The organism is Curtanaerobium respiraculi (assembly GCF_024609215.1).
GTDB lineage: Bacteria > Actinomycetota > Coriobacteriia > Coriobacteriales > Eggerthellaceae > Curtanaerobium > Curtanaerobium respiraculi.
The window spans coordinates 57,672-114,239 of sequence record NZ_JANIPD030000012.1; the positions used below are offsets into that span (position 1 = coordinate 57,672).

56 protein-coding genes and 1 tRNA gene (2 of these 57 running past the window's edge) are annotated in these 56,568 nt (G+C 62.8%); 31 read left to right on the forward strand and 26 right to left on the reverse strand.

Annotated features, from left to right (window positions below):
- Both NOV21_RS04675 and NOV21_RS04680 read left to right on the forward strand, forming a co-directional pair.
- Positions 1-678: the 3' portion of an ABC transporter ATP-binding protein gene (locus NOV21_RS04675; protein ID WP_283170043.1), read on the forward strand. Its footprint begins 1,059 nt before the window's first position; 678 of the gene's 1,737 nt are visible here — the last part of the coding sequence; its start codon lies beyond the left edge, outside the window; it ends in the stop codon at positions 676-678.
- Between the two features lie 478 nt (positions 679-1,156).
- Complete coding sequence (locus NOV21_RS04680) at positions 1,157-2,023, forward strand: hypothetical protein (RefSeq protein ID WP_283171773.1); 867 nt, start codon at positions 1,157-1,159, stop codon at positions 2,021-2,023.
- A 56-nt stretch (positions 2,024-2,079) separates the two neighbouring features.
- Here NOV21_RS04680 and accD read toward each other — a convergent pair whose 3' ends face one another.
- From accD to NOV21_RS04720, 8 genes are all read right to left on the reverse strand, one after another.
- The gene (gene accD, locus NOV21_RS04685; protein ID WP_283170045.1) at positions 2,080-4,401 is read right to left on the reverse strand and encodes an acetyl-CoA carboxylase, carboxyltransferase subunit beta; all 2,322 of its coding nucleotides are present in this window, start codon (positions 4,399-4,401) and stop codon (positions 2,080-2,082) included.
- Positions 4,391-4,849: a 3-hydroxyacyl-ACP dehydratase FabZ gene (fabZ, locus tag NOV21_RS04690; RefSeq protein ID WP_283170046.1), complete on the reverse strand. Its 459-nt coding sequence runs from the start codon at positions 4,847-4,849 to the stop codon at positions 4,391-4,393. Before fabZ ends, accD begins: the two co-directional genes overlap by 11 nt.
- A gap of 8 nt (positions 4,850-4,857) precedes the next feature.
- Positions 4,858-6,138, reverse strand: coding sequence for a beta-ketoacyl-[acyl-carrier-protein] synthase family protein (locus NOV21_RS04695; protein WP_283170047.1), 1,281 nt, complete (start codon positions 6,136-6,138; stop codon positions 4,858-4,860).
- Positions 6,135-6,890: a 3-oxoacyl-[acyl-carrier-protein] reductase gene (fabG, locus tag NOV21_RS04700; protein WP_283170048.1), complete on the reverse strand. Its 756-nt coding sequence runs from the start codon at positions 6,888-6,890 to the stop codon at positions 6,135-6,137. Before fabG ends, NOV21_RS04695 begins: the two co-directional genes overlap by 4 nt.
- 15 nt (positions 6,891-6,905) lie before the next feature.
- Positions 6,906-7,862 (reverse strand): ACP S-malonyltransferase, encoded by a 957-nt coding sequence (locus tag NOV21_RS04705; protein WP_283170049.1) that lies wholly within the window; start codon positions 7,860-7,862, stop codon positions 6,906-6,908.
- The gene (locus tag NOV21_RS04710) at positions 7,852-8,835 is read right to left on the reverse strand and encodes a nitronate monooxygenase (protein ID WP_283170050.1); all 984 of its coding nucleotides are present in this window, start codon (positions 8,833-8,835) and stop codon (positions 7,852-7,854) included. Before NOV21_RS04710 ends, NOV21_RS04705 begins: the two co-directional genes overlap by 11 nt.
- A gap of 5 nt (positions 8,836-8,840) precedes the next feature.
- On the reverse strand, positions 8,841-9,062 hold the full coding sequence (locus NOV21_RS04715) for an acyl carrier protein (protein ID WP_283170051.1): 222 nt from the start codon (positions 9,060-9,062) through the stop codon (positions 8,841-8,843).
- Positions 9,063-9,204: 142 nt separating this feature from the next.
- Entirely contained in the window at positions 9,205-9,672 is a 468-nt protein-coding gene (locus tag NOV21_RS04720; RefSeq protein ID WP_283170052.1) for a MarR family winged helix-turn-helix transcriptional regulator, read from the reverse strand.
- A 144-nt stretch (positions 9,673-9,816) separates the two neighbouring features.
- On the opposite strand from NOV21_RS04720, the gene NOV21_RS04725 reads away from it, so the two are divergent.
- The 8 genes from NOV21_RS04725 to NOV21_RS04760 all read left to right on the forward strand — a co-directional run bounded on the left by NOV21_RS04725 (position 9,817) and on the right by NOV21_RS04760 (position 18,811).
- A complete protein-coding gene (locus NOV21_RS04725; RefSeq protein ID WP_283170053.1) occupies positions 9,817-10,920 on the forward strand; it encodes a 3-oxoacyl-ACP synthase III family protein in 1,104 nt (367 codons plus the stop codon).
- A 309-nt stretch (positions 10,921-11,229) separates the two neighbouring features.
- Positions 11,230-12,276: a 4Fe-4S dicluster domain-containing protein gene (locus tag NOV21_RS04730; protein WP_283170054.1), complete on the forward strand. Its 1,047-nt coding sequence runs from the start codon at positions 11,230-11,232 to the stop codon at positions 12,274-12,276.
- A complete protein-coding gene (locus tag NOV21_RS04735) occupies positions 12,273-13,103 on the forward strand; it encodes an FAD/NAD(P)-binding protein (RefSeq protein ID WP_283170055.1) in 831 nt (276 codons plus the stop codon). Before NOV21_RS04730 ends, NOV21_RS04735 begins: the two co-directional genes overlap by 4 nt.
- The gene (locus NOV21_RS04740) at positions 13,104-13,850 is read left to right on the forward strand and encodes an NADH-quinone oxidoreductase subunit B family protein (RefSeq protein WP_283170056.1); all 747 of its coding nucleotides are present in this window, start codon (positions 13,104-13,106) and stop codon (positions 13,848-13,850) included. It begins immediately after the preceding gene.
- A gap of 4 nt (positions 13,851-13,854) precedes the next feature.
- The gene (locus NOV21_RS04745) at positions 13,855-15,147 is read left to right on the forward strand and encodes a Ni/Fe hydrogenase subunit alpha (RefSeq protein ID WP_283170057.1); all 1,293 of its coding nucleotides are present in this window, start codon (positions 13,855-13,857) and stop codon (positions 15,145-15,147) included.
- Positions 15,148-15,486: 339 nt separating this feature from the next.
- Complete coding sequence (locus NOV21_RS04750; protein ID WP_283170058.1) at positions 15,487-17,202, forward strand: histidine kinase N-terminal 7TM domain-containing protein; 1,716 nt, start codon at positions 15,487-15,489, stop codon at positions 17,200-17,202.
- Positions 17,199-18,179, forward strand: coding sequence for a sensor histidine kinase (locus NOV21_RS04755; protein WP_283170059.1), 981 nt, complete (start codon positions 17,199-17,201; stop codon positions 18,177-18,179). The genes NOV21_RS04750 and NOV21_RS04755 overlap by 4 nt, the downstream gene beginning before the upstream one ends.
- 8 nt (positions 18,180-18,187) lie before the next feature.
- Positions 18,188-18,811, forward strand: coding sequence for a response regulator transcription factor (locus NOV21_RS04760; RefSeq protein WP_283170060.1), 624 nt, complete (start codon positions 18,188-18,190; stop codon positions 18,809-18,811).
- Positions 18,812-18,880: 69 nt separating this feature from the next.
- Here the strand turns inward: NOV21_RS04760 and NOV21_RS04765 are convergent, their stop codons facing one another.
- The 11 genes from NOV21_RS04765 to NOV21_RS04815 form a co-directional block, all read right to left on the reverse strand.
- Positions 18,881-19,282: a hypothetical protein gene (locus NOV21_RS04765; protein ID WP_283170061.1), complete on the reverse strand. Its 402-nt coding sequence runs from the start codon at positions 19,280-19,282 to the stop codon at positions 18,881-18,883.
- Between the two features lie 133 nt (positions 19,283-19,415).
- Complete coding sequence (locus NOV21_RS04770) at positions 19,416-19,787, reverse strand: phage holin family protein (protein ID WP_283170062.1); 372 nt, start codon at positions 19,785-19,787, stop codon at positions 19,416-19,418.
- A gap of 132 nt (positions 19,788-19,919) precedes the next feature.
- The gene (locus NOV21_RS04775; protein WP_283170063.1) at positions 19,920-20,843 is read right to left on the reverse strand and encodes a putative ABC transporter permease; all 924 of its coding nucleotides are present in this window, start codon (positions 20,841-20,843) and stop codon (positions 19,920-19,922) included.
- Positions 20,844-20,972: 129 nt separating this feature from the next.
- A complete protein-coding gene (locus tag NOV21_RS04780) occupies positions 20,973-21,227 on the reverse strand; it encodes a GNAT family N-acetyltransferase (protein ID WP_283170064.1) in 255 nt (84 codons plus the stop codon).
- Positions 21,228-21,356: 129 nt separating this feature from the next.
- Complete coding sequence (locus NOV21_RS04785) at positions 21,357-22,721, reverse strand: SPFH domain-containing protein (RefSeq protein ID WP_283170065.1); 1,365 nt, start codon at positions 22,719-22,721, stop codon at positions 21,357-21,359.
- A 271-nt stretch (positions 22,722-22,992) separates the two neighbouring features.
- The gene (locus NOV21_RS04790) at positions 22,993-24,108 is read right to left on the reverse strand and encodes an FAD:protein FMN transferase (protein WP_346428529.1); all 1,116 of its coding nucleotides are present in this window, start codon (positions 24,106-24,108) and stop codon (positions 22,993-22,995) included.
- A gap of 251 nt (positions 24,109-24,359) precedes the next feature.
- The gene (locus NOV21_RS04795) at positions 24,360-24,779 is read right to left on the reverse strand and encodes a flavodoxin (RefSeq protein ID WP_283170066.1); all 420 of its coding nucleotides are present in this window, start codon (positions 24,777-24,779) and stop codon (positions 24,360-24,362) included.
- A gap of 45 nt (positions 24,780-24,824) precedes the next feature.
- Positions 24,825-25,490, reverse strand: coding sequence for a DUF3793 family protein (locus tag NOV21_RS04800; RefSeq protein WP_283170067.1), 666 nt, complete (start codon positions 25,488-25,490; stop codon positions 24,825-24,827).
- 131 nt (positions 25,491-25,621) lie between these two features.
- Positions 25,622-25,697 (reverse strand) — tRNA-Lys (locus NOV21_RS04805).
- Positions 25,698-25,777: 80 nt separating this feature from the next.
- On the reverse strand, positions 25,778-26,581 hold the full coding sequence (locus NOV21_RS04810) for an MBL fold metallo-hydrolase (protein ID WP_283170247.1): 804 nt from the start codon (positions 26,579-26,581) through the stop codon (positions 25,778-25,780).
- 218 nt (positions 26,582-26,799) lie between these two features.
- Complete coding sequence (locus NOV21_RS04815; protein WP_283170068.1) at positions 26,800-26,922, reverse strand: hypothetical protein; 123 nt, start codon at positions 26,920-26,922, stop codon at positions 26,800-26,802.
- A 167-nt stretch (positions 26,923-27,089) separates the two neighbouring features.
- Between NOV21_RS04815 and NOV21_RS04820 the strand changes: the two genes are divergently transcribed.
- The 8 genes from NOV21_RS04820 (at position 27,090) to rplQ (ending at position 31,294) form a co-directional block, all read left to right on the forward strand.
- A complete protein-coding gene (locus NOV21_RS04820) occupies positions 27,090-27,653 on the forward strand; it encodes a shikimate kinase (RefSeq protein ID WP_283170069.1) in 564 nt (187 codons plus the stop codon).
- Between the two features lie 268 nt (positions 27,654-27,921).
- The gene (gene infA, locus NOV21_RS04825; protein WP_283170070.1) at positions 27,922-28,140 is read left to right on the forward strand and encodes a translation initiation factor IF-1; all 219 of its coding nucleotides are present in this window, start codon (positions 27,922-27,924) and stop codon (positions 28,138-28,140) included.
- A 72-nt stretch (positions 28,141-28,212) separates the two neighbouring features.
- Positions 28,213-28,326, forward strand: a complete 114-nt coding sequence (gene rpmJ, locus NOV21_RS04830; protein ID WP_006363204.1) for a 50S ribosomal protein L36 — start codon at positions 28,213-28,215, stop codon at positions 28,324-28,326.
- Between the two features lie 22 nt (positions 28,327-28,348).
- Positions 28,349-28,720: a 30S ribosomal protein S13 gene (rpsM, locus tag NOV21_RS04835; RefSeq protein WP_283170071.1), complete on the forward strand. Its 372-nt coding sequence runs from the start codon at positions 28,349-28,351 to the stop codon at positions 28,718-28,720.
- A 9-nt stretch (positions 28,721-28,729) separates the two neighbouring features.
- A complete protein-coding gene (gene rpsK, locus NOV21_RS04840) occupies positions 28,730-29,128 on the forward strand; it encodes a 30S ribosomal protein S11 (RefSeq protein WP_283170072.1) in 399 nt (132 codons plus the stop codon).
- Between the two features lie 19 nt (positions 29,129-29,147).
- Complete coding sequence (rpsD, locus tag NOV21_RS04845; RefSeq protein ID WP_283170073.1) at positions 29,148-29,741, forward strand: 30S ribosomal protein S4; 594 nt, start codon at positions 29,148-29,150, stop codon at positions 29,739-29,741.
- Positions 29,742-29,773: 32 nt separating this feature from the next.
- Positions 29,774-30,724 carry a DNA-directed RNA polymerase subunit alpha gene (locus NOV21_RS04850; protein ID WP_283170074.1) on the forward strand — a complete coding sequence of 317 codons (951 nt, stop codon included), beginning with the start codon at positions 29,774-29,776 and terminating at the stop codon, positions 30,722-30,724.
- Positions 30,725-30,736: 12 nt separating this feature from the next.
- A complete protein-coding gene (rplQ, locus tag NOV21_RS04855) occupies positions 30,737-31,294 on the forward strand; it encodes a 50S ribosomal protein L17 (RefSeq protein ID WP_283170075.1) in 558 nt (185 codons plus the stop codon).
- Positions 31,295-31,394: 100 nt separating this feature from the next.
- On the opposite strand, the gene NOV21_RS04860 is transcribed toward rplQ, so the two are convergent.
- Positions 31,395-32,651, reverse strand: coding sequence for a hypothetical protein (locus NOV21_RS04860; RefSeq protein WP_283170076.1), 1,257 nt, complete (start codon positions 32,649-32,651; stop codon positions 31,395-31,397).
- Positions 32,652-33,536: 885 nt separating this feature from the next.
- On the opposite strand from NOV21_RS04860, the gene NOV21_RS04865 reads away from it, so the two are divergent.
- The 9 genes from NOV21_RS04865 to NOV21_RS04910 all read left to right on the forward strand — a co-directional run bounded on the left by NOV21_RS04865 (position 33,537) and on the right by NOV21_RS04910 (position 45,427).
- Entirely contained in the window at positions 33,537-34,250 is a 714-nt protein-coding gene (locus NOV21_RS04865) for a response regulator transcription factor (RefSeq protein WP_283170077.1), read from the forward strand.
- A 5-nt stretch (positions 34,251-34,255) separates the two neighbouring features.
- Entirely contained in the window at positions 34,256-35,707 is a 1,452-nt protein-coding gene (locus NOV21_RS04870) for a sensor histidine kinase (RefSeq protein ID WP_283170078.1), read from the forward strand.
- Positions 35,704-36,483 carry a sugar phosphate nucleotidyltransferase gene (locus NOV21_RS11340; protein ID WP_428978383.1) on the forward strand — a complete coding sequence of 260 codons (780 nt, stop codon included), beginning with the start codon at positions 35,704-35,706 and terminating at the stop codon, positions 36,481-36,483. The genes NOV21_RS04870 and NOV21_RS11340 overlap by 4 nt, the downstream gene beginning before the upstream one ends.
- Complete coding sequence (rfbG, locus tag NOV21_RS04885) at positions 36,477-37,586, forward strand: CDP-glucose 4,6-dehydratase (RefSeq protein WP_283170249.1); 1,110 nt, start codon at positions 36,477-36,479, stop codon at positions 37,584-37,586. Before NOV21_RS11340 ends, rfbG begins: the two co-directional genes overlap by 7 nt.
- The gene (rfbH, locus tag NOV21_RS04890; protein WP_283170080.1) at positions 37,583-38,926 is read left to right on the forward strand and encodes a lipopolysaccharide biosynthesis protein RfbH; all 1,344 of its coding nucleotides are present in this window, start codon (positions 37,583-37,585) and stop codon (positions 38,924-38,926) included. The genes rfbG and rfbH overlap by 4 nt, the downstream gene beginning before the upstream one ends.
- Position 38,927: 1 nt before the next feature.
- Positions 38,928-40,931 (forward strand): NAD-dependent epimerase/dehydratase family protein, encoded by a 2,004-nt coding sequence (locus tag NOV21_RS04895; RefSeq protein ID WP_283170081.1) that lies wholly within the window; start codon positions 38,928-38,930, stop codon positions 40,929-40,931.
- Positions 40,928-42,787 carry a thiamine pyrophosphate-binding protein gene (locus NOV21_RS04900; protein WP_283170082.1) on the forward strand — a complete coding sequence of 620 codons (1,860 nt, stop codon included), beginning with the start codon at positions 40,928-40,930 and terminating at the stop codon, positions 42,785-42,787. The genes NOV21_RS04895 and NOV21_RS04900 overlap by 4 nt, the downstream gene beginning before the upstream one ends.
- A gap of 5 nt (positions 42,788-42,792) precedes the next feature.
- Positions 42,793-44,472 (forward strand): glucosyltransferase domain-containing protein, encoded by a 1,680-nt coding sequence (locus tag NOV21_RS04905; RefSeq protein WP_283170083.1) that lies wholly within the window; start codon positions 42,793-42,795, stop codon positions 44,470-44,472.
- A 496-nt stretch (positions 44,473-44,968) separates the two neighbouring features.
- Complete coding sequence (locus NOV21_RS04910) at positions 44,969-45,427, forward strand: MerR family transcriptional regulator (RefSeq protein ID WP_283170084.1); 459 nt, start codon at positions 44,969-44,971, stop codon at positions 45,425-45,427.
- Positions 45,428-45,615: 188 nt separating this feature from the next.
- On the opposite strand, the gene NOV21_RS04915 is transcribed toward NOV21_RS04910, so the two are convergent.
- Positions 45,616-46,008: a secondary thiamine-phosphate synthase enzyme YjbQ gene (locus NOV21_RS04915; protein ID WP_283170085.1), complete on the reverse strand. Its 393-nt coding sequence runs from the start codon at positions 46,006-46,008 to the stop codon at positions 45,616-45,618.
- 311 nt (positions 46,009-46,319) lie between these two features.
- Between NOV21_RS04915 and NOV21_RS04920 the strand changes: the two genes are divergently transcribed.
- On the forward strand, positions 46,320-46,973 hold the full coding sequence (locus NOV21_RS04920) for an energy-coupling factor transporter transmembrane component T family protein (RefSeq protein ID WP_283170086.1): 654 nt from the start codon (positions 46,320-46,322) through the stop codon (positions 46,971-46,973).
- A gap of 478 nt (positions 46,974-47,451) precedes the next feature.
- Here the strand turns inward: NOV21_RS04920 and NOV21_RS04925 are convergent, their stop codons facing one another.
- The 4 genes from NOV21_RS04925 to alr all read right to left on the reverse strand — a co-directional run bounded on the left by NOV21_RS04925 (position 47,452) and on the right by alr (position 51,198).
- The gene (locus tag NOV21_RS04925; protein WP_283170087.1) at positions 47,452-47,997 is read right to left on the reverse strand and encodes a MogA/MoaB family molybdenum cofactor biosynthesis protein; all 546 of its coding nucleotides are present in this window, start codon (positions 47,995-47,997) and stop codon (positions 47,452-47,454) included.
- Positions 47,997-49,250 carry a molybdopterin molybdotransferase MoeA gene (locus NOV21_RS04930; RefSeq protein ID WP_283170088.1) on the reverse strand — a complete coding sequence of 418 codons (1,254 nt, stop codon included), beginning with the start codon at positions 49,248-49,250 and terminating at the stop codon, positions 47,997-47,999. Before NOV21_RS04930 ends, NOV21_RS04925 begins: the two co-directional genes overlap by 1 nt.
- Positions 49,251-49,335: 85 nt before the next feature.
- On the reverse strand, positions 49,336-49,908 hold the full coding sequence (locus NOV21_RS04935; RefSeq protein WP_283170089.1) for a uracil-DNA glycosylase: 573 nt from the start codon (positions 49,906-49,908) through the stop codon (positions 49,336-49,338).
- A gap of 12 nt (positions 49,909-49,920) precedes the next feature.
- Entirely contained in the window at positions 49,921-51,198 is a 1,278-nt protein-coding gene (gene alr, locus NOV21_RS04940; RefSeq protein WP_283170090.1) for an alanine racemase, read from the reverse strand.
- A gap of 119 nt (positions 51,199-51,317) precedes the next feature.
- Here alr and NOV21_RS04945 point away from each other — a divergent pair, with 119 nt between their 5' ends.
- A complete protein-coding gene (locus tag NOV21_RS04945; protein ID WP_283170091.1) occupies positions 51,318-52,214 on the forward strand; it encodes a PRC-barrel domain-containing protein in 897 nt (298 codons plus the stop codon).
- A 15-nt stretch (positions 52,215-52,229) separates the two neighbouring features.
- On the forward strand, positions 52,230-52,763 hold the full coding sequence (locus tag NOV21_RS04950; RefSeq protein ID WP_283170092.1) for an adenine phosphoribosyltransferase: 534 nt from the start codon (positions 52,230-52,232) through the stop codon (positions 52,761-52,763).
- 65 nt (positions 52,764-52,828) lie between these two features.
- Here NOV21_RS04950 and NOV21_RS04955 read toward each other — a convergent pair whose 3' ends face one another.
- The gene (locus tag NOV21_RS04955) at positions 52,829-54,619 is read right to left on the reverse strand and encodes an esterase (protein ID WP_283170093.1); all 1,791 of its coding nucleotides are present in this window, start codon (positions 54,617-54,619) and stop codon (positions 52,829-52,831) included.
- 138 nt (positions 54,620-54,757) lie between these two features.
- On the opposite strand from NOV21_RS04955, the gene NOV21_RS04960 reads away from it, so the two are divergent.
- Positions 54,758-56,568, forward strand: the 5' portion of a protein-coding gene (locus NOV21_RS04960) for an excinuclease ABC subunit UvrA (RefSeq protein WP_283170094.1). Its footprint extends 724 nt past the window's final position; only the first 1,811 of its 2,535 coding nucleotides appear in the window; it begins with the start codon at positions 54,758-54,760; its stop codon lies off the right edge, out of view.

Genomic DNA, 56,568 nt, shown 5'->3' on the forward strand with positions numbered 1-56,568 from the left:
AGCTTCACGGCGAAGGAGGGCGAGGTCACCGCGCTCGTGGGAGCGTCGGGGTCCGGCAAGAGCACGGTCGTGAAGCTGGCTTCGCGCTTTTGGGATGCTGACGAGGGCATCGTGAAGGTGGGCGGGGTGGATGTTTCCACCGTCGACCCCGAAACGCTGTTCACCGACTATTCCGAGGTGTTCCAAGACGTGGTGCTGTTCGACAACACGGTCATGGAGAATATCAGGATCGGCAACATGGACGCGAGCGATGACGAGGTGCTTGTCGCTGCGAATGCCGCCAACTGCGACGAGTTCGTGGACGAGCTTCCCGACGGGTACGACACGATGGTGGGCGAGAACGGCAGCCGCCTCTCCGGCGGCGAGCGCCAGCGCATCTCGATCGCCCGGGCGATCCTCAAAGACGCGCCGATCGTGCTTCTGGACGAGGCGACCGCCTCGCTCGACGTGGAGAACGAAAGCCGGGTGCAGCGCGCGCTTTCGCGCCTGCTGGCGGGCAAGACCGTCCTGGTCATCGCGCATCGCATGCGCACGGTGGACAATGCCGACAAGATCGTCGTGCTCGATTGTGGACGCGTGGTGGAGCAGGGTGCCCCTGCCGACTTGCGTGCTATCGAGGGCGGTGCCTACCGCCGCATGCTCGAGTTGCAGCGTCAAAGCTCTGCGTGGGCGGTGTAGCTGGGAGTATGCCGCGGAGCGCGACGCCCCGCCATCCCCGCGAAGGATGACGGGCCGGCCTGCAGCTTCTTACCGCGCAGAGATGCAGTTCCAGGGCGTTTCCATCCGATGCCGCCGATAATTTCGAGTCTGAGATTCGGATCCGCAACGCCTGCGTGATGGTGGGCTTTCGGCCTGCTGCGGGTATTCCGCGAAGCATGTAAATGCAACCACATATCGGGATGCGGGTTGTTTTGGTGACGCTGTTCCACCGTTCAACGATTCGTTCGATATAATCCAAAACATGGCTGCTTTCCGATGAAGGCGGATGCGTATGGATCCAATCCAGCCGAAGGCGTTGTAAGACAAGCGCGGGGCGGCCGCGCTATTCCTTGGTGTTATCGCATGCCTGTACGCGGTCGATTTCGTCTGCGTAGCGCAGGCCCCCCTGTCGGGCAACGCTGTTGCCGTCACGAACATCGCGCTTCCGTTCGATTTGATGATGTTCATCCCGCTCGTCTTCTACCTCCTCGTTGTCAGGCGCGGAAAGGTGACGGCGCTCGCCGTGCTGCCGGTTATCGCTCTCGGCACCTACGTCTCGTTGCTCGCGGCGGATCCGCGAAGCTTTTCTCTTGCACACGTGCTGTTGCCGGTCGTCCCGCTTGTAGAGGCGATTGTGGGCGTTCTCGAAGTGCGGAAGGCCGTCGCTGCATACAGGAGGGCCAAGCAGGAATCAATTCTGCCCCTTGCCTGGTTCGAGGCCGCATTCGCGTCGCTTATCTCCCGAAAGCGCGTCGCTCACCTTCCTGCGCTCGAATGCAGCATCTGGTGGTATCTCCTGCGGTCGTGGGGAAAACCGGCGATCGTCCCGAACGGGGCGCGGGCGTTCCCCTATCACAGAAAATCGGGGTATATCGCGTTCGTGGTCGCTCTGCTCGTCCTTGGATGCATCGAGACGGCAGTGATGCATCTTCTGCTGACCCGTATGAACGTGACGCTCGCCATCGTGGTGACGGCCCTCACCGTCTACATGCTGTTGTGGATCGCGGGCAGCGCACGGGCGGCAGTTATGAACCCGCTGATCGTCGGGTCCGAGCATGTTGTCCTCCAATGGGGCGCCCATATGAGCGAGCGCGTGCCCTTTGATGCGATCGCCCGGATTGGGGGCGAGCCCGTAGATGTGCCGAAGGGGAAGCGACTCGATCTGACTCCGATGGGCGCCGAGCCCCTCTGGATCGAGTTCGCGCGTCCCATCGTCATGCATACGTTCTTCGGTGGTGAAAGGGAAATCCTCGCCGCTGCGGTCGCACCCGACGAGCGTCGCGCATTCGTGGAAGCCGTTTCCGCCCGGCTTGGCGTCGGATGATGCACGGGCGCCCGTTCGCGCGTGTGCGGCTTGCGAAAAGGTCGACAACCGGGAAGCTAGAAACCAGCGAACCTCTCCTGGCGCTGCTGCACCAGCTCGTCGGCATCGCGGTCGGACAGCTCCGCGAGCGCCGAGCGCAGATACGCCTCTACCTCCTTGATAGCTGCATCGGGGTTTTTGTCCGCCGATTCCACGCCCTCGGAAAGCATCTCGTCGGCGATGCCCATCCGCACGATGTCTTCTGCGCTCATTTTCATGGCGGCAGCCGCTTCCGGTGCGCGCGAGCGGTCTTTCCATAGGATCGAAGCGAATCCCTCGGGCGAGAGCACCGAATACACCGCGTTCTCCTGGATGGCGACGCTGTTGCTCAATGCCAGCGCCAGCGCGCCGCCCGAACCGCCTTCGCCGATGATCACGCTGATGACGGGCACCTCGAGCCCCGCCATGCACAGCAAGCTCTCCGCGATGGCATTGCCCTGCCCGCGTTCCTCGGCCTCCGCGCCGCAGAACGCGCCTTGCGTATCCACGAAGCAGACGACGGGCCGTCCGAACTTCTCCGCCTGCTTCATCAGGCGGATTCCCTTGCGGTATCCTTCAGGCTGAGGGCAGCCGAAATTCCGACGCACGCGCTCTTTCAGCGTCTCGCCCTTCTCCTCGGCTATCACGGTGATTGCCTGGCAGCCCAGCCAGCCGATACCCGCCACGATAGCGCCATCGTCTCCGAATTGACGGTCTCCGTGGAGTTCGATGAATCCGTCGAAAATCCGGCGGATGTAGGCGATCGAGGTCGGGCGATGCGTGTTGCGGGCGGTCTGGACGCTATCCCACGCGGTATTCCCCTCGACCTTCTCCGGCGCCGCGGCGCGGATCTTCCTCAGAACGGGGACCTGCTCGGCTTGGGGTGAGAGCGCGGTTTCGGGCACGCGCGGCTTGCGGCTGAACAGCCCTTTGCGGAGCACGTCGATCAGGCGCCGCCTCTCCTGTGGCGCGGGTGCGATTTCCTCGCGCCCGAATGTCACGTGATTGTAGGTGCCGTGCCCCGATTTCAGGGAGGCGCACACCCCCTCGTATGTGATGATCTCGCGTGTTTCGCCCGGCAGCATCGCCTTTTCCGCAGGCCGATGGTGCATGGCGAGCAGCTGCGCGATGGTCATGCGCAGCTGCTCGCGGGGGACCACGGCGTCGACCAAGCCATGCTCAAGGGCGAATTCGGCGGACTGGAACCCTTCGGGCAATTCCTGCCGAATCGTGTCGCGGATCACGCGCTTGCCGGCGAAGCCCAGAAGCGCGCCCGTTTCTGCCAGGATGATATCGCCTTGCGTGGCGAACGATGCCGTCACGCCGCCCGTGGTGGGGTCGCAGATCACCGATATGTAGAGCAGTCCGGCTTTTGCGTGTCGCTCCACCGCGCAGCTGACCTTGGCCATCTGCATGAGGGAAACCAAGCCCTCTTGCATGCGCGCACCGCCGCTGGCGCAGAACACGACGGCGGGCAGCCCCTCCTCGGTCGCATGATCGAACATACGGGCGATTTTCTCACCCACGACCGATCCCATGCTGCCCATGAGGAACGTGGACTCCATGATGGCGATGGCGCAATCGAGTCCGGCGATGCGGCCCTGGCCGCATCTTACCGCCTCGCGAAGGCCGGTCTTCCTTCTCTGCCCATCGATCTTCTCCAGGTATCCGGGGAAATCGAGCGGGTCGCGTTCGGGCAGGTCAGCATCCCATTCCTGGAAGCTGTCGATATCGAGCAGGTCGTTGATGCGCTGGTCGGAGGTGAGGCGGAAGTACGTTCCGCACGCAGGGCATCGGTACGAGCTTTTCGCCAGGGGGCTCTCGCTGAACGTAAGCCCGCAACTGCGGCAGGTCAGCCAGGCGTCATCGGGCACCGGTTCCCGGTCGGTTTCGCACAGGCGCCAGGCCAGATAGCTCTGCTCGGGTCCGGCTATTTCGTACACTAAGATTCCGCGCGCCTTCGCTTCGGCAAGGAACGAATCGACGTGCGCGAGTGGCGCGGACTCCCCGCACAGCAGGATCACCTGGGCGGCGCAAGCCTGCGCGGCTGAAAGCACCGCATGCGCGTTTCCCATGAGCTGGGGGGTGCACGTCGCCCCCAGATACACGCTTCCCGCCGCTGCGCGCGCATAGGAGGGGGACGTATGGTCCTCGGTATAGATGGCGAAGGGCTTCATCCCCGCCGCCTCCACGTCCGCGATCATGCGGCGGGCTTCCTTGCCGCGGGCGACGACCAACGCGTGCGGAATGCTCGCGGGCGCCTCTTCCGTGATGCGGTTGAGCCCGTATACCACGACGGGCTCGTCGCCGGATTCGCGCTCTGGCTGGGAGGCGTGGAATGTGTAGTACCTATCGCTCATGGTTCACCGCCAAGACGTATCTCTGCACGGCCTCGGCGCAGGTTTTTCCTCCGACGCTCGCCGCCACCTCGGCGACCACCATGCGGGAGCCGCTTTTGACGATGGTGCCCTCCAGGCGCACGGTGTCGCCGGGTTTGACCTGCTGGCGGAACTTCGCCTTATCGATGCCGGTCAAAAACCCGATGGTGCCTTCCTCGGCGCCGCGGCCGATCAGGGCGCAGATAGACGCCGCTTGGGCGAGTGCCTCCATCAGGATGACGCCGGGCAACACCGGATGGCCGGGGAAATGCCCCTTGAAGATCGCGAGATCCGGGTCGATGTCGAGTTCCGCCACGATGTGCTCTCCCGGGGTGCATTCGAGCACCCGCGTCACCCAGAGGAAGGGGGCGCGATGCGGGAGGATGGCCTCTATTTCCTGCTTTCCGCAAGGAAAGGTGATTTCGGACATGATGCTTCCTAACCGCGCCAAGGGGAGATCGCCAGCGCCGCGTTGTGGCCACCGAATCCGAGCGATGTCGACAGGGCGACTTTCTGCGGATATCCCGTCAACGGCTCCTTCAGCACACGGGCGGGCGCCTCGGGGTCGGCTTGCTCGTAGCCGGCGGTGGGGGGCACGCAGTCGTTCGCCACGGAAAGCGCGCAGATGATCGCCTCCACAGCCCCGGCGGCGCCCAGCATATGGCCGGTCGTCCCTTTGACGGAGGTCACCGGGAGGGACCTTCCCGCATCTTCGCCGCAGAGCGCCCGGAGGGCGGCGGATTCGGTGGCGTCGTTCGCTGCAGTGCCGGTTCCGTGGGCGTTCAGATGTCCCAGGTCGGCGGGGATGAAACCGCCTTCGGCCAGGGCATGTCGCATGGCCGCCACGATGCCCTCGGCGCTGGGATCGGGGGCGGTCATATGGTAGGCGTCGCTCGTGCTGCCGAACCCGGTCACCTCCGCCAGGATGGCGGCACCGCGTGACAGGGCGTGCTCGAATGATTCGAGGATGAGGGCGCCCGATCCCTCGCCCGCGACGAACCCCTTTCTCCGCACGTCGAAGGGCAGGCTCGCCCGGTGGGGATCGTCCTCCGTCGAGAGCGCGCCCAGGTTTCCGAATCCCGCGATGCAGATGGGGCTGACCGATTCCTCGGTCCCGCCGGCAAGCGCCGCGTCGATGTAACCGTGCCGGATGTCGCGCGTCGCCATGCCGATGCAGTGCGCACCCGTGGCGCAGGCGGTCACGATGTCCAGGCATTCCCCCTTCATGCCGTAGCGGATGGAGAGGTTGCCGGAGGCGATGTTGCCGATCATGGTGGGGATGAACAGCGGGCTCACGCGCTTCGGACCCTTCGTCTCGAGCGCGTTGAAGCCGCGCTGCAGCTCGTCGATGCCCCCGATGCCCGTGCCGAACACCACGGCGATACGCGTTGCGTCTTCCGCGTCCATATCGAGTCCGCTTTGGGCCAGCGCCTCGTCGCTCGCGACGATGGCGTACTGCACGAAACGGTCGAAGCGGCGCGCCTCCTTCTTCGTCAGCCCGTGTTCGACGGGATCGAAATCGCGCACCTCTCCCGCGTTATGGGCGGAGTATCCCCCGCTCGTGTCGAAGCGGGTGATCGGGCCCAGGCAGCATGCGCGGCCCATGACCGCGTTCCACAGCGCCGGCACGCCGATTCCGGCGGGGGAAACGGCTCCCATGCCGGTGATGGCAACCCGATGCGTGCCATCGGGACGACGCGTTGCTATGGTGTTCGTCATAATGAAAGACCTCCGTCCACGCAGAGCACCTGTCCGGTGATATACCCTGCGTTTTCACTTGCCAGAAAGCCCACGGTATGGGCGACGTCGTCGACTTCGCCCAGCCTGCCGCATCCGATGCGGGCCGCGATGGCCTCCCGCTGCGCGTCGGTCAACGCGGCGGTCATGTCCGAGGCGATGAAGCCGGGGGCGACGGCGTTCACGGTGATGCCGCGCGATGCGACCTCGCGGGCCAGCGCCTTCGTGATGCCGATGACGCCCGCTTTGCTCGCAGCGTAGTTCACCTGGCCCGCATTGCCGTACACGCCCACCACGCTGCTCATGTTCACGATGCGTCCGTAGCGCTGCTTGGCCATCGGGCGGATGGCGGCTTGGCAGCAGGTGAACGCGCCCTTCAGATTCACGGCGATCACGTCGTCGAAATCCGCTTCCTTCATTCGCATGATCAGCCCGTCGCGCGTGATGCCGGCGTTGTTCACCAAGATGTCGATGCGGCCGAACCCTTCGACGCAGGCGGCGACGAGCTCCTTCGCCTGCCTCGCATCGGCGACGTCCCCGACGCGGGCGATGGCGGCGACGCCGAATTCGCGGGCCAGTTCGTCGGCGATCTGCCGCGCGGAGGGAAGGCTATGCTCGCTCGAGCAGTTCACGCATACGTTGCAGCCGCTCGCGGCGAGGGTGCGCGCTACGGCGCGCCCGATGCCGCGGCTCGAGCCCGTGACGAGGGCGGCACGTGTGATGGGGGTGGTCATGCGGTTCCTTTCTCGTTAAGCGGACGTCGCAGCGATCACATCGCCGTGCGCGAAGGCTTCTATCGAAGCGGAATCCTGGATGCATGTCCTTTCCGCCGCAGGCAGGATGCGCTTCACCAGGTTCGAGAGCGCGCCGCCGTATCCGACCTCCGCAAACCTCTCGAACCCACGCTCGCTCAGGGAGCGGATGCTCTGCTCGAAACGCACGGGATGCGTGAGATGGTCGATCAGGTGCTGCGGGGCCGAGGATGCGTCCAGAGGGCGCGCATCGGTGTTGCAGATCAAGGGGATGCGTGCCTCGTCGAAATGGACGTTGGCGAGATAGCCGGCGAATTCATCCGCCGCCTGCTGCATGAGGGGGCTGTGGAATGCGCCGGCCGTTGCCAAGCGGCGCGCGCGGTGTCCCTTCTCGATCCATGCTCTCTCCGCTCGCGCCACCGCTTCGGGGGTGCCGGAGACAACGGTTTGGGCGGGCGTGTTGTAATTCGCCGCCGCCAGCACGTCGCCTTGAGCGCATGCGGCGCATACCTCCTCCACCTCGCGGGGGGAGCCTTTCATGAAGGCGCTCATGGCGCCTTCATGGGAATGAACCGCCTTGTCCATCGCCGCCGCGCGCGCATTCAGCAGCCGAAACGTCGCTTCGACGGAGAGCATGCCGGACACGGCGAGCGCGCTGATCTGCCCGAGGGATAGCCCCATGGCCGCGCCCGGTTCGACGCCGCGTTCCATCAGGGATTGCGCCACACCGATCGATGTGGCGGCGATCACCGCCTGCGCGTTGCGCGTATCGTTGAGGATGTCGGCGGGGGCGTCGGTCGAAAGCGCATGCACGTCGATTCCGAAGATGTCGGACGCGCATGCGAACACGCGCGCGACCGCGGGGTCGAATGTCAGGCCTGCGCCCATGCCCGGCTTCTGCGACCCCTGGCCCGAGCACATGAACACCCAGCGGGATGCGTTGCTAGTCTCCATCGCGTCCAGCCTCCTTTGCCCGCGCGGCCGCCTGGCGAGCCCGCTCTTCCAGCGGCATCTCGCAGATGGCCTCCGCCTGCGCGACCATATCGTCGATGACGCGCGCGGCGGTGAGCCTCGCGTGGACGAGCGCGGAGGATTGCCCCGCCATGACCGTCCCGTTTTCCACATCGCCCGATACCGCGCGTTGCAGGCTGCCCACGTACATGCGCTCGAGCTCGTCGCCCGACAGGGGGTCGCCTTCCAGCTTGCGGACCGCGCGCGCGAAGCGGTTCTTCAGGCAGCGCACCGGATGCCCGCTCCCGCGGCCCGTGACCACGGTGTCCGCATCCTTCGCGCCCAAGATCTTCTCCTTGTACGCATCCGCCACGGTGCATTCCTCGACCGTCAGAAACCTCGTGCCGCACTGCACGCCCTCGGCGCCCAAGGCAAAGGCCGCCGCCATGCCCCGTCCATCGGCTATGCCGCCCGCAGCGATGACGGGGATCGACACCGCGTCGCACACCGCCGGCACGAGCGCCATGGTGGCAAGCTCTCCCACGTGGCCGCCCGACTCGGTTCCCTCGGCAACGACGGCATCCGCTCCCAGACGCTCCATCCGCTTCGCGAGGGCGGTGCTGGCGACCACGGGAATCACCTTGATGCCCGCTTCCTTCCACATGTGTATGTAGGGGGACGGGCTGCCGGCGCCCGTGGTGATCGCGTCCACGCGCAGCTCGCACAGGAGTTCGGCCAGGGCGCCGGCGTTCTCGTCCATCAGCATTACGTTCGCGCCGATGGGCTTGTCGGTGGCTTTCCGCGCTGCTTCGACTTGGCTCCGCACCCAGTCGAGGGGCGCTCCGCCGCAGGCGATGATGCCCAGCCCGCCGGCTTCGCTGACCGCCGCGGCAAGCGAGGCGTCGGCGATCCGCGCCATGGCGCCTTGCATGATGGGGGCTTGGATGCCCAGAAGTTCGGTGATGCGCGTTTTCATGGCAGTTATTTCAGGGAGTCGATGCGCTCGGCAAGCTGCCCGATGGTTTGGACGCCTTCCAGCTCGCCGAACTCGATGTCGCACTTCTCCTCGATATCGCAGATGAGCTCCGTCATGTCGAGCGAGTCGATGTCCAGGGAGTCCAGGGTGGACTCAGACGTGACCGTTTCCGGCTCGATGTCCAGGTTCTCCTGCAGGGATTCTTTGATGATATCCATTGAGTTCATTGTCTTACCTTCCGATTATTAGGCATGCAAATAGTTAGACGAACTAAGCAAAAGTATCATAAGAAGTCGTTTTGGCGCGTGCAAGCACTTCATGAATCCGACAGACTGAGAGGGGTCCCTCGGCGCAAGATGCGGGGAAAGCCTATGCCTTCGCCTGCTCGTCGAAGAAGCGCTTCACATGGGCGAGCGCCGCGGCCAAGGCCTTCTGCTGCGCTTCGTTGAGGCCCTCGACCGCGGCCGCGATCATCTTTTCATGGAAAAGCCGATGGGCGAGGAATGCCTTGCGTCCGCTTGCGGTAAGGGACAGAAGCACCTGCCGCCGATCCTGATCGGACCGTTCGCGTCGCACGTAGCCCATCTTCTCCAGACGGTTGATGGCAACCGTCAGCGTGGCGAGCGTCACATCAAGGCGCGCCGCCGCCACCTTCATCGGATTCTTCTCGTGCAGACCCACGGCAACGAGGGTGTGGATATCGGTGATGGAGAGCCCCTTCGTCAGGCGATTATCCAACGCGCGCTCTTCTATGTTCATAACTGATTGGAAGGTGCCGGAGAACAGATCGTCCAAGGTGAGGTTCTGCTCCGCCATTGCTTGGTTCGGTTCGGCCATGATCGCGCTTTCTCGGGTTGATGCCTGCGTTTCGATGGAGGTCGCATGTGCGTTATTGCAACCCCTCATGCCTTTCGATAGTTTAATTAGATAAACTAACTAAAAGGGTGTAAAACGCAACAATTATCTCATAAAGGGGAATGCATGGGCGCTTCACTCATCGGCTGCGGAAAAGCTCTACCGGCGTTGCGGGTGCGGAACGACGACCTTTCCTCCCTTGTGGAAACGGACGATGAGTGGATCGTGAAGCGGACGGGCATTCACGAACGGCGCATCGCCGTTGGGGAGACCGCAACCGACCTGGCGTCTGCCGCGTGCGAGGCGGCGATGGGGATCGAGCCGCGCGTGCCCCAGGGAATGAAAACTGCCGGCTGGCATGGGCATGTGGCATCCGGCGAATGCAAAGGCGGACAAATCGATCCGGCGACCATCGACCTCGTGGTGTGCATGACGGTGTCCGGCGATGCGGCGATCCCCTCCCAGGCAGCGCTCGTGAAGATGCGGCTGGGGCTTTCGAACGCGGTCGCCTTCGATGTGAACGCCGCCTGCTCGGGCTGCGTGTACGGGCTGTCGGTTGCCGAGGGCCTCATGCGCGCCGCTGCCGCCGCGCCCGGCAGGTGCAATCCCGTGCGCCGTGCCCTCGTGGTGGGGGTGGAGCGCCTGAGCCGCGTGGTCGATTGGGGCGATCGCTCGACGTGCGTGCTGTTCGGCGACGGCGCCGGTGCCGTGCTCTTGGAGTGGCGCGACGATCGGAGGGGGATCATCTCCACCTTCCTGAAGAACACCGACGATCCCGATTTGACGCTTTCGTTGGGCCTGCCCCGGCCGGGCGAACCCCCCTTCGATGCCGAAGGGGTTGGCAAGCGCGGCGGCGCATACCGGATCCCCTACGGCATGACCCCGTACATCGGAATGGCGGGGCGCGAGGTGTTCAAGTTCGCCACCGCCGCCGTGCGCGAGGCGATCGAGGAGGCGGCAAGGCGCGGGGAAACCGACCTGGGCGACCTGGCGTGCATCGTTCCCCATCAGGCCAACGAGCGCATCATCGCCCATGTGGCGAAGAAAATGGGCCTGCCGCTGGAGCGGTTCCAGCTCTCCATCGGGGAGTGCGGCAACACAAGTGCCGCGAGCGCGCTCATCGCGCTCTGCGACGCGTATTCCTTGGGGAAGATAGGGCAGGGCGATCGCGTGGTCATCGTCGGTTTCGGCGGCGGTTTGACGAGCGGCGCCCTCCTTTTCGAAGCGTAGCGCCCGCCGCGCTCCGCGCGTCGGCCGGCCCGTGCCTCCCGCATGCGCTCTCGCTGCCTGAAATGGGGTTTTCAATCTATAGCCGCAGGTCATAGGTTTAAGTCTTCGAAAAGGAGAAGCGGGAGCCGCTCGCGGCGCTCTGCTGCTCCCCTATTTTTCGGCCCGTCTAGCGGGTACATCCTGCCATTTACGACTCGGTGAAGGTAAAATACGCCGCGGGAGAATGAGTTTCCGCCCGCGATGCGTTGTTTTGAAACGCATGAGGAGGGCTTCGCATCGCGGCGGCTCAATCGATGAGGAGGAGGAATTATGGCGGAGAAGCGGGCAAGTTACTATATCGAAGAAGGGAGGTTCGGGAGTTTCGTCGATGCCATCATCGCGAAGTATCGAACGGTCGGCCCCACTGCGAAGCGCGACAAGTTCGATTACGCCACGCTGGAAAGCGCGGAGGACCTGAGGCTCGATTTCGACGTCACCATCCTACCTCCGAAAAAGGTGTTCTTCCCACCGGTTCAGCAATTGCTGTCATTCGATGGGGATGAGGTCGCGTCGTGCATCGCTCCTGTGCCGACCGTCCTGCTCGGCGTCCATTTCTACGACGTCAAGGGCATCGACATCGTCGACAAGCTCATGACGGAGCCGAAGTGCGACGGCGACTACCTCGCCCAGCGCCGGGAGACCACGATCGTCGCCAGCAACATCCGGAACATCTCGGAATGGGCGTTCTGGGATACCGTCGGCACCGAGATGAAAGCCGAGGGGATGGATGCCTTCCTCACCAAGATCGACGGCGGTTACGTGTTCGACGTCTACACCGACAAGGGCCGGGATCTCGTCGAGCTGGGAGATTTCCGCGAGGCCGTGTTCGATGAGACGAACGCGGCGCGCCAGGTCAACGATTCGGTGATGGGGAAGTGCGAGCATAGGCTGCACCACTCGTCCGAGGAGATAGCCCGCGTGATGCGCGATGAATTCGACGACGTCCCCATATGGAAGACCCTTGCGGAAGGCTGCTTCAGCTGCGGTTCGTGCAACCTGGTGTGCCCCACCTGCTTCTGTTTCGACGTGCAGGACCATTGGGATCTGAACCAGGTCGACGGCGACCGCACGCGGTATTGGGACTCATGCATGGCCTGCGACTTCGCAAGCACAACGCTCGCCGGCGGCGGCGCGGAGAACTTCCGCGGCGAACGCTACGAGCGCTTCCGCCATCGCCTGATGCGCAAGTCCACCTACCTCAACAGCCGCGTCGGCGGCCCCGCGTGCACAGGGTGCGGGCGGTGCGCCGGTGCGTGCACGGCGCGCATCGCCGATCCGGTCAAGGTGATCAACGCGGTGATGGAGGTGGAGCGATGAGCGACTGCAAATGCGAGAGCTTGTTCGTCCCGCGTAAGGCGATCATCCAAAGCTATGTGCAACCGACGAGCGTGGAGCGCCATTTCACGCTGAAGATGGCCGACGGCAAGCCCATGGAGTTCAGCCCCGGGCAATTCCTCGACGTCGGCGTGATGGGGTACGGCGAGATCCCCATCGGATACGCTTCCAGTCCCACCCGCCCCGATACCTTCGACATCGTCGTGCGCAAGGTCGGCCGTGTTTCCGGGGCCATCGATTCCAAGGTGGAAGGCGACTCCTTGATGGTGCGCGGCCCCCTGGGCCACGGATTCGACATGGACGCCCTGTTCGGCCGGAAGGTGCTCATCGTCGCCGGCGGCCTGGGCATCTGCCCCACGCGCAGCCTGATCCAGTACATCCTCGACCGTCGCGACCGATTCGACGATTTCACCCTCTTCTACGGCGCGCGCGACCCGCAGTCGCTGCTCTTCGACGAGGACCGCGCCCTGTGGAAGGAATCCCCCGATGTGGATTACCATGAGACGGTGGATGTGGGCGACCATCGGTGGAAGGGGCACACGGGTGTCATCACCACGCTGTTCCCCGAGGTAGAATTGCCCTTGGACACCAAGGTCATCATCTGCGGACCCCCCATCATGTTCAAATTCACCGTCATGGAGCTCAAGAAGATCGGCGTTCCCGACGAGAACATATACGTCGACCTCGAGCGCCGCATGAAATGCGGTGTGGGGAAATGCGGCCATTGCCAGATCAACGACCGCTACTGCTGCATCGACGGCCCGGTGTTCAACTACAAGGATCTCGAAGAAATCCCGGAGGCGATTTAAATGGCGAAGAAACCCACATTGGCGTTCTTCGACTTCACGGGATGCGAAGGATGCCAAATCGAATTCACGAACTTGGGAGACGAGGCGATCCTCGAGCTGCTCAAACACGTTGACTTGGTGGAATTCCGCGAGGCGATGTCGGAAACGACCACGCAGCGCATCGATATCGCGTTGGTCGAGGGGAGCTTCACGCGCGAGATGGATCGCGAGCGCCTGATGGATATCCGCCGCCGCGCCCGCACGGTGATCGCCTACGGCGCCTGCGCGTGCACGGGCGGAATCAACGCCCTGCGCAACCATCAGGACGACTACCACGAGGTCGTGTACGGCGAGCACGCCACCGACCCCATGGTCCTCAGCAGCCCCGCCCGGCCCATTTCCGCCGTCATCGACGTGGACTACGAGGTCCCCGGCTGCCCGGCGGACAAGTACGAGCTCGTCCAAATCCTCACCGATCTTCTGCATGGCAAGCGCCCCTTCATCCCCACGTACCCGGTGTGCGTGGAGTGCAAGCGCCGGGGAACGGTGTGCCGCTACGACGAAGGCGACTACTGCATGGGCCAGGTCGCGCGCGCAGGTTGCGGCGCCCCCTGCCCGGCGGCGGGAATCCCCTGTGAGGCGTGTCGCGGTTTCTCGGCCGATGCCAGCTTGGCGTCGCTCGAGAAGGTGCTGATGGAGCGAGGCGGCATGAGCCAAGCCCGAGCCATCAGCAAGACCCGCATGTTCACGGCGAACCTAAGGGGTTAACATCATGAGACAGAATATCAATGTAGATGTCCACCACGTCACGCGCGTGGAGGGGCATGGAAACATCAAGGTCAAAGTGGTCGATGGGGTCATCAAGCAGTGCGACTGGATCGTCCCCGAGGCGCCGCGCTTCTTCGAGGCCCTGGTGCGTGGCCGTCATTATTCCGAGGTCTCCCGCATCGTCAGCCGCATCTGCGGCATCTGCTCGGTCGGGCATTCCCTCGTATCGCTCAAAGCGGTGGAGGACGCCATGGGCATCGAGGTGTCGCCCCAGACGGTGCAGCTGCGCAAGCTGCTGAAGATGGCGGAGAACTTCGACTCGCACGTACTGCATATCTACGTGCTGGCCGCACCCGACCTCGCGGGCGCGCCGAGCGCGTTCGCCCTGCTCCCCGATAACGCCGAGTTGGTGCAGCGCGCCTTGCGCCTGAAGCGCTTAGCGCATGAATGGGGTTGCATGTTGGCGGGGCGCACAACGCATCCCACCAGTATCGTGCCCGGCGGTTTCTCCAGCGTGCCCACCGTGCGCGATCTACAGCGGATGCGCGACAAGCTCGCCGCTGCCCTGCCGGACCTCGAGGCCACGGTCGACACCGTGAAGGCGCTGGCCGGTGCCATCCCGCCGTTCAGCCGCCCCACCGAGTACATGGCTCTCGGCAACGTGAAGGAGTATGGCCTGTACGACGGATACGTGGAGACGATCCTGCCCGACGGCGATTGCGCCGTGTACGGCGTGGGGGATTACCGGAAATGCACCAACGAGTACATGGATCCCCGCTCCACTGCGAAGTACACCAAGAACCGCATGGATTCCTACCAGGTCGGCGCCCTCGCTCGCCTGAACGTGAACTACGATCTGCTCGCCCCCGAGGCGAAGCGGGCGGCGGAGAAGCTGGGCATCGCCCCCATCTGCACCAACCCGTATTTCAACACGGTCGCGCAGGTGGTTGAGGTCGTGCATATGGCCTACGAGGGGTTGCGCATCCTCGACGAGCTCATCGCCGACGGCATCGTGTTCGAACGGCCCGGCAAGCTCACGCGCTACGGTGTGGGGCACGCGGCGGTGGAAGTGCCGCGCGGCTTGCTGTTCCACGAGTACGCGTTCGATAAGGACGGGTACTGCGTGGCGGGCGATATCGTCATCCCCACCAACGAGAACCACGGCAATATCCAGAGGGACTTCGACGCCTTGGTTCCATGGCTGATGGATCAGGATAAAACGGAGGACGAGACCCGCTTGGCCCTCGAGATGCTCGTGCGCGCATACGATCCGTGCATCTCCTGCAGCACCCACTAGCCTGCCGATCCGCATGGGAAGAGAGGGGTGAGCGCTTTTTCGCGCTCGCCCCTCTTGCAGTTGCCGGGCGGGGGGATGACCCGGGTTTGCCGCGGTTGCCACGGGGCGGCTGGGCTTCGGGCTTCCTCTTGCGATGTTTTCCCATCCACCATATGCCCTTGCGATGGGATGCGCCTGCCGCTTCCGATTTCCTGTTCCGAAGCTGATTTCCGGATACCCGCATGCATTTTGCGCAGGGTATGCCAGAATAAAGTCAAACGACTCTGTTCCCCGGCGGGCGAACCTGCCACCTTTGCCTTGACGGGAACGACCGGCCGATCGCGGGCGATGGGAGGGCGCATGGGGGAGAGGATCAAGCAGACGATTCTCCACTACCGCATGTTTTTTGCCCTGCTGGTCGCGATATGCCTTTATTCCGGTGCAAGCTTCATTGCTTCCTATCTTTCCGAACCCTTCGATAGAACGGTCCATATCCTTCGAGACGCCGCGTTCATCATCGTCATCGTGGCGTGGGGCGCATACCGCGCCCGGAACCTGATGAGCCGGTCGGTACGTAGATACTTTGCGTTGATGGTCGTCTTGATGGTGTATTGGCTCATCGTGCGCACGGCGAAATTCTATGTGGTCCAAAGCGTCGATGCCGGTCGCGCGCTGTGGTATCTGTATTACATCCCCATCTGCTTTCTGCCCGCTTTGGGCGTTGTCTGCACGGCTTCGCTCGCCAAGGCCGGGGGATGGTGTTCCGGTAGGCTCCAGGTTGTCCTGCTCGTTGCGGCGGGGACGTTGGCGCTACTTGTGCTCACGAACGATGTGCATCAGCTTGCGTTCCGGTTCCCCGAACCCATTCCTTGGAGCGATGCCGTCTACCTGTACGGTCCGCTCCGGCCGATTATCCTCATCTTCGCCGGGGGTTGCATGCTCGCGATCGCCTACTTCGTTTTCGCGGGGAGCCATGTTCCGGAAAGCCGAAAAATCGTATGCCTCCCCCTCGTGGTGGTTGCCTTGGGGGTGGCGTATACGGTGGCGTATCCGTTGATTGCCTGGTTGGACATGACCATCGTGTACTGCAGCTTGATAGCCTTGGAATGGGAGAGCCTCATTTCAAGCGGACTTATCCATGCGAACCGCGATTACGACACCCTGTTCCAGGTATCATCGTTAAGCGCCGCGGTCACGGATGAGGAAGGCGCAATCGTCTACGCGTCCGAAAACGCCCCGAGCGAGGAAATCGTGAAAGCCGCTTTGGAATCGGATGGGACCTTCGAGGTGGAAAGCGGTGTCATCGTCCATCGGGAGGCAATCACCGATGGGTATTTCATCTGGTTGGAGGATGCGTCCACCGAGCTGGATATAAGACGGCAGATCGAGGAGCGCTCCCACGAGCTCGTCGACGAACAGGAATTGATGCGGCATCAGATTGCTTTGCGTGAAGAACAGGCGATAACGGATACGCGCAACCAACTGTACGGCCGAGCTGCCACGGAGATGGCGGACGAGTTCTCCCGTCTCGCATTGCTCATGGACAATCGCAACCTCGATACCGGCCGGCGCGTGGAGATATTGAAGATGGCATGCATCGTCGGAGCCTATATCAAGCGGCGCAGCAATCTGATCATCATGGGGGAATGGGACAAGACCGTCTCAGCGGAGGAGCTGCTGTGGTGCATGCGCGAATCGTGCGACTGCCTTCGCCTCGGCGGAGTCCCGTGCGGGGTCTCGCTTTCCGGGGACGCAACGCTTCCGCTGCGCCACGTCGAGTGCGCATACGACTTCTTCCAGATGGTTGCCCAGAGGATGTATCCCACGTTGTCGGCGCTGCTTGCGTGCATCGAGCCGTGCGAGGCGGGCCTGCGCCTGAGATTGCAGCTTGAGATGCCCCTCGGGCCCGATTCGGGGTTCATTGCGGGCAAGATGGACCATGCACCACTTCTGGTATGGGGCGATGCGGCTGCGTACCGGGCGATCGACGACCTGGGCGGGGGCGTTGACAGCTTCTACGACGAAGGGGTCTGGAACATCGATCTGTTCATCCCGGCAGAAGGGTCGTTGCCGTGACCTCGATTCCCGGAAAAAGCTCCATCAAGGAGGGTATCGACAAACTGCCGAGCGGCATTGCCTTCGCCCAGATGAACGGCATGGTCATCCTCGTGAACGATCGGATGGATCTCCTGTGCCATGCCCTGTTCGAGCGCCCTATGCAGAATGCGGGCTTGTTCTGGGATGGCTTGACGCAGGGCGAGTTCGGAACGCGGGCGCGGGTTGTCGAAGCCGGCAAGGAACCGCTCGTCAGGTTGCCGGATGCAACGTTATGGCGGTTTCGAAGGACTCCTGCCGTGCATCACGGCGTGCGCATATGGGAGATTCGAGCGCATGATGTCACGCGTTCGATTCGCTTGAATGAACGGCTGAGGGAGGAGAATGCCGAACTCGAGAAGGCGGGAGCCCGCCTGCGTGCGTACTCGGCGGATGTGGCCGAGTTCACTCGCGACCGGGAGCTGCTGGATCGGAAAATCCACACGCATGACGAGTTGGGGCGGTTGCTGCTGACAACGCGGGCTCTCATTCGCGAATTCGGGGATGCGGGGGCAACCGCCGAATTCGAACGACGGCTCGAGAGCGTTTGGGATAGATGGCGGCTTTCGGCATCCATTATGTCGGAGGAGGCGGAACCCGTTACGCCAGACGACCTTGTCGATCAGCTCAAGGAGACCGCGAGGTCGGCTGGCGTTGACGTGATGATGGCAGGGGAGCTTCCCGTTTCCGGTCGCGCGGCGGAGCTTGTATATGCTGCGAGCGGGGAGGCGCTTTCCAACCTGCTGAGGCATGCGCACGGCAGCGAACTGCGCATCGCGGGGTCGCGATGCGGAGGATGCTGGAGCATTCGGATGGAAAACGATGGGATGGTCCCCGAGAAGCCCATCGTGGAGGGCGGCGGCTTGTCATCCCTTCGCGAGCGGGTGGAGAAGGCCGAGGGCGCGATGCGCATCGAGACGAGCCCCCGATTCGCGCTCGAAATCGAACTACCGGAATAGGAGGGGCGATGCATAGCGTGTTAATCGTCGAAGATGATCCGATGGCAAGCAATTTCTTCGACCAGTATGTGCGAGGTTCGAGCGATTTCACCGTAGCAGGCACCCTTTCGAGTGCGGCGATCGCCGAAGCGTGGTGCCTGGGGCACGATGTCGACTTGGTGCTCATGGACGTCTGCACTGCCGGTCAGGCGAGCGGGCTTGATGCGGCTGCCAAGATAAAGCGCAGCTGCCCCGCCGTCAAAGTGCTCATCGTCACTTCGCAGCCCGAAGTCGATTTCATCGCCCGCGCCAAAAACGCCCACGTGGAAAGCTTCTGGTACAAGACCACCGGCGAGGCCGAGCTGCTTCATGTCATGCGCGAGACCATGGAGGGGAAGAGCATCTACCCGTCCGCGTCTCCCGACGTGTGCTTCGGAGAGGTGCATTCGAGCGACCTGACCCCCTTGGAAGTCCGCATCCTCCGCGAGCTGACGACGGGCGTCACCAACATGGAGATAGCCGAACGCCTGCATCTTTCCCCGCGCACGGTGGGCAACAACGTGCAGAGCATGCTGAACAAAACGGGGTTTAAGACGCGGACGATGCTGGCATGCGCGGCGGTCGATTCCGGCATCGTGATCAACGGTATATAGGCCTCCGCATAAAAATCCCCGGCGCCCGATTTCTCGGAGGCCGGGGAGGGCGGAACGGCGGTTCGGCGCCTACGAGGCCTTCTTGAAGGTCATTGAGGTACCGTCCTCCTCACCGACCAGCAATCCGTCGTCCCCCAGTTTGAAGGATCCCGTCGCTCCCTCGTTATCCTTGAGGGTGATTTGCTTCTCGTTGTCGACCTTCCATTCCATTTCCATGGACTCGTCGAGCATGGAAAGCTTCGCTTTCCCGTCATCGGTGATCGTCATCGTAACGGTCATGCCGAAGAGCGCCAGGTCATCAGCGGTGATGGTTCCGGTGTCCGGACTGGTCATTTCGGTCAGATTCCATGTTCCGATGAATTTCTCCTTGTATTTTGCGGTGTTATCCCCGCATCCGACGAGCGCAATGCACGCTGCTACAGCAAGCGCCAACAAAACGGCGAACAACGATCTTTTGGTGGCTGCTTTCATGGCGATCCTCTCTCTTCGCGTCTTTCGAGCCATTGCGGGTTCATCTGCAGTTTCCGAGAAAGAAGCCGTCGATTCTAGAGTAGAACGACTCTATTTTCAAAGTATTTGGCGATTGCTGCGCGCGCCGTCCTCGTCAGCTGTTGTCCACGCCCGTGAGGTTGTTCACGATGGCGCTGACGATGCTGATGATGATTGCCGCAACGAATGCCGAACCGAAGGAAGCGATGGAGATTCCCACCCCGAAGATCCCCGTTGCGATCCCGCTTGCCAATTCGAGCATGAGTGCGTTCACGACAAGGGCGAACAGCCCGAACGTGACGATGGATATGGGGAGGCTCAGCAGCTGCATCAGGGGCTTGATGGATACGTTGATCAATGCGAGAACAAGCGCCACTGCGGCAAGCGGCCACCAACTGCCGGTTCCGACGATGGATATGCCGGGAACGATCCAAACGGCAAATGCGATGGCGACGAAGCATCCGAGCCAGCGAAGCACGAAATTCATGGCAATCCTTTCTTTCGAGTGGATTGTATGCCCGTTTCCAGCGAGGGGCGGGAACGCAACGGTTCTGTTGACAATATGCGATGGGGCGGTGAATCCCCTTGATCCGCCCGATAGGATCCGTTGGATGTGGATCTACTTGACGGATTCGAGGTTTTGGAACCTGCCCGCGATCCACTGGTCGGTGTAGTTGTCGTCGATCCATTGGTCGAGGGGCGTTTGCGGGGGGATCCCCTCGATGCGCTCGTTTTGCCGCGCGAAGCAGCTGACGGTCATGAAGATGTCGGCGGAAAGGTACAGGGCGAGCAGCGAAACGAAGATCACCTGGCGTCGCGTTGTGGGGATCCCTATCACGTACAGAAGCTGCGGCATGATGGCCTCATACCATACGATGCCCAGCACGCCCCAGAATATCAGGAACGGCACGGCGACCCATTTGGTCAAATGTCCCGGCACCCCAGAATAATCCCAGCTGATCAGCCCGAAGAGGGTTTCCATGCCCCATCCGGTCACCTGCTCGAGGCCGCCGCCTAAAGCCAGGGAGATCAGGAAGACCGCCCACAGGCCCACCTTGCGTTTGCGTAGGGAAAACGTTATGAGCGTGAGCAGCAGCGCCCCAAATCCGTATAAAGGCGAGAACGGACCCCACACCAATCCGACGCGGCTCTGCGTGAGTCCGGCGGAGATGAACATCCAGATCTCCTCCAGTACGAGCCCCAGCACGCTGCCTATGAGAAAGAGCATGACCACCTGATACCAGCCGATACGCAGGTTGTCCAAGAATATCCTCCGCTCCGCCTTGCGCGCCGAGATGACCAGCTTGCGTTCCTCGCGCGAGAGGCGCCGTTTCTTTACCTTCGCTTTTCTCAACTTGCGTTCGGCATCGAGCCGGTCCGCTTCCGCGATGGCGATGCGCACGCTTTCGTCGACGCGCTCCTCCTCGACGATGCCGTGCAGCTTTTTGCCGCGAGCGAGCCACGTCCAGAATTCGACGATGATGCGCCAAATTCCGACGATGATAAGGCCTGCGGCCAGCAGGCTGATGAGGGACCAAAACATTCATTGACCTTTCTCGGGGATGTCCGACCCCTTGAAGTCGATCGAGTCTGCTTCCATTAGAACAGAAAATCCGCGTCGGTGCGGCAACCGGCGCGGATAAAACATGTGGACGGTGTGAAGGAGGCGAGATTAGTCGGCCTTATGCCTCTTCATCCATGCAGCGGCGAACGAGCAGCTTGCGGAAACCCGATTGCCTTCCTTCTCGATCTGGTCGACTGCCGCCTGCACCAGCTTTCCCGCCACGCCCGTGCCCCGGAGGGATTCGTCGACGAACGTGTGGTTGATGTCGGACGTGCCGCCGGCGCTGACGAACGTCACCTCGGCCAACACTTTCCCTTGATCATCCGTGGTGTATATTCGTCCTGGCTCGTGCGTGAACTCCATGGGTTGTCCTTTGGATTAGAGCGCCCCGATGCCAAGAAGGTGCATCGGGGCGTGCTGAGATTCTGTAGCGGTCCGTTCACGACGCGGGGAATCTGCCCTTGGCGGATCGCTGCCCCGGTTCTGTCTGCGCTATCCCTTGTCGTTGTCATCGAACACATCGCCGCAGTTCGGGCAGAATTTCGGCGGGTTGCTCTGATCCTCCGGCTCCCAGCCGCACTTATCGCAGCGGAACCTCGCCGTCGCGGCAGGCTTGGACGTGCCGCACTCCTTGCAGAATTTTCCCGTATTGGAGGTCTCGCAGTTGGGGCAGGTCCAGCTACCGTCCTGTTTCGGCGCGGGTTTGGGGGCGCCGCATTCGAGGCAGAACTTGCCGGTGTTGGTCGTTCCGCATTGGGGGCACTTCCAGCCCTCTGCGGGAGGCTGCTGGGCGGGCTGCTGGAAGCCGCCGCCGGCCGCGGTAGCGTACTGGGTTTGGTTCGGCTGGCTGCCCATCCCGAACATCTGCTGCGCGTTCATGCCGCCCGACTGCTGGGCCATGTTCATGCCGATGAAGCCGCCCATGGCCCCCATGCCGCCTTGATTGTTCGCGGCATCCACCATAGCGTCCGCCTGCGCGCCAGCAAGAACCGCGGCTGCCATGCGGGGGTCGCGCATGGTGGCGCGGCTCTGCAGGTCTTTGATCATCTTCTCGTCTTCTTCGCTTGCGGCGATGGCATTCACGCCGAAGCTGGCGACCTCGATGCCGCGCAACTCGCGCCATTTAGCGGAAAGCGCCTTGTTCAGCGCGTCGGCGAGTTCCGTGGTGTGCCCGGGAACGGCGCTGTAACGGATACCCATAGCGCTGATCTCGGCGAATGCGGGTTGCAGGGCGGTAAGCAGCTCGCTTTTCAGCTGAGAATCGATTTCGCGGCGACTATAGTCGGAATCCACATTTCCGCACACGTTCGTGTAGAATAAGATGGGGTCGGTGATCTTGTACGAGTACTCGCCGTTGCAGCGCACGCTGATGTCGATGTCCAGCCCGATGTTCTGGTCAACGACACGGAACGGGACGGGATTCGACGTACCGTACTTGTTGCCGATGATTTCCTTGGTGTTGAAGTAGTACACACGCTGATCGACGCCGGTGTCCCCGCCGAAAGTGAACCGCTTTCCGATGTTTGCGAACGTCGCTGCGATGCCGTCGCCCATGTTTCCGGTGAAAATGCTCGGCGCGAGTTCGTTGTTGTACGTGTACTCGCCCGGTTCCGCGCAGAATTCGATGACCTTGCCCTGCTCGACGATGATCATCGCTTGCCCGTTGTTCACGACCACGGCGCTGCCGTTTGTGATGATGTTGTCTTCGGCCCGCGTGTTGCTGCTGCGACCGCTCGTGCGCTTCTTGCCCTTCACGACCAGTATGTCGGAGGGAATGCTTTCGCAGTAGATCATTTCCTTCCACTGATCGGCCAGCGCCCCGCCGACAGAACCGAATGCGACTTTGATGAGACCCATGTTTCGCCTTCCTTCTCACGTTGCGACGGATCGAGCCCGTTCAGGCCGAGCGCCAACCTGGCTGTATTAAGGCTTCGGTTGCATCGGCGCTGACTTGGCGATGGCGTGCAGTGATTGTGTATGCCATCGCTGTGCTCGCAGTCGGCATCCCCGACGTTTTTCCAGTATATCAAGCCCGACGAACTATCGCCGACACGTTATAGAGTAGTTTTACTTCAATCTTCCGCGTCGGGGATGCCCCTGGTCGGAAGGACGCGTTTCCCTTTACGTCTCAAATGCACGCTGGGCTGCGCAGCGCGAGGAAAGGCTGACCATCCGCCGATTGGTCCGTTAAACGCAATCCGCGAGAGATCAGGATCTTTCCGTCGGAGCGCACGAACAGGGCTTCGATATCCGGAAGATCGTCGACCATATGCAACGCGCGCTTGCTGCCCAATGAGAACATCGTGGTCGAATAGCCATCTCCATCGATCGACCGTCTGCTGATGATGCTGGCGCTTGCGAGATCCGTTTCGACTGGGAATCCGGTGCGCGGAGAGAGGATGTGGTGATAACGGCGGCCCCCCTTCTCGAAAAAACGCTCATAGGGGCCGCTCGTGACCACAGAGCCCTCCGAGATCGACAGGGCGCAAAGAACCTGTTGGGTTTCGAAGGGGTTGCGTATACCCACGTGCCATGGCTCGCCGTCCGGCTTCTCGCCGAAAACGAGCGCGTTGCCTCCCAAGTTGATGATGCCGCAGGCAACACCATGCGATTGCATCAGGGCTTGAAGGTCGTCTGCGATCCATCCCTTGGCTATCCCTCCCACGTCCAACTTGGCTGCGGGGTCTGCCATCCGCCCCCGATATCTTCCAGAGGTCCCCTCCGACGAAAGGGTATCCGCTACGTTGGGCATGCTGTCCGTTCGGCATCCGCCGTCTTCCCGCAACTCGATGCAGTGCCAGTCCACATGGGCAAGGGCGTGCTCGACGTCTTCCCGATCCGGGATAATGCCCCTCGTAAAATCCCATAATGCGCAAACTGTCCCCATGGTGATATCGAATGCGCCTTCGCTTGCCTTGCAGAAACGCAGGCTGGCCCGGAGCAATTCGTAGGTTTCACGGGAGATGGCTACCCACGATCCGCATGCGTTATTGAGGCGCATGATATCGCTTTCCGGCAGAAACCTGCTGAATAGCCTCTCAAGCCGTCTGCATCTGGCCGCAACTGCGTGAAAAACGTCGCGTATGCGGTTCGGATCGGAACGGTCTGCGTATGCGGTGACGCCTATCGCTGTATTGAATGCGAAGAACGAGCATGTCCAACGCGAATCGCCGTCGGGCCCGGCAATCGATATCTCATCTTCAAGCGGTATGTCGGAAAGCACCTGCGCCATGTTCGCACCCATCCTAGCAGAAAACACGCGACGCGGACCCCTCCCTGGGACGTGAAAAAGCGCCGCCTGAGGGCGGCGCTTCCAATCGAGTCGGAAGATATTGTCTAGGGAAGCACTGATCAATTCCGCCTTGGCCGGGGACGGCGGGCTGAGTGCCGGGGCGGCGAAAGGCGAGCGAGCGCGCTGACGTGCGCGAACGAGGATCGAGCCGCTCCGGCGCCAGCATGTCGTTCCCGGCCAAGGCGGAATATATCAGCGGTTCCCTAGAGCAGTTTGGCGGCTGCCTCTTTCAGCTCGGCGGTTTCGTCGACGCCGGGGGCCTCGTACGCGATGACCGTCTCCACCACGTTCACGCCGGCATTCGAGGCGCGGAAAGCCCAGTTGTCCATCCATTCGCCGTCGTTCCAGCTGTAGCTGCCGAACAACACGGTCTTCTTGTCGCCCAGCTCATGCTCGACATCGGAGAACATCGGCTCGAATTCGGTTTCCTCGAGCTCCTCATCGCCCATGGCGGGGCAGCCGAAGCCGAACGCATCGTAATCGCCGACCATCGAGCTGTCGAAGTCGCGCGCCTGCAGGATCTCGGCCTCGCCGCCTGCCTCCTTGACACCTTCGGCGAAGATGTCCGCCATCTTTTCGGTATTTCCGGATCCGCTCCAGAACACCACTGCGATTTTGCTCATTTCATTTTCTCCCATCGTTTTCGTTCTCTTGCTTGTATTCGACTCTCACGACGCAAGCGTCATGGTTGCCAACTGGCCTATCTGAATGCCGCTCGCGTGGAGTGCATCCATGCGCTTCACGCACGCGCGGTACGCGTCGAAGCACGCTTGGGCGTTGCAGGGGTCGCCGTACGCCTTCCAGCAGCCGGAGCACACGCATTCTCCGTTCCCCTCGATGAAGGCGATCACGTCATCGTGCGGATATCCGAGGAAAAAGCCGATCTCATGCGGGAAGGGCTGCCTGTTCGCGGTGCGGACCGACCTGTCGTACGCGCGGAACCTGCGGGCGAGCTGCGTTAGGCAGGTGCCGAGGGACGAGGTGTCGTATCCGAGCTCGCGGAGGTATGCCGCCGTGCGAGGATCCGCCAGCACGCGTTCCACGAGCTGGGGACGGAATACGAATATCAGAGCGTTGTCGCGACGCAATGCCAGCACGCGGATTGCGACGTCGGTGGAGGAAAATTCCGCTGTAGCACCGCGCATCGCCGGCGCCAGGCCTGAGCGCATGATGCGCTTGGCGCGGTCCGTCTCCAGGGGGATGTGGGGAAGGTCGTCGAGAAAGGACACCGTGAACAGGTTGGACGGCTTGATCGCCGCCAGCGTCGGCGCGCAGTAATGCACGATTTTCGAGTTGAATCGCTCGCACATCATCTCGGTGGCCTGTGTTTCCATCGGCAGCCTCTCTTTTAGTTAGACGAACCTAACGAATGGGTATATTAGGGTAATCTAACTATAGGTGCAAGGGCTTTGAAGGCAAAAAAAGAAAGCCAGCCGAATCGGACGGCTGGCATGCGTGAATAAGGTGGTGGGCCCTGGGGGACTCGAACCCCCGACCTTGGGATTAAAAGTCCCCTGCTCTACCAACTGAGCTAAGGGCCCGTATGCGTTATTTTGCGCAGTTGGATATGTTACCCGTGCGGTTCGTTTCGGTCAATAACCCACGCGTCGCGAAGATAGCGTCAGTCGATTTCGAGGGTCTCCAGGTCATCGGGGATATGCAGGTTTCCGCTGAACAGAGGTTCGCCTTCTGCTCGGTAGAGCCTCTTCCGATCGGCGAGGTTCTGCTCCTCGGTGTGGTAGAGAACAAGATTTCCCACGCCGAGCCGCTCAGCCAGCTCGCACGCATCCGCAACGGTGGAATGGTGCTTCTCGTAAGGCTTGTATGCGTCCGCCTGCGATTTCAGGCAGAACGCCTCGTGAAACAGCCAGTCCGCCCCCTTCGCATAGCGCTCGCCGGCAGCGCTGCACGGCTCGTCCCCGCAGCACACCACCTGCGTGCCGCTGGCAAGCGTCATGCGGAAGCCGAACTGCTTCGCCTTGGTTGACTGGATATCGAAGAACTCCATCTTGCGACCGGCGATTTCAAGCTCCTCGCCATCGCGCACTTCCACCAGATGGAGCCTTTTTCCCACCTGGGCATACTCGTTCGGTTGCAAAAGGCCTTCCGCCATACGGTCGAGCATGCCGATCGCCTGGTCGTGTGAATAGATGCGGGCTTCCCCCTCATACCGGCCGGAGTTCATCGCCGACGCGATTACGCGCATCATCCAAACGATGCCGAGGATATGGTCTACGTGCTTATGCGTGACGAAGATGTCCGGAAGTCGCTTCGGGTCGAACCCCGCACGGTCCAGCTGGCGTAGCACGCCATTCCCGCCGCCTCCGTCGACCATCAAGGGACCTCCCTGCGTGTCGCCATGCAGCACATAGCAGGTGTTGTAGCATTCCTTCACCATCGCATGGCCGGTGCCAAGCATCGTCATCTTCACGAGCGCTCCCTTCGTTGCACGAAGCGAGTATAAAGCACGGAAACGTTCGGCAGATTTACATTCTGTGCGGCAGGCGGGGCAGACAGGAATCGACGACGATACGGAAGAGTCGGCGAGGCGCACGAGTCGGCGTGCGATCGTCCGGCAGAGCTCGTGATATTCTCGACGGCTTCGTGAACGGGTGGATTCCCGGCCGCGAGTACCTGGGTGGTTCAGCCCGTGGTCTTGATCTCTCCGTAAACGACGCCGTAGCGTTCCTCGAGAAGGGTGAGGAAATCAGAGGGGGCGATGGCGGGAACGGGAGAATGCGGGAATCCTTTCGCATCGCGCGTCACAATAATTCCTGCATGCGAACGAGTCGTAAGGACGGTCTGTTCGGTCCGTTCGGAATCCATGCCCGGTCGGGCAGGGTCCTTCCCATATGAGCCCAAAGTGCTACAATGCGGGCACTCCAGTCGGATGGAGTGAACAGGTCCGTGCGTACTTATATAAGGAGTACCCCATGAGCGAAGTGAAGCGCAGGCATGCGGGCGGCTACGAACTGACGAGGCCGGTGTATTTCATCGGGTTCATGGGAGCGGGGAAGACCACGATCAGCGGGTACCTTGCCAACACGCTCTCGCTGCCGCGCATCGATGCGGACGAGTACCTTGAGCTCCAAGAGGATCGCGCCATCGCCGATATATTCGCCGAAGAGGGCGAGGATGCGTTCCGCGACCTGGAAACCAAGTATCTGGAATTCCTCTCATCCCGCAGCCCGCGGTTCATCGGCTGCGGCGGCGGTGTGGTGAAGCGCGCCGCCAACGTGGCCGTCATGAAGCGCACCGGCTACGTGGTCTTTCTGGGTGCCACCGCCGAAGAGGCCGCTTCGCGCATCCCCAATACGGCAAGCCGCCCGCTGTTCAAAGACATCGAGAACGCGCGGCGCACCATCGCCGAGCGGCAGCCGCTCTACGAAGCTGCCGCCGACGCCTACGTGGACACCACCGGCCGCACGGTGCGGGACATCGCCGAAGAGGTGGAATCGATCCTCCTGGAAAACGGAATTTTGATGAAGGACGAATAAGCAGGCTATACTTCATCAACGAAGCGATTCGAGGGAGTCGTGCGCCCTTTTGCGGGCAGGCGGCCTCCTCGTTTTTTCGAAGAGCGGATGGTACACCGGGCAAAGCGCTTCTCCCCCGAATCCGCCGTAGAGTGCTGGGCGCCGTTCGACCGCCCGTGAAAGGCCCTCGGTGGGCTTTTCGTTTGGCGCGGCATGCGCCACTTTGCTTTGCGGTGGGTGCCATATCGGTCATCTTCGAAAGGAAGCAACTGCAGAGCAGGAGGAACATTTGAGCAAGGAAGACGTCATCGAGCTCGAAGGAACCGTCGTCGAGGCGCTTCCGAACGCGATGTTCAAGGTGGAACTCGAAAACGGCCACGACATCTTGGCTCACATATCCGGCAAAATGCGCATGCATTACATCAAGATCCTGCCGGGAGACAAGGTGACCGTGGAGCTTTCCGTGTATGACTTGGATCGCGGGCGCATCACCTATCGCTTCAAGTAAGTACGACAGCCGACAACAACCGCCTGCGGCTGGGCGTGACAATAGACACACATTCCGAAAGGAGACAAGATCATGAAGGTACGTCCTTCGGTCAAGAAAATGTGCGATAAGTGCAAAATCATCCGACGCCATGGCAAGGTGCTCGTAATCTGCGAGAACCCGCGCCATAAGCAGCGCCAAGGCTAGAAAGAAAGAGGAGTAGCAGAATATGGCACGTCTTGTTGGTGTCGACCTCCCTCGCGGCAAGCGCATCGAGATCGGCTTGACCTACATCTACGGCATCGGCCTGTCCACTTCCAAGAAGATCCTCGCGGAAACCGGCGTCAACCCGGATGTCCGCACGGACGACATCGCGGAAGAGGATCTCGCCAAGATCCGCGACTACATCAACGCGAACCTCACCGTCGAGGGCGACCTCCATCGCGAGGTCACCCAGAACGTGAAGCGCCTGATGGAAATCGGTTGCTACCGTGGCCTTCGCCATCGTCGCGGCCTGCCCGTCCGCGGCCAGCGCACGCACACGAACGCCCGCACCCGCAAGGGTCCGCGTAAGCAAATCGGCGGCAAGAAGAACAAGTAGGGGGCTTAAGTGGCACAGAAGAAGAACGTTCGCACGCGCGTCCGCCGCGCCGAACGCAAGAACATCACCGTTGGCGCCGCCCATATCAAGAGCACGTTCAACAACACCATCGTCAGCATCACCGATCCCACGGGCAACGTGGTTTCCTGGCAGTCTGGCGGCACCGTCGGCTTCAAGGGATCCCGCAAGTCCACGCCGTTCGCCGCGCAGATGGCCGCCGAGGCCGCCGCAAAGACCGCTATGGAGCATGGCCTGAAGAAGGTCGCCGTCTACGTGAAGGGCCCGGGCAGCGGTCGCGAAACCGCCATCCGCAGCCTGCAGTCGGCCGGCCTGGAGGTTTCCAGCATCCAGGATTGCACGCCCATCCCGCACAACGGTTGCCGTCAGGCCAAGCGTCGTCGCGTTTAACTGAAAGGACTGAACAGATATGGCAGTGAACAGAACTCCGGTTCTGAAGCGTTGCAGGCAGCTCGGCATCGATCCTGTAGTGCTCGGCTACTCGGGCAAGCAGTCGAAGCGCCAGCCGAAGCGCCGTCGCAAGGAATCCGAATACGGCTTGCAGCTCCGCGAGAAGCAGAAGGCCAAGTTCATCTACGGCGTCCAGGAGCGTCAGTTCCGCGGTTACTTCCGCCGCGCCAAGAGCATGCCGGGGATCACGGGTGAGAACCTGATGGCTATCCTCGAGAGCCGCCTGGACAGCATCATCTTCCGCCTGGGCTTTGCCCGCACCCGCAAAGAGGCGCGTCAAACCGTTACCCACGGCCACATCACCGTGAACGGCAAGCGCGTTGACGTGCCCAGCTACCGCGTACGCCCCGGCGACCTCATCGCCGTCTCCCCGAAGGCTAAGGACCTGCTTGTGATCAAGAGCGCCCTGGTCTCCAACGAGCGCGTGCAGGTTCCGGCTTGGCTTGAGGTTGACATCGAGAAGCTTCAGGGCAGCGTGCTGTCCCTCCCGACTCGCGATCAGATCGATTTGGACATCAACGAGCAGCTCATCGTCGAACTTTACTCCAAGTAAATCTCATCTGCGGACAAGGAGGCTAATACAATATGACAGAGTTCATGAGGCCTACGATCACCACCGAAGAAGTCAGCGATACCGTTACCCGTTTCATCGTCGAACCGCTCGAGCGCGGTTTCGGCAACACGCTGGGCAACTCCATGCGCCGCGTGCTGCTCAATTCGCTCGATGGTGCGGCTGCCACCGCTATCCAGATCGACGGCGTGCAGCATGAGTTCACCACGGCAGAAGGCGTCATCGAAGATATCACCGATATCGTCCTGAACGTGAAGGGTCTCGTTTTCACCCCGTTGAACGACGAGGTGGCCGAGGCGACCGCGCACATCAGCGCGGAGGGCCCCTGCACAGTCACCGGAGCGGACCTCGAGGTTCCCACCGAGTTCACTCTGGTGAATCCCGAGCACGTCATCGCGACGGTCGCCGACGGCGGCCAGCTTGACATGGCCGTTCGCATCGGTGTGGGTCGTGGCTACCGCGAGGCGGACCTGAATAAGCGATCGGAAGACCCCATCGGCATCATCCACGTCGATTCCCTGTTTTCCCCCGTCAAGCGCGTCGCCCAGCATATCGGCGATACGCGCGTGGGCCAGAGCACCGATTTCGACAAGCTGGTGCTGGAGGTCGAGACCAACGGCGCCATCTCGGCGACTGACGCGGTGTGCCAGGCCGCCAACATCATCACCCAGTACATGGGCGCATTCATGTCGCTTGTGGAGACCGACGAGGAAGAGGGCGAGGAAGCTCCTTCCATCTTCGCTCCCGAAGGCGAGGAGACCAATGCCGAACTGGATAAGCAGATCGAGGACCTGGACCTTTCGGTTCGCTCCTACAACTGCTTGAAGCGCGCCGGCATTCACAGCGTGCGCCAGCTGGTCGATTACTCGGAGGCGGACCTGCTGAACATTCGCAACTTCGGTGCGAAGTCCATCGAAGAAGTGAAAGACAAGCTCATTTCGATGGGCCTCAATTTGAAGCAATAGGAGAATAGCCAAATGAGACACTACAAGAAGGGGCGTAAGCTGGGCACCGATGCCAGCCACACCAAGGCCATGCGCCGCAGCCTTGTGCAGGCCCTGTTCACCAACGACCGTATCAAGACGATCGACGTGCGCGCGAAGGAGATTCGCCCCGACGTCGACCGCATCATCACCTGGGCTAAGAAGGGTGACCTTCACAGCCGCCGTCTCGCCATCGCATGGTTGCAGGACAAGGAGCTCGTCCGCGAGGTCTTCGAAAAGGTCGAGCAAGGTTTGTTCCAGGACCGCAACGGCGGATACACGCGCATCATGAAGCTCGGCTACCGCAAGGGCGATAACGCCCCCATGGTCATCATGGAGCTTGTGACCGAGCCGGTTCGCAAGAAGGATGCGAAGGTGAACGAGGCCAAGGCAGAGGCGAAGGCCGAGGCTCCCAAGGCCGAGGAAAAGGTCGAGGAAGCTGCCGAAGGACCTGCTGAGGAAGCCGCTGAGGAGGCGATCGAGGAAGCCGTCGAGGCCGCCGAAGACGTTTCCGAAGAAGTCGCCGAGGCGGAGGAGAAGAAGGCCGAATAGACTCCGCAATCAGATGCGGTAAAGATTTAAGGATGCATGGGTATCCTGCCAAGGGGCGTTGACGCAGGTCAATGCCCCTTATATATTCTTTCTGCCGCCGTTATACCGATGCCCGTGTTGCGGCCGACTCCGCAAGGTGATCCATTATCTTCGACCAGGCATGGCGCGCCATCGTGAAATCGGAATAGTGCTTCGCCACGTTCCTGTCGAACCTGTTCAATTCTGGGAGGATGTTGAGGAACTTCGGCTGGTCGAAGTAGCCGGCGATCTTAGGCAGAACCTCTTCCAGCTGCCTGCGGATCGTCGCTATCCTCTCACCGTATTCATCGGGCTGGGTGATGTAGAGGAACAATGGCTTGTACCTGATCCAGCCGATGCAGGCTTGATAGAAGCGCTCCACGATCTTCGGGTTGTCCGCTTTCAGGCATTTCAGCTTCGTCGGGAGCACGCCTTCCAGCAGATGGTTATACGATGCGAATCCATCATGGAAGGTATAGCAAGGCACCTTCACGACCTTTCGCTCATGTAGGCAGGTGCCGAGGAAGGTGTCCTCGCCGCGTGCCCCGGGCGGATTGTAAAAGGGGAGCAGCCTGCGGGGGTCGGTGAGGTTTATGCCGAGGTTCGACCCCGAGATGAATTTGGAGTTGTTGATCTCGGGGACCTCGTCTTCGACCAATATCGTTTTGTCCGCATAGGTCACGCCACCGTCCTCCATCACATTCCTTATCTTGTCCCAGTTCACGATGTCGTTGCTTATGGCCTCGATGAACGAGCGAAAATCCCGCTCGGTCATCGTATCGTCATACTCCACGTAAGGTATGGGGGATATGTACCCGCAGTGGTGCCCGTTGGTGTAATCTGCCCCCTCGAGATTGCGTATATGGCTTTCCAGCACATGCTGCCCGCTCCACACAGCGCTCTTCATGCCGCGCGTGACCGCAAGCGGGTATTCGTCATCGTCGAGAAAAATCAGGTAATCCATGCCGTTCTTCACGGCGGCGTAGATCGCCGCATTGCGCTGGGCGGCATATCCTTTTGCGAAGATCCCGGCAGACTCTGCGCTGCCTATGATCCCCTTCTCGATAAGCTTCTCGGATTCCCGTTCGATGCTCTCCCTCGAGATGAAGAATTTTCCATCGATGTCTTCGTCGATCTTGGGGTTGAGGTTGACGAAGTCGCCGCGCTTGGCGTTCCTGTATGTCGTGTCGTATGCGACGAAGAGGTTCAAGGAGACGTTCTCGTCTTCCGTCAAACCCGATTCTTTCCAGTTGTACACGTAGCTCTTCAAGGTCTTCCGGAAGCTCTTTCTACCAGTCGCGAATCCGATTCCCAATTTGATGGCTTTCTTCCGGTCCATGATTGCCTCCTTCGGGCGCGCGGAATGCGACAGCCAACCGCACCCCCCACCGTATGTGTGACAGCCAACGTGTGACAGCCAACCGGTGACAGCCAACCGTATTGTTTGTCACGCGATTCCGTGTGACAAACAATACGGTTGGCTGTCACCGGTTGGCTGGCCGTCATCGCTCGTCACCCGGTTGCCCGTCACCTTTTGGAGATGCTTGCCTAGTGGCAGGGGCGTTTGCGCGCCGACATCTTCTGCGACGATTTGCCTTACCGTTGACTTTACACCGGGGTTGGCTTCGCTATCCGATTCACGTTGCATAACTCGTATCGCAGAAGATGCGGTATCCTGACGTATCCCGACGGATGCGAATGCCGATGATTACCCAGGGGCTATCCTTCCGCTGTCCCTTCGGTCATGCCGCTTATTCCAACGCCATCAGATAATTATAACCGTTCGCCTTCAAATCGGCGACCAGCCTTTCAGCGGATCGCTTGGTGGTCCCAAGCAGCCAGTCGTTCCGGCGATACGTGGCAAACAATACGGTTGCCTGCCACGGGTGCTACCGCAGCACGAGATTGAAGGCATTCAGAGAGGATGGAAAGGTCGTTTACGATACCATCGACGGAAGAGGGGCGCGCCTCGGATTGGCTGCCTAGGGGTACGAAAAATCGTCCGCATCCCCCATGTGACAAACAATACGGTTGGCCGTCACAGGTTGGGCGTCAGACTCGGGTGTGTATCTCGGGCATCGCTGTCAAGCGTTCGTGGGTGCCAACGACCTCATTCTGAACAATTCTGAAGAACGTCCGAACCGCCTTTCGGGAACGCGGGCCGATGCTCTATAGTCGCAGTGTCCAGTATCCTTCCAGGGGAAGAGAAGGGGATGGCGCGGACATGCCGGCAGCAGCTCGCATCCTCATAGCAGACGATGACCCGCAGATTCGCGAAGTCGTGTCCGTGCTGCTCGGGGCGGACGGCTACACGGTGGAGCCTGCCGAAAGCGGCGAGCTCGCCGTCGCCCTTGTGCAGGCCGAAGACCCCGCGCCCTTCGACCTGATCATACTCGACGTCCTCATGCCCGGCATGTCGGGGTTCGAGGCTTGCGAGGAGATACGCCGCACGAGCATGGCCCCGGTGCTGTTCCTCACGGCGAAATCCCGCGAGGTCGACAAGGTACGCGGCCTCATGGCGGGCGGGGATGATTACCTGTCCAAGCCCTTCTCCTTCGCAGAGCTCCGCGCCCGCATACGCGCGATGCTGCGACGGTACCGGAAGTATGGCGGCGCCAGCTCGGCAGAGACGGTGCCGCCCGTGATCAACGTGGGCGACATCGAGATAGACGAGCGTCGCCGCGCCGTCACGCGCGCGGGAGTCCCAGTCGACCTCACCGATGTCGAGTATTCCGTGCTGGCCATGCTGGCAGAGCGTCGGGGCAGCGTGCTCACCGCGCGGCAGATATACGAGAGCGTGTGGGATGACCTGTATCTCCCGCAGTCGGGGAACACCGTGTCGGTGCATATCAGGAACCTGCGGAAAAAACTCGAAGACGACCCGAAGAACCCCCGTTACGTGCGCACGGTATGGGGTCGTGGCTATACGGTCGGGTAGCCCTCATGGGCAGGGGCGGGTGCATCTTCACGACAAGGGCACGCCGGTCATCGGGCGAGCCGGGCGTGTGCCTGCGCGCCTTGCGCATCCGTTGGTGCGACGGGGGCGTCAACAGGCTGGGGATCCGGCTGTTCGTGTACACGATCGCTGCCCTGTTCCTGGGCATCGCCGTGTTCGCCGTTACGCAGCTGGGGGCGAATTCCTTCATCGATGCCTATCTGACGGGCGGAAACGTGCGCGAGCAGCGCCTCGAGAGCATGGCGGGCTCGCTGCAGGAATACGTGTCGGCGAACGGCGTGAGCCACAATGACAAGGCGGCGCTCGACGATTGGGTTCACCAGCAGCAGTTCGTCCTTCTGCAGGTCTACAGCGATGGCATGGTGACGTACGACTCCAGCATGGACGTCGACCTGTCCGCTCTGAACATTCGCGGCGGCGACTCGATGCAGTGGCAGAAGACATACGATATAGGCTTCGCGGATGGGCGGGGCGAGGCAATGTTCTACGAGTACTTCAACGTGCGGGACAAGTACGTGGGAATCGCCCTCTCGGCGCTGTTGGGCATCGCGGCGTTCGTCATCGCGTTCCTCCTGTTCGTCCGCCGTATCACCCGCTACATCACCCAGCTGGGCGAGGAGTTGCGCATCCTCGAGGGCGGCGACCTGGAGCACGAGATACCCGTGCGCGGATCCGACGAGCTGGGGGATCTGGCGCAGAGCATCGACGACATGCGCCGGGGCATGCTCGAGCGACAGAGAGATGACGACCGCGTGCGCGAGCAAAGCTACGAGCTGGTCACGGCCATGTCGCACGACCTGCGCTCCCCGCTCACGGCGCTCATCGGGTACCTGGATATCCTGTCTCTGGACACGGCGGGACTCGAGATCGACCGGGACCGGTACCTGCGTGACAGTCGCATGAAAGCCTATCAGATCAAGGACATTTCCGACGAGCTCTTCGACTACTTCCTGTCGTTCGACAAGAGCACGCGCACCCACGAGCCCGAGACGTGCCGAGGTGACGAGCTGTTCCAGCAGGCGGTCGAGCCGGGCCTCTTCGAGTTGGAGTCGGCCGGCTTCACGGTGGTCGAATCGGGGGGAGAGGTCCTGGCGTCCTCGCTCGTCAGGGTCGACCGCATGCTCGCGCAGCGCGGCTTCGACAACATCTTCTCGAACATCGTGCGCCATGCGGACGCATCGGATCCGGTGCGGGTGTCGTATGCACGCGAGGGAGGCGACCTGCTCGTAAGGTTCGAGAACACCATGGTTCCCCGGCCCGGAGACGACGGGCCCGATGCCGCGCCCGAGGCAGGCGTGGGCCTGAGGGCGGCCCGGCACGCGTTCGAAGCATGCGGATGGCGGTTCTCGCATCGTGCGGCTGGCAACACCTTCGTCGTGGAGCTGCGCTGCGTGGCGGGGCAGGGGCAGGACGCGCCGCTGCATACGGGGAGGACGTGAGATATGAAGACGGTGATTCTCGCCGGCGGATTCGGCACCCGCATATCCGAAGAGAGCCACCTGAAGCCCAAGCCGATGGTAGAGATCTGCGGCATGCCGATTCTCTGGCACATCATGAAGGTGTTCACACGCAGGGCTTCGACGAGTTCGTCATCTGCGCGGGCTATCGGCAGGAAGTCATCAAGGATTGGTTCGCGAACTACCGTCTGCACAATTCGAACGTGACGTTCGATTTCTCCAACGGCGGGGACGTGCGTATCCACTCCGATTCGTCGGAGCACTGGAAGGTGAGCGTTGTCGACACGGGGTACGGCACTATGACGGGTGGGCGCATCAAGCGCATCATGCCCTATGTGGGCGACGAGCCGTTTTTCATGACCTATGGGGACGGTCTTGCCGACATCGACCTGCACGGGCTGTGCGAGTTCCACCGCAAGAGGGGGAGTATCGCCACGGTCACGGGTGTGTGCCCGACGCAGCGTTTCGGCGTCCTGGAGGTGGGGCGCGATGGCATGGTCAACGAGTTCCGCGAGAAGAGAGAAAGCGATGGCAACGTGGTGAACGGGGGCTTCATGCTTCTGGAATCCCAGGTGTTCGATTATATCGCAGGAGATGACACGGTGTTCGAGAACGACTCCCTCGCGCGGCTCGCGCAGGCGGGCCAGCTGAACTGCTATCGGCATGAGGGGTTCTGGCAATGCATGGACACCCAACGCGAGAAGCGCCTTCTCGAGGGGCTGTGGAGTTCGGGGAGGGCGCCGTGGAAGATATGGTAGGCATTCGGGAGGGGAGCATGCCCGCCGTCGTGCCGCATGACGGTCTCGACTGGCGCTTCTGGAAGGGCAGGCGCGTGCTCGTCACGGGCCATACCGGTTTCAAGGGCGCCTGGCTGTGCCGCATCTTAGCGCATGCGGGTGCGCAGGTGACGGGGTATGCGCTTGCCCCGCCCACGGCGCCGAGCCTCTTCGAGCTGGCGAACGTCGGCGATGCCCTGTGCTCGGTGATCGGCGATGTGCGCGACATTGCCCATCTGCGCCGGACGTTCGACCGGGCATGTCCGCAGGTCGTGTTTCACCTGGCCGCCCAGCCGCTCGTGCGCGGAGGGTACCGCGCTCCCCTGGAGACCTTCGAGACGAACGTCATGGGAACCGCGAACGTCATGGAATGCGTGCGCTCGTGCCCGAGCGTGTCATCGGTCGTAAGCGTGACCACGGACAAGGTCTACCGCAACAGGGAGACGCGCCGCGGATACCGCGAGGATGACGAGTTGTTCGGCAGCGATCCCTACGCAGCCTCCAAGGTCTGCTCGGAACTGGTCACGGCGGCATACCGCACGAGCTTTCTCGAGGATGCCGATGTGCCCGTCTCGACGGTGCGCGCGGGAAACGTGATCGGCGGCGGGGATTTCGCGCCCGGCAGGATCGTTCCCGACTGCGTGCGCTCGGCTCTTGCGGGGCGTCCCATCGCCGTGCGCAATCCCTTTTCGGTGCGCCCTTTCCAGCACGTGCTCGAGCCCCTGTTCGCCTATATGCGCATAGCGCGCGAGCAGGCGGGCGATGCACGCCTTGCGGGAAGCTACAACATAGGGCCCGATGCGGCTGACTGCGTGACGGTGGGCGAGCTCGTCCAGCTATTCTGCGAGGAATGGGGCGACGGCCTCGCCTGGCGGCGCGCAGACGCGAGCGGGCCCCACGAGGCGGGGCTGCTCGAGCTCGACTGCTCGCGCGTACGCCGGGTCTTCGGCTGGAGGCCCGTGTGGGATGTGCGCGCGGCCGTGCGCCTCACGGTCGCCTGGACGCGGGCATGGCAACAGGGACGGGCCGCGGCGTGCATGGACGGGCAGATCGGCAGCTGGCTGGAGACGGAGCGTGGAGCGTGACGAGGTTCGAGGGGATGACGGAGGAGCAGGCGCGCAGGCGGATTCTCGCCGAAGTCCGAGCGTACTGCGATGCCTACCACGCGCCGACCGACGAGTTCGAGCCGGGCGACCGCATCGGCTATGCGGGGCGCGTGTATGACCATGCCGAAATGGAGAACCTGGTGGACGCCGCGCTCGAGTTCTGGCTGACCGCGGGCCGTTACACGGATCGCCTCGAGCGTGCGCTGGGGGAGTATCTCGGCGTCGCGCACGTCTCGTTCGTGAATTCTGGCTCGAGCGCCAACCTCGCGGCATTCGCGGCGCTCACGGCGCCCGAGCTGGGGCCGCGCGCCATACGGCCCGGGGACGAGGTCATCACCGTGGCGTGCGGGTTTCCGACCACGGTGGCGCCGATCGTGCAATTCGGTGCCGTCCCGGTGTTCGTCGACGTCCAGATTCCCTCGTACAACGTGGACACGAGCCAACTGGATGCGGCGCTTTCCGAGCGCACCAAGGCGATCGTGCTGGCCCACACGCTGGGGAACCCCTTCGATGTCGAGGCGGTGGGGCGTCTCTGCCGAGAACGGGGCCTGTGGCTCGTCGAGGACAACTGCGACGCGCTGGGCAGCTCCTGCCTGGTGGACGGAACGTGGCGGCACACCGGCACGTTTGGCGATATAGCGACATCGAGCTTCTATCCTCCGCATCACATGACCACCGGGGAAGGGGGCGCCGTGTACACGAACGACCCGGGTCTCGCCCGCATCGTCCGCTCGATGCGCGATTGGGGTCGGGACTGCGCATGCCCCAGCGGTCGGGATAACTGCTGCGGGCACCGCTTCGACGGGCGGCACGGGACGCTTGCGCGCGGATACGACCACAAATACGTGTACTCGCATTTTGGATTCAACCTGAAGGCGACGGATCTTCAGGCGGCAGTCGGCTGCGCCCAGATCGAGAAGCTGCCCGCATTCACGGAAGCCCGCAAACGCAATCACGCCCGCTTGCGCGCGGCCCTCTCCCCGGTGCGAGACAGGCTCATCTTGCCGCAGGCGGCGCCTCGCTCCGATCCCAGCTGGTTCGGCTTTGCGATGACCTGCCGCGCGGGCGTCGACCGCACGGCGGTCGTGAAGTCGCTCGAACGAGACGGGATCCAGACGCGCATGCTCTTTGCGGGAAACATCGTGCGGCACCCGTGCTTCGACCGGATGCGCGCGAAAGGCGAGGGCTATCGCACGGTGGGCGACTTGCGGGTGACCGACCGGGTGATGGCCGACACCTTCTGGGTGGGCGTCTACCCTGGCATGAGCGTCGCAAAGCTCGACTACATGGCCGAGAGGATCTGCGAGGCGGTGAGCTGATATGGCACAAGGCGCGATCGGGGCAAAGACGGCGCCGGCGAATCCCGCATCCGAACTCGCCCTGGCCCGCTGCGTTGTCACCGGGGCGACGGGCATGCTGGGTTGCGCGCTCGTGAGGCTGCTCGCGTACGAGGGCATCGAGGTCTATGCGCTGGCCCGCCCCGGCTCGCCCCGCATGCCCCGCTTCGCGCGCATGCAGGGGGTGCACGTGGTGGAATGCGATATCTCCCATCTCGACGGTGCCGTCGCGGACATCCCCGGGCGCTGCGACGCGTTCTTCCACCTGGCATGGGAGGGGACGGAGCGAGCCGAGCGCGACGATGCCGCCGTGCAGGTGCGCAACATCGGCTACACGCTCGATGCCGTCGAGCTCGCGGCCGCGCTGGGCTGCACGGTGTTCGTCGGCGCGGGTTCCCAAGCCGAGTACGGACGTGTCGAGGGGCGCCTGGGTCCCTCGACGCCCACCCACCCCGAGACCGCCTATGGCATCGCGAAGCTCGCCGCCGGGCAGATCTCGCGCGTGCGGGCCGCCGCCTTGGGGCTCAGGCACGAATGGGCGCGCATTGCGAGCGTATACGGGCCAGGCGACCGCCCCTCCACCATGGTGATGAGCGTCTTGAGAGCGCTCAGGGATGGGCGGCGTCCCCAGCTCACCGCCTGCGAGCAGCGGTGGGATTACCTGTACTGCGACGATGCAGCCCGCGCCCTCGAGCTCGTCGCCGCGCGCGGGCGCGACCAGGCCATCTATTGCGTGGGCAGCGGCGTCGTCCGCGTGCTGAAGGACGTCGTGCGCGAGCTGCGCGACATGGTGGACCCCGGGCTCGAATTGGGCATCGGAGAGATTCCCTATGCGCCCGACCAGGTCATGCACCTGGAGGTGGATATCTCGTCGCTCGTCGAGGACACGGGATTCTCGCCTCGCGTCTCCCTTGCCGAGGGCATGGCGCGCACGATCGCCTCGCTCGACGGGAGCGAAGATGCAGACGGCGCACCGTGCATGCCACGCGAACGGTCCCGCGCCGCTCGCACGAAGATAAGCGTGGTCGTGCCTTGTCTCAACGAGGCGGAAAACGTCGTGGCGCTGTACGATGCGCTCGTCACCATGCTGGACGCCGAGCTTCCCGCGTACGATTACGAGATCCTCTTCATCGACAACTGCTCGACGGACGGGACGCGCGACAGGATCCGTCTCCTGTGCGCAGGCGACCGCCATGTGAAGGCCATATTCAACACACGCGACTTCGGCCAGTTCAACAGCCCCTATTATGGGCTCTGCCAGACGACGGGCGCCTGTGCCGTGCTCATGTGCTGCGATTTTCAAGACCCGGTCGAGCTCATCCCCGATTTCGTGCACGCGTGGGAGTCGGGCTACAAGGTCGTGTGCGGCATAAAGGCGGACAGCGAGGAGAACAGGCTGCTCCGCTGGCTCCGCACGCGGTACTACCGCAGGATTCGCACGATGAGCGCTGTTGCCCAGATCGAGCATTTCACCGGGTTCGGCCTCTACGACGCCAGCTTCGTCGACGTGCTGCGGCAGCTCGACGACCCGACGCCGTTCCTCAGGGGCATAGTGGCCGAGCTGGGACCCGCGCGCAAGGACATCCCCTACACGCAGCGAAGGAGGCGCGCGGGCAAAAGCCACAACGGGTTCGCGTCGCTCTATGACGCGGCCATGCTCTCGTTCACCAGCTACACGAAGTCGGGGTTGCGCGTGGCCACCCTCGCGGGGTTCGCCCTGGGGGCGGCGAGCCTGGTGGCTGCGCTCGTGTACCTGGTGCTCAAGCTGGCGTTCTGGGACAGCTTCTCGGAAGGTTCCGTCATGCCGCTGCTCGCCGTCCTCATGCTCGGCTCCGTGCTGCTGTTCTTCCTGGGGCTTCTGGGCGAGTACGTCATGGCCATCAACGTGCGCGTGATGAAACGGCCCCTGGTAGTCGAGGAGGAGCGGATGAATTTCGATGCGGGCGACGCGGGGCGACGTGCGCAGGGGGAGGGGGAGGACGCGTGAAGGTCAAGGTCTCGGACTACATCGCACGGTTCCTAGTGGAGCACGGCATCAGCCACTGCTTCACGGTCGTGGGCGGCGGTGCCATGCACATGAACGATTCGTTTGGGCACCAAGAGGGTCTGACCTGCATATACAATCACCACGAACAGGCTTGCGCCATGGCGGCCGAGGCCTACGCGCGCATTGGCAACCACGTGGCCGCTGTGTGCGTCACCTCCGGACCGGGCGGCACCAACGCCATCACCGGCGTGCTGTGCGCTTGGGAGGACTCGCTGCCCCTGCTCGTGTTCTCGGGGCAGGTGCGCCGCATGAACATGGCGCGCAGCACCGGCCTCGCGGGGCTGCGCATGATGGGCGACCAGGAGTACGACATCGTTCCCGCCGTCACGCACCTGACCAAGTATGCCGTGCTCCTCGACGACCCGAAGCGCGTGCGCTACTGCCTGGAGAAGGCCCTGCACCTTGCCCGATCGGGGCGTCCCGGCCCCTGCTGGCTCGATGTCCCGCTCGATATCCAAGCTGCCGTCGTGGACGACGATGCGCTGGTCGGCTACGAGGTGTCCGAAGATGCCGCTTCGAGGCCGCCCGCACCCTCGGATGAGGTGGTAGACGCCATCCTGGACAAGATCTCAATGGCCAGGCGCCCCGTGTTCCATCCCGGCAACGGGATACGGTTGGCGGGGGCGTACGGGCTTTTCCGCCGCGTGGCCGACAAGCTGGGAATCCCCATCGTCACCTGCTGGGACAGCGTGGATCTCGTGCCGGATGCTCACCCGCTCTATGTGGGGCGCGAGGGGATCGCAGGCACGCGCGCGGGCAACTTCGCCATTCAAACCGCCGACCTCATCTTCGCGGTCGGCGCACGTCTAGGCATGCGCGACGTGGGCTTCGATGCAGAACGGTGGGCACCCCACGCGTTCGTCATCATGAGCGACATCTGCCCCGACGAGATGCGCAAGCCCACCATTCACGTGGAAATGCCGGTCTGGGCGGATGCGCGAGAGCTCTTGGAGCGCCTCGAGCTGCGTCTGGACGAACGCATCGCCGCCGGCGCCTGGGGCGCGGGCCGCCGCGCGTGGGCCGCGAGATGCCGGGCGTGGAGGGAAAGGTACCCAGTGTTGCTCGCGCGCCACCACGCCGTGGACGAGCCGGCCAACCTGTACATGCTCATCGACGCGCTCTCGCGGGCCCTCGAACCGGGAAGGGTGGTCGTCACGGGCTCAGGCGCCACCTGTGTCGCGGGCAGCCAGGGCTTCGTCATCAAGGAGGGCACGCGCTACCTGATAAACTGCGGCGTCTGCCCGCTGGGCTACGATCTGCCGGCGGCCATCGGCGCGTGCGTGGCCGAACACGGCGACAGTGCGCTGTACGGGCGCGGCACGGGGCTGCGAGACACGATTCTGTTCACGGGGGACGGCGGCATCCAGTTCAACCTGCAGGAGCTGCAGGTGATCGTCCACCACAGGCTGCCCATCAAGATCTTCGTCGTCAACAACCAGGGGTACCACTCGATTCGCCAGACGCAGCAGAACAATTTCAGCGGCGATCCCGTCGGCATCGGGCCGGACAGCGGGGATTTGAGCTTTCCCGATATGGGGAGGATCGCCGCGGCGTACGGCCTTCCCTATGCCCGCTGCGAACGCAACTCCGACCTTGATGCCACCATTGGGCGCGTCCTCGCCCTCGAGGGTCCCGCGCTCTGCGAGGTGATGACAACGATCGACCAGCCATTCGAGCCGAAGCTCGCCTCGCGCGTCCTCGAGGACGGCACGACGCAGTCACCCGGCCTGGAGGACCTGGCGCCGTTTCTGCCCCGTGACGAACTCGCGCGCATCATGAGCGTGGTCGAGGAATGAGCGCCTTGCCGGACAGGACCGACGGGTGCGCTTCGCCGCGCCCCGGCATGCGGGACCTCACCGCCCCGAGGGCCTCTCTCCTGCTGCTGCGCACGTGGTGGTACACGGTGCCGCTCGTCCTCGTCGCGCTCGCCTCCTTCGGGTTTTCCTGCACGCACTACTCGATCAGCATCGACGATCTGGCGGGAAGCCGCTACATCGCGGGGGAGCTCTTGGCGCAACGGCGGTTCACCTGGCCGCTCATCGCGCACCTGTTCGGCTTCGACAACACGGTTCCCCTCGTCATGGATGCACTGGGCATCGTGCTTCTGACGTTTTCCACAGCGCTTCTGAGCGGGCTGTTCGTAAGCGTCTCGCGAGGGCGCTTCACTCGTGGCGCGGCACTCGCGTTCTCGTGCGTGTATGTCTCGTTCCCGCTGTCGGAAGAGCTGTTCGTCTACACTGCCATGCCCCTGGCCGTCGGCGGCTGCATGGTCCTGGTCGCGCTTTCGCTCACGCTCGTCGACAGGTCCTTCTCCAGGAGGGGCGCGAGGTCTTTCGCGTGCCTTGCGGGGGCTGTTGCGTGTTTGGTCCTCGTCGTCGGTTGGTACGAGTCGCATGTCGTCGTCTTCATATGCGCGGTGTTCGCGCTGCTCTTCCTTGCCAACGACCCCAGCCTTGAGCTGCGTCGCCAGTTTGGCAGGGCGGTCGGAAGCGGGTTCAGGTACGCGGTCGTCCTCGCTGCAGGCGTTGTCCTCGGAGTCGGCATCGGCGTGCTCGTGATGAACGTGGCGGGCATCGAGGCGTCATCGAATGCGTACAATGCGCTGAGCATCGTAAACGGGCAGAACCTCGTTCAAACGATGAGGGATTTCCTCTTCGCCTATGCGGGGCGTGCCCCATTCTACCTGCCCATAGCCGTACTCGACCTATCCGTGCTGGCATGCCTCGTCCTCATCGTCGCCGACGCGGGCAGGCACCGTTCGCCCTGCCGTGCCCTTCTCCTGGTATGCATGGTGCCGTGCCTGGTCGTCATGACGCTGCTGGAATCCCTGCCCGCGCCCTATCGGACGGCGCAGATAGTGCCGTTCTTCGTCGCCGCCGTGGCGGCGCTCGTGTGGGCGCATGTCGAAGGCGTGGGCCGCGGCGAGCCGGGACGAGCCGGGCGGGCGCTTTTTGGCGCGGCGCTGTGCGTGCTCGTGTGCGTCCAGGTGGCCGACATCAACCATTGGTATCGCGTCGACTGGGAGCGCAACCTCGCCGAGCGTCAGATCATGCACGAGATAGCCGCCGACTTGGATGAGCGCGGGCTTGCCGGCAAGCCCGTCGCGTTCACCGGCGACTTCATCCTCGGAGGCACCTGGCGTGAGGACGAGTTCATCCGTTCGGATGACCCGCGTGCGGCATGCTTCGCGGACAGGGGGCTGACGCAGGTCGACATGACGGCGGAATTCGCCTTCTCCGTCCAGGAGACCTACGAGTACACGACGTGGGCCATGCAGGCATTCGGCGGCCAGGACGAGCTGTTCAAGTATCTTGACGTCATGGGGTGCCCGCTCATCCAGGCCACTCCCGGGCAGCTCGAAGACGCACGATCGCAGGCGGAGGGGATCCCCGCCTGGCCGGCGCCGTCCGGCATAGTCGACCGGGGCACGTACGTCCAAGTGCAGCTGGGGTACACCGACCCGAGATGGAAGGCGCTGTGAGGCATTGCCCCAGCCCCCATCCCCGCGCTCGACGATCCAGCCCACAGCGCGCGTCGGCTCACGGTGTTTTCCGGAGGCTGCTGGGACGATTTACAGGGACGTGCCCAGCCGGTATGCCTTCAGCACCAGGATCCTCGTATGTCTCCTCCGTATGTCTGCCGTTTCTTATCCACACGTGCCCGACGTTGCCGATGCCCGCGGCGACCTTCTCGAGATCATCACCTCACCCCCCTTGCGAAGCTCAGGCAAGGGTCCAGGTGGGCTTGTCGCCTTCAGCCATGGCGCCGATCACCGCGACGGGACAGGGGTACAGTGCCAGCAGGCTGTCGTTTTCGTCTTTCGGCATGGATTTCCACCTCCTTTCCAGGTTTCGACGTTGCCGCCGGGTTTTGTTAAGAGCAACTTGATTTTGCTGGAAAAGATTCTTGACTTTAAATCACAGTTCAGGTTAGTAATGTTTCTCGAAATATCTTTAACGGCTTCAGAGAGGCGCAAAATGGAGAAGGTATACACCATCGGGGAGGCGAGCGACGAGCTGGGCATGCCAGCGTCCACGCTTCGCTACTACGACAAGAGGGGGCTCTTCCCCGACGTGGCGCGAAGCCAAGGCGGCATGCGCGTCTACACCGAGGACGACTTGGAATGGGCGCGCTTCATCGAGCGCCTGAAGGTCTCGGGCATGCCCATCGCCGAGATCAAGGAGTACATCGACCTCTACCGCGAGGGCGATTCCACCATCGAGCGGCGCCGTGAGATCGTCCACGAGCGCCGCGACCGAATCGACGAGCAGATAAGGGAGCTGGAGAACGCGCGCGACTTCATCGACTACAAATGCTGGTTCTACGACGTTGCCGCCGAGTCCGGCACCTGTGACACGCCGCGCGACATGCCGCTGGAGGACCTGCCGCCCAAGATCGCGCGCATCAAGAAGAAGTGCCGCATCAACCGGTACTAGAGGAGGTCTGAGGCAAACATGGTGCGATCTCCATTCCGCCGCGATCCCCTTCGCCTTCTCGATGTCCGACCGCCGGGTCGGCTTGTCACCGCCGACGAGCAGCAGGAGCAGGGTGCCTAAAAGGCCTATTTGGCCCAGCCCATAATGAAAGGCCGCTGGAAAAGGAACGCCGAGGGGTTCCGGATAAATCAGTTGCCGATGATCTGCACGAAGAACCGCCGATGACGCGGACCATCGAATTCGCAGAAGCGTACGCCCTGCCACGTGCCCAGCGCCAGACGGCCGTCAGAAACGGGAATGGTCTCGCTGCACCCCACCGCGCTGCTTTTCAGGTGCGCATGGCTGTTCCCCTCGGCATGGCGGAAGGCGGGTCGGTCGGGGAACGTGTCGCCCAGCGCAAGCAGCAGGTCATGCACCACATCGGGATCCGCGTTTTCGTTGATGGTGATCGCGGCCGTGGTGTGCGGACAATACACGCAGCAAAGGCCCTCCCTTACGCCCGACTCCGCGACCGCCTGCTCCACCTGCCGTGTGATATCAATCAAGTCGTAGGCCGGAGTGTCCAGCTCGAAGGTCTTCATGGCAGCCCCTTCCATCTCGCGCCTTCCCGCAGTTGTCCCATGCGGAAATCCCTAGGGAACCGCTGACATATTCCGCCAGCCCGGGAACGACATGCTGGCGCCGGAGCGGCTCAATCCTCGTTCGCGCACGTCAGCGCGCTCGCTCGCCTTTCGCCGCCCCGGCACTCAGCCCGCCGTCCCCGGCCAAGGCGGAATAAATCAGTGCTTCCCTAGCCATTATAGGCTGCTAGATCGGGATGGCGCCATGGTCGCCGAAGAAGGCGTGTTCGGGTTGGCTCCGCTGGCTTATACTTGCGAGCATGAAGAACGCGATGTCATTTCATTCAGGTGATACCCTGCTGCATAGGTGCGATGCACGGGTGAAGGTTGTCGCGGTCTTCGCGTACTCGATCGCCCTTCTTCTTGCTCGCTCATGGTGGGCGATGGGGGTCTTGGCTGGCTTGTTCGCCATCGCGGCCGTTGCCGGCAAGTTGCCCCTCCGCCAGGCGATGAGCCAACTCATCTCGCTCGGCGTCATCCTTGCGTTCACGGTCGCGGTCCCGGTGCTCTCAGGCCAGGGCCTTCTGCCCGGCTTGTACAACGCATGCCGCATTGCGCTTCTGGTGGCTGCCTCCCTCGTCATCACCGGTACGACGTCCTCCGAGCAATTGGCACGTGCTTTAGATCGATTGCTTTCGCCGCTGGGCCGCATTGGCGTGCCGACACGCGACATCGCGACGGCGGCATCTATCGGGCTGCGCTTCATTCCGGCCATCATCGACGAATATCATCTGGTCAGACTTGCCCAGCAATCACGCGGAGCGCGATTCGAAAGCGGCGGTCCCGTACAACGGATCCGCGCCTGGCGCAACGTGTTCATCCCGCTTTTCGTGGGTCTGTTCCGCCGTGCGGAGACTCTTGCGGTTGCCATGGACGCCCGCTGCTATGGAGCCCAGGCGGAGAGTTCGATGCGTCTGCGAGTGTAACGCGCATTTCGCATCCGGAAGGGGCAAAGGCTGTCCGATCCGGTACCCGTCGGCGCGCCGGATGTCCCAATGGGATTCTGAACATCATGGCAGGCAGGGCGCATGCCACGCCCCTACAGGGGAACCCCATGAATCGCCCGTACAGATGCCGGCACAGGAGCGAACGCCGCGCACCCGCAGGGGAACCGCAGCACTTTCCCTAGGGAACCGCTGACATATTCCGCCAGCCCGGGAACGACATGCTGGCGCCGGAGCGGCTCGATCCTCGTTCGCGCACGTCAGTGCGCTCGCTCGCCTTTCGCCGCTGCGGCACTCAGCCCGCCGTCCCCGGCCAAGGCGGAATTAATCAATGCTTCCCTAGCCGAATGCGTATGAGAGAGGGCGACCGCGGCGTAGGCGAACGCCCAGCGGGCTCCCTTTCGCCAGGGCCGCGTCCCGCTGGGGCGGTCCGTCGAATCGGCGGGCATCGGATTCGGGCCTAATGCCCCTCGCCTGCCATCATGCTGATCGCGTGCGGAAGCATCGGCTTCAGGCCCTCCCAGTTCTCACGGGCAGCCTTCTCGCTGCCCGGCAGGTTGACGACCAGATGATGATCGCGTTGCATGCATACCGCACGGGACAGGGCCGCGTTCGGGGTGATGGCGAAGCTGTAGGCGCGCATCGCCTCGACGATGCCGGGGACGTTGCGCTGACATACCAGCTGCGTTGCCTCGGGGGTCACATCGCGTAAAGAAAGGCCGCTTCCTCCGCACGTCAGGACTACGTCGGCATCGAGCTCGTCGGTCGCACGCACGATGGCTGCGCCGATATCATTTATCCGGTCGGGCACGATCGTGCGGTCGATGACCTTCCACCCCAGCTCGCGGATCAGATCCTCCAGCGCCGCTCCGGCGGAATCCTCTTCCAGCGTCCGCGTGTCGCTGCAGGTGACGATAGCGATGCGGGGGATATGCTTCTGAGGCGCCTTGCCGTGTGCGACGTCGTGCGCGTGGGCAGCCGCGGCCGCCCGTTCAAGATCCACCATCACAGAACCAACTCCTCCGGGATGTCGAGAAGCAGGCATTCGACCATATCGCCTGCTCGCTTGCTTTCAAGGCCCTCGGGCATGATTGCCAGGCAGTTGCTGCGTTGGATCACTCCGAACAGGCCGCTGCTCTGATTCGCCGCCGGGGTGACCAGATAGCCCTGCTCGTCCTTCGTCAACGTAGACCGCAGGTAGATGCGGCGCGGATCCTTCTTGCGCATATCCTTGGAGAGGCGCGCCCATACGGCGGTGTGCTCGAAGTGCGTGTAACCCTGCATCTTGCGCAGCATGGGGCGGATGAGCATATGGAATCCCGTGTACGCCGCCGCGGGGTTTCCAGGAAGTCCGAACACGGGCGTGCCGTTCACCAACCCGGACGTCTGCGCTTTGCCAGGCCGCATATTCACCGTGACCATGTGCAGGGTGCCCAGCTCATCGACCACCTTCTTGATGAAGTCGAAGTCGCCGTTGGCGGCGCCGCCGGTGGTGAGCACGAAATCGTATTCCTTCGAGGCATCGTCGACGGCCGATTTGAGCGCCTCGAACGTGTCCTCCACGATGGGGAGCATGATTGGGATCCCGCCGGCTTCCTGCACGCATGCCGCCATGGCGTAGCTGTTGGAATTGCGGATTTTCCCCGGGGCGGGGACCTCGGAGGGGTCGACCAGCTCGCTTCCCGTGGCGATGACCGCCACGCGCGGGCGCCGGTACGTGGGAATCTCCACATTGCCGCATCCGGCTAAGAATCCGATTCCGGCAGAGCTTATCACGTCGCCCGCATGCACGATGACCTCGCCCGCACGGGCCTCCTCGCCCGCCTCGCGCACGTTGCTTCGCCGCTTGGTGGGAGCGGTGAACTCGACAAGGCTCCCCACATGGCCGTCGCCCTCGCGCACGCCGACGATCTCGTATTTCACGACGGAATCCGCCGCTGCGGGAAGGGGTGCGCCTGTCATGATGCGGATGCATTCCCCGTCCGCGATGTTGCCCTCGTACACATCTCCCGCCGCTTCCTCGGCGATCACGCGCAGCGCGACGGGGGATTCCGCCGATGCGCCGGCGATTTGGCTCGCCTGCACGGCGAATCCGTCCATGGCGGAATGAGCGAACGGGGAGATGTCGATATCGCTGACCAGATCCGCCGCGGCGACGCGCCCCGCCGCCTGCAGCAAGGGGACGACCTCGGCATCGAGCGGGGCGACGTGCGAGGTCAGCAGCTCGCGCGCCTCCTCGGGTGAAATCATCTCTTTCAAAGGATACTCCTTAACTCAAGATAATAGATTGCGGCAATTATAGATGTTTGCGCTCCAATGGGGAAACGGCTGCCCGCTTCTCAGGCTACATCTCGATTTCGCCGCGAAGCAGCTGGCCCAGCGTGGTGAAATCGTCTTCCAACGCTGCCATCTTCGTGCGGTCGTAAATCGCCGCTGCGGGATGGAAGATGGGAAACACCTTGAATTTCCCCGCCCGCTGGAGCGAGCCGTGCAGCCGCGTGATCCCCACCTCGGTCTTGAGGATGAACTTGGTGGAGAAATTGCCCAGCGTCACGATGAATTCGGGGTCGATGGTGCGCGTCTGCTCCCGGAGGAACGGGGTGCAAGCTTGAATCTCCTCGGGCAGGGGGTTGCGGTTCCCCGGCGGGCGGCATTTCAACACGTTGGCGATGTAGACTTCCTCCCGTGTGAGTCCTGCGATCGAGAGCAGCTCGGTGAGGGTTTGCCCCGCCTTGCCGACGAAGGGTATGCCTTGCAAGTCCTCGTTCTTGCCGGGCGCCTCGCCGACGATGAGCACGCGGGCCTCGGGGTTGCCGTCGCCGAATACCAGGTTCGTCCGTCCCTCCCACAGCGAGCAGGCATGGCAGTCCTCGCAGTACACGCGGAGGTCTTCGAGGGGGATATGGGGTGCGGTCATGGATGCGCCTCCCTACACGTAGATCCGGGGCAGGCGCAGGCTGAACGCGATGCACAGCTCGTGCTCGATGGTGTGCAGCTGGTAGGCCATCTCGGTGATGGTGCAGACCGCATCCCCCTGCGATCCGACGACGGTCACGATATCCCCGATCTGAGGGTCGAGCCTGCGCCGTGTGCCGTAGGTGCGCAAATCGACCTCGAACATGCACTGGTCCATGCAGATGTTCCCCACCTGGCGGCAGTATTGCCCGTCGAGGATGAAGTTCGTCTGGCCCGAAAGGGCGCGGTTGAGTCCGTCGCCGTATCCCAGAGGGACCGTGCAGATCTTCACGCTGCCGGGGCTGCGGTAGTTGAGCCCGTAGCTCACGCCCTCGCTCATGGGAACCGTCTTGCAGTCGGTGATGCGCGCATACACGCGCATGGCGGGCTTGAGGTTGGCCAGGCTGTGCGTCTCGGGGCAGGGATGGAACCCGTACAGCGAGATCCCCAGCCGGCACATGTCGAAATGCACATCGGGGTAACGGAAAAGGGCGGCGCTGTTTGCCGCGTGCACGATCCCCGGATCGACCCCCGCCGTCCGCATGGCGTCGATGGCTTCGAGGAACCGGTTCACCTGGATGCTGAAATCGAGATTCTCAGGGCAATCGGCGGTGGCGAAATGGGTGAACGTGCCCTTCAGGTCGAGTGCCCGATGGAAGTTGATCTGGCGGAGGAATTCGATCACGTTCTCCGACCGAACGCCGATGCGGTTCATCCCCGTGTTCAGCGCAAGATGGAACGGTGCGCGCATGCCGTGCTGGTCGGCGAGCTCGGCATAGGCGAGCGCGAATTCGGCCGTGTAGACGGAGGGCATCAGCTGGTACTCCAGAAGGAGCGGAGATGCGGCCGCCGGAGGCTCGGAAAGTATGAGGATATCGGCGCCGATGCCGTCCTTCCGCAGCTCGACGCCTTCGTCCACCGTGGCGACGGCGAGCATGTCCGCCCCGCTGCTCAGGGCGGTCCGTGCCACGCGCACCGCCCCGTGGCCGTATGCGTCAGCCTTTACCACGGCGCACAGCTTGCAGCCGGGGCGCATGTGGCGGCGGGCCTCAGTGACGTTGTGGCGGATCGCGCTCAGGTCGATTTCGATCCACGCCCACCGGCGGGACATCGGGTCGATCGCATCAACGCGATCCTGGTCGAAGGGTGCGGCGGCACGCGCCTGGGCATCGTCGTGGGAACGCGAGTACTGGAAGTTGCTGTTTTTCCTGCCGAATCCGGTGAATCCGTTCAGTGTCTCTTCGGCAACCACGATATACCCCTTAGGTCGTTCTGAAATGCGAACTCAAGTATAGCGCAGCGCGTAAACCGCATGTTGTCGTACAATGCCAAGGTGCAAGAAGGTACGGGCACCGTGCGGAAAGGAACATCATGGAAATCACGGAGTCTATTCTCGGCCGCAAGGTCGTCGCCTTGGACGACCGCAAGGCGGTCGGTTCCCTGAAAGAGATCGTGGTGGATTGCGCACAGTACCGCATTTCTCATTACGTGGTGGAAGACGAGGAGGCGCAGGTCGAGATGGCGCTTCCCTTCAACAAGGTCATCGCCGTGGGCGATACATACATGACCATCCAGGATGCCGCGGGGCTGGTCTCGTGCGCCGAGATGTCGACGCCCTACGCCGTGGTCGAGAGCTTCGACCTGCTGGGCTTGAAAGCGTACTCCCGCGCGGGAAATTATCTGGGAACGGTGAAGCTCTACGATATCGACCCCGGAACGGGTGCCCTTGCCCGCATCGTCCTGGACGGCGGCGGGGAATATGGGAAGGGCAGCTTCGTGTCGCTCTCGCCCGAGTTCATTTTCGTCGACGACGGCACGGCGACCGATGCGGACAAGCGTGCGGGCCGCACGGCTGATGCGCAGGTGGGCGATGGAGGAACGGATGCGCAAGAGTCCTCCTCAAAGGATCCCGCCGAAAATGAGCATGAGCCGGTTGCCCCGCAGCTGGAGGGATCGCCCGAGCAGGCAGATGCCCCTGCGGCTTCCGAATCGCAGGTGGAAGAGGCAGCCGAAACCCCCGTCTCTGACGCGCCGAGCGGGCAGGATGTCCCGGAGGATTCCGCTGCGGAAGAGCTTGTCGACGATGAGGATCCCGACGAGGTGCTGAAAGCGTATCTGCTCGGCAAGAAGATCAACGAGAGCGTTTCCAGCGAGGATGGCGCTTTCACGCTGGCGAGCGGGTCCGAGATCACCGCCGACGTGCTGGCCTCCGCGCAGAAAGCGGATGCCCTGCTTCTGCTGACGATGGCGCTGGAAGACGACGAGTAGAGGGGTTCGTGCATCATGGCTGCATTCGATTACGAGAAGCTCATCACCGACATTCCCGATTACCCCAATCCCGGTGTGGTGTTCAAGGACATCACCACGCTGCTCAAAGATCCCCAGGGTTTTTCGAGCGCGATTGACGAGCTGGCGAATCATTTTGCAGGGCAGGGCGTCACCAAGGTGATCGGGGCCGAGGCGCGCGGGTTCATGATCGCCGCGCCGGTGGCGTACAAGCTGGGGGCTGGATTCGTTCCCGCTCGCAAACCGGGCAAGCTTCCGCGTGCGGTGTACAGCGAAGGATACGAGCTGGAGTACGGCACGGACAGCCTGCAGGTCCATCAGGATGCGCTGCAGGCTGACGACGTGGTCCTTCTCGTTGACGATCTGATCGCCACCGGAGGGACGGCTGCCGCCCAGGTCAAGCTTTGCGAGCGGTTCGGCTGCAAGGTCGCCGGCATGGCGTTTTTGATGGAGCTCGACTTCCTCAACCCCCGCGAGCATCTTGCCACGTTCACGGATGTGGAGATCTTCTCGCTCGTGCATGTGAAATAGCCTCTCGAAGCGCACCTCTGCTGTGCGGGCGCACCCCCCATGGGGCGCCCGCACTGTGTTAGGGGCTAGCCGCAGCACTTCCTCACCCAGGCAATGAAGTTGGAGACGGCGTCTCCCGAGCGCTCTGCAGCCGTATGCTTTCCGTCCCATACCGCGACGAAATCGACATCCTGCACGCCGCTTGCCGCCCGTGCCGCCAACGCGAGGTTGATCTCGGTCGTTAAGGGCGCATCGCCTTGCTGAAGGCCCGCCCGGATACGCCAGTGCGGCGCTGGGGTTCCCGTTCCCTTCTGGCTGGCAAGCAGATAGTGCAGGGGACTGGAGATCGCGACCCGCTGCTCCGTGCTCGTGCCCATGCTGTCGACGACGGCAAGGTCTTTCTCGAAATCACGCGGGTATGCGCTGCTCCACTGGGCCAAGCCTGCATACGAACTCGAATTTTCGATTATGAGGCGGGCGATCGTTGCGTCGAAATGCAGGGAACCGTTGCCATCGTCTGAAAACAGCCTGTTTTCCGCAGAGCTTCGATCGAGGGCATCGAATGCGGGGGCGCCTTTCGAGGGGGGCCTGCACGCATTGACGAAACCGGAAAGGCTTTCGATGGAGGCGGTGTTCGACGCTGCGTCGTAGGCGATCCATGCAGAGTTCCCGTTCAAGTAAGCGATGTAGTCTGCCGCGGTGTTGCAGATTGCCCTTGGAGCCAGCGCGCCCCGTGTCTGAGAGCCGCCCGATTTCGAACCGAGCGTCGCAGCGCTTGCCGGGCTCGGCTCCGATTCGACCGTATAGGGGAAGGCGGTTCCTGCGAGGAAGCCGTTCAGCGATTCCTCCACAATTCCCTTCACGTGGTCGTAGTATGTGCCGCTGGTGAAAATTCCTTCGCCTCCTTCATCCAGCCGCAACGGTTCTTCTCCGCTTGCGAGTCCGAGCGAGTTGATGGTTGCCGCATATGACGACGACAAATCGTTGGAAAGCAGCCCGGTGAACGTTCCGGCAGCTCGCGTGTCGTTGGAGCTGAACTGGCCCATGCTCCACTCGCAGGCGGCGTCGGCGTGATCCAAACACGTCTCCGGGTGCCAGCAGGCGACTCCGAATACCGCATCGGAAACGGCGTTCCCCTCAAGATCCATCGTGGGGGCTCCGATTTCCGCCAGGTAGGGATCATAGTCTTCCGACATTCCCGAGGCGCCTAGAATCGCGCTCTGCGCTCCGCCGCCGCCCGCGCCGAAGCTGAAGATGCGCCCGGTGTTGCCAGCCAGGTTGGACGCGTTCGCCCGCAACGTGCGCACCGCCGCTTTGAGGTCGGCGGTGCCCCGTGGAAATCCTCCGGGGGCATCGCCGGCCATATCGTTGCCGCGGAATCCGGCATGCACGTACACGAACCCCGCCTCGATGTAGGCGAGGGCGTCGGCGGCGCCGTATTCGGACGGCGACGCATGCGCGGCGAACTCATCCGATTCGATATAGAGGACGATGGGCGCCTTGCTTGCGGTGAACCCTCCTATGGCGGCCATCTCGGAAGGGGTGCAGGTGTAGGTGCCGTTGGAGTTCTGGGAGGCGTCGAAATACGCTCCGGGGACGTAGATTGCCATGCGTTCGTAGGCGGGTGCCCGGGGGTTCGTGCAATACGCCACATCCAGCTGGTAGAAGATATCGTTCTCCTGGTCGTAGCGCCATATCGACGTATCGATGCCCACCGTGGTGCCCGTGTCGGCCGGGGTTGCGCGCGACCGGCGGCCGCTTTCCGCCACGCAGCCCGTCATCGTGCCGATTGCACCTGCGGCACCGATCGCGGCGATCGATCGCGCGAATTCACGACGCGTGAGTTTCCGCGTGGAACCTCGATTCGAGCAAGCCATGCGTCCTCCTTCAACGTTTTGTGTGAGTATACGTGCTCTCTTCGGATGCGTGGTGAAATCTTTCGATTGCCGCGATGCCCTTCGGAGGTAGGGGTACGCGAGTACACTGGGGGGAAACGTTCGAAGCGGGGGTTGCACATGCCTGAAGATCAATCCGAGATCCCATCGCATATCTTGGTGCGGGGGGCGCGGGTCCATAACCTGTGCGATGTCGATGTGGCGGTGCCGCTCGGCAAATTGGTCGGCATTGCCGGGGTGTCGGGCAGCGGGAAAAGCTCGCTGGCGCTCGGCGTGCTGTACGCCGAGGGGTCCCGGCGCTACCTGGAGGCGCTTTCCACGTACACGCGTCGCCGTATGACGCAGGCGGCGCGGGCGCAGGTGGAAGATGTCCGGTATGTGCCTGCCGCCCTCGCCCTGCATCAGCGTCCCAGCGTGCCGGGGGTGCGCAGCACGTTCGGAACGCAGACCGAGCTGCTGAACTCGCTGCGGCTGATGTTCTCCCGTCTGGCCAGCCATCGCTGCCCCAATGGGCATTATATGGAGCCGACCCTGAGCGTCGCCGCCGAGCAGCCGCTCATCTGCCCGGAATGCGGGGTCGAGGTCATGCCCCCTTCGGCGGAAGACCTTGCTTTCAACAGCGGCGGGGCGTGCCCCACCTGCGGGGGAGTGGGAACCGTCCGCGAGGTCGACCGGTCGACGCTCGTTCCCGACGAGGGCCTTTCGATCGAAGAGGGGGCGGTCGCCCCATGGAACCAGCTGATGTGGAAGGTGATGGTCGATGTCTGCCGCGCATGCGGCGTGCGCACCGACGTGCCCTTCCGCGAACTGACGCCCGAGGAGCGCGCCATCGTGTTCGACGGACCGGCGGAGAAAAGGCACATCCTCTACAAAGCGAGGAACTCGGATACGTTCGCGGAGATGGATTTCACCTACTACAACGCGGTGTACACGGTGGAGAACGCCCTTGCGAAGGTGAAGGACGAGAAGGGTCTGAAGCGCGTCTCGAAGTTCCTGAAGGTCGGCCCCTGCCCCGATTGCCGTGGCACGCGGTTGAGCGAAGCTGCCCGAACGCCGCTCGTCCGCGGCATCGATCTGGGGACTGCGACGTCGATGACCCTCGATGAGCTGGTCGAATGGGTCGCGGGGGTTCCCGCGTCGCTTCCAGGTCCCCTGCGTCCGATGGCGGAGAGGATTTGCGAGTCGTTTCAAGAGGTGGCCAAGCGCCTGCTCGATTTGGGGTTGGGATATCTGTCCCTCGATCGCGCATCATCGACGCTCTCGAACGGCGAGCGGCAACGCGTGCAGCTGGCGCGCTCGGTGCGCAACCGCACGACCGGCGTGCTATACGTGCTCGACGAACCGTCCATCGGATTGCATCCCGCCAACGTCGACGGCTTGCTCGAAGTGATGCGCGATCTGATCGCCGATGGCAACTCGGTCGTGATGGTCGACCACGACACCCGCATCCTCTCCCATGCAGATTGGCTGGTGGAGGTGGGCCCCGGTGCGGGCAAGCGGGGTGGCAGGGTGATTGCGGAAGGCCCGGTGGACTCGATCGAATCGAATGGGGATTCGCTGATCGGACCGTTCCTCGGAGGTTCCGAGGCCGTCGCCGTGAGGGAGCGGGTCCCCGAAGCCCGCATGTTCGACCTGGGGTGCATCCATCTCGAAACAGATGCCGTTCACACGGTCAAGCCGCTGCGGGTGGATATCCCCCGAGGCCGCTTGGTCGTCGTCACGGGGGTGTCGGGCAGCGGGAAGACCACCCTGGTGCTCGAATGCCTCGTCCCCGCCTTGCGAGCGCTGGTTGAAGGCGAGGCCCTGCCCCCTGCCGCGCTCGATTGCGCAATTCGCCCCGGCGAGGAGAGGGCGGCCGACCTGGTGCGGGTGAACCTGATCGACGCGACGCCCATCGGCATCAATTCGCGCAGCACAGTGGCCACCTACTC

Excerpts from the sequence above, each read along its gene's own strand:
- NOV21_RS04680 (WP_283171773.1), top strand. The coding sequence starts at position 1,157 with ATGATGTTCATCCCGCTCGTCTTCTACCTCCTCGTTGTCAGGCGCGGA.
- accD (WP_283170045.1), bottom strand. The coding sequence starts at position 4,401 with ATGAGCGATAGGTACTACACATTCCACGCCTCCCAGCCAGAGCGCGAA.
- fabZ (WP_283170046.1), bottom strand. The coding sequence starts at position 4,849 with ATGTCCGAAATCACCTTTCCTTGCGGAAAGCAGGAAATAGAGGCCATC.
- NOV21_RS04695 (WP_283170047.1), bottom strand. The coding sequence starts at position 6,138 with ATGACGAACACCATAGCAACGCGTCGTCCCGATGGCACGCATCGGGTT.
- fabG (WP_283170048.1), bottom strand. The coding sequence starts at position 6,890 with ATGACCACCCCCATCACACGTGCCGCCCTCGTCACGGGCTCGAGCCGC.
- NOV21_RS04705 (WP_283170049.1), bottom strand. The coding sequence starts at position 7,862 with ATGGAGACTAGCAACGCATCCCGCTGGGTGTTCATGTGCTCGGGCCAG.
- NOV21_RS04710 (WP_283170050.1), bottom strand. The coding sequence starts at position 8,835 with ATGAAAACGCGCATCACCGAACTTCTGGGCATCCAAGCCCCCATCATG.
- NOV21_RS04715 (WP_283170051.1), bottom strand. The coding sequence starts at position 9,062 with ATGAACTCAATGGATATCATCAAAGAATCCCTGCAGGAGAACCTGGAC.
- NOV21_RS04720 (WP_283170052.1), bottom strand. The coding sequence starts at position 9,672 with ATGGCCGAACCGAACCAAGCAATGGCGGAGCAGAACCTCACCTTGGAC.
- NOV21_RS04725 (WP_283170053.1), top strand. The coding sequence starts at position 9,817 with ATGGGCGCTTCACTCATCGGCTGCGGAAAAGCTCTACCGGCGTTGCGG.
- NOV21_RS04730 (WP_283170054.1), top strand. The coding sequence starts at position 11,230 with ATGGCGGAGAAGCGGGCAAGTTACTATATCGAAGAAGGGAGGTTCGGG.
- NOV21_RS04735 (WP_283170055.1), top strand. The coding sequence starts at position 12,273 with ATGAGCGACTGCAAATGCGAGAGCTTGTTCGTCCCGCGTAAGGCGATC.
- NOV21_RS04740 (WP_283170056.1), top strand. The coding sequence starts at position 13,104 with ATGGCGAAGAAACCCACATTGGCGTTCTTCGACTTCACGGGATGCGAA.
- NOV21_RS04745 (WP_283170057.1), top strand. The coding sequence starts at position 13,855 with ATGAGACAGAATATCAATGTAGATGTCCACCACGTCACGCGCGTGGAG.
- NOV21_RS04750 (WP_283170058.1), top strand. The coding sequence starts at position 15,487 with ATGGGGGAGAGGATCAAGCAGACGATTCTCCACTACCGCATGTTTTTT.
- NOV21_RS04760 (WP_283170060.1), top strand. The coding sequence starts at position 18,188 with ATGCATAGCGTGTTAATCGTCGAAGATGATCCGATGGCAAGCAATTTC.
- NOV21_RS04765 (WP_283170061.1), bottom strand. The coding sequence starts at position 19,282 with ATGAAAGCAGCCACCAAAAGATCGTTGTTCGCCGTTTTGTTGGCGCTT.
- NOV21_RS04770 (WP_283170062.1), bottom strand. The coding sequence starts at position 19,787 with ATGAATTTCGTGCTTCGCTGGCTCGGATGCTTCGTCGCCATCGCATTT.
- NOV21_RS04775 (WP_283170063.1), bottom strand. The coding sequence starts at position 20,843 with ATGTTTTGGTCCCTCATCAGCCTGCTGGCCGCAGGCCTTATCATCGTC.
- NOV21_RS04780 (WP_283170064.1), bottom strand. The coding sequence starts at position 21,227 with ATGGAGTTCACGCACGAGCCAGGACGAATATACACCACGGATGATCAA.
- NOV21_RS04785 (WP_283170065.1), bottom strand. The coding sequence starts at position 22,721 with ATGGGTCTCATCAAAGTCGCATTCGGTTCTGTCGGCGGGGCGCTGGCC.
- NOV21_RS04790 (WP_346428529.1), bottom strand. The coding sequence starts at position 24,108 with ATGGGTGCGAACATGGCGCAGGTGCTTTCCGACATACCGCTTGAAGAT.
- NOV21_RS04795 (WP_283170066.1), bottom strand. The coding sequence starts at position 24,779 with ATGAGCAAAATCGCAGTGGTGTTCTGGAGCGGATCCGGAAATACCGAA.
- NOV21_RS04800 (WP_283170067.1), bottom strand. The coding sequence starts at position 25,490 with ATGGAAACACAGGCCACCGAGATGATGTGCGAGCGATTCAACTCGAAA.
- NOV21_RS04810 (WP_283170247.1), bottom strand. The coding sequence starts at position 26,581 with ATGACGATGCTTGGCACCGGCCATGCGATGGTGAAGGAATGCTACAAC.
- NOV21_RS04820 (WP_283170069.1), top strand. The coding sequence starts at position 27,090 with ATGAGCGAAGTGAAGCGCAGGCATGCGGGCGGCTACGAACTGACGAGG.
- rpmJ (WP_006363204.1), top strand. The coding sequence starts at position 28,213 with ATGAAGGTACGTCCTTCGGTCAAGAAAATGTGCGATAAGTGCAAAATC.
- rpsM (WP_283170071.1), top strand. The coding sequence starts at position 28,349 with ATGGCACGTCTTGTTGGTGTCGACCTCCCTCGCGGCAAGCGCATCGAG.
- rpsD (WP_283170073.1), top strand. The coding sequence starts at position 29,148 with ATGGCAGTGAACAGAACTCCGGTTCTGAAGCGTTGCAGGCAGCTCGGC.
- NOV21_RS04850 (WP_283170074.1), top strand. The coding sequence starts at position 29,774 with ATGACAGAGTTCATGAGGCCTACGATCACCACCGAAGAAGTCAGCGAT.
- rplQ (WP_283170075.1), top strand. The coding sequence starts at position 30,737 with ATGAGACACTACAAGAAGGGGCGTAAGCTGGGCACCGATGCCAGCCAC.
- NOV21_RS04860 (WP_283170076.1), bottom strand. The coding sequence starts at position 32,651 with ATGGACCGGAAGAAAGCCATCAAATTGGGAATCGGATTCGCGACTGGT.
- NOV21_RS04865 (WP_283170077.1), top strand. The coding sequence starts at position 33,537 with ATGCCGGCAGCAGCTCGCATCCTCATAGCAGACGATGACCCGCAGATT.
- NOV21_RS04870 (WP_283170078.1), top strand. The coding sequence starts at position 34,256 with ATGGGCAGGGGCGGGTGCATCTTCACGACAAGGGCACGCCGGTCATCG.
- rfbG (WP_283170249.1), top strand. The coding sequence starts at position 36,477 with ATGGTAGGCATTCGGGAGGGGAGCATGCCCGCCGTCGTGCCGCATGAC.
- NOV21_RS04895 (WP_283170081.1), top strand. The coding sequence starts at position 38,928 with ATGGCACAAGGCGCGATCGGGGCAAAGACGGCGCCGGCGAATCCCGCA.
- NOV21_RS04910 (WP_283170084.1), top strand. The coding sequence starts at position 44,969 with ATGGAGAAGGTATACACCATCGGGGAGGCGAGCGACGAGCTGGGCATG.
- NOV21_RS04915 (WP_283170085.1), bottom strand. The coding sequence starts at position 46,008 with ATGAAGACCTTCGAGCTGGACACTCCGGCCTACGACTTGATTGATATC.
- NOV21_RS04920 (WP_283170086.1), top strand. The coding sequence starts at position 46,320 with ATGTCATTTCATTCAGGTGATACCCTGCTGCATAGGTGCGATGCACGG.
- NOV21_RS04925 (WP_283170087.1), bottom strand. The coding sequence starts at position 47,997 with ATGGTGGATCTTGAACGGGCGGCCGCGGCTGCCCACGCGCACGACGTC.
- NOV21_RS04935 (WP_283170089.1), bottom strand. The coding sequence starts at position 49,908 with ATGACCGCACCCCATATCCCCCTCGAAGACCTCCGCGTGTACTGCGAG.
- NOV21_RS04945 (WP_283170091.1), top strand. The coding sequence starts at position 51,318 with ATGGAAATCACGGAGTCTATTCTCGGCCGCAAGGTCGTCGCCTTGGAC.
- NOV21_RS04950 (WP_283170092.1), top strand. The coding sequence starts at position 52,230 with ATGGCTGCATTCGATTACGAGAAGCTCATCACCGACATTCCCGATTAC.
- NOV21_RS04955 (WP_283170093.1), bottom strand. The coding sequence starts at position 54,619 with ATGGCTTGCTCGAATCGAGGTTCCACGCGGAAACTCACGCGTCGTGAA.